Here is a 49,405-nt window from a genome sequence, read left to right as displayed (position 1 = left end):
TTTTTTATGCAACGCTAGTGAACCATTATAGTCGAGAAAAATCAAATATGTCCAGAAAAGAGTGAAAATTATAAATAAACAGGCGGATTAGGGCAGTTTTGAATATTGGCACAGTCCTTGCTAAAAAGGTCGATGACAGCCATTCATTTTTAGGAGGGGGAAATTTCATGAAAAAAAACAGACATCTACGTATCGGCTTAAGCTGTGTTCTGGCAGCAGGATTATTGGCGGCGTGCTCTCAAACGGCTGAAAAACCACAGGAGCAGCCCGCAGGCAATACCGCTGCACCACAACAGAGCAGCCCGGCACCGGCGACTACACAGACAGAGAAAAAAGAAGAGCCCAAGGTTGTCACACTTGCGATGGAGGCAGAGCCGATTTCGATGGACCCGCAGAATGTCACCGATGGCAACTCCATTTCTGTCCAGAGCACGATGTTTGAAGGATTGATGACCTTCAACGACAAAATGGAGCCGGTTCCTCAATTGGCGACTGAGTACGCCTTCAACGAGGATGCGACAGAAATCACCTTTACCTTGCGCGAGGGCGTCACCTTCCACGATGGATCTCCGTTCAACGCCGAAGTCGTGAAAGCCAACCTCGACTTTGTTCTGGATGAAAAGAACGGCATGGCGCGTAGAAACTTCTTCTCGTTTATCAAGGAAGTGGTAGTCAAAGACCCGACACATGTGACCATCGTGGCGACTTCACCGAATTCCACCATGCTCTCCTATCTGGCACACCCTGCCTCTTCGATGAAGTCGATGGAGGCAATAAAAAAGAAACAGGCTGACGCCAGCTTCAATCTGGACCGCAATCCGGTGGGAACAGGCCCGTACCAGTTCGGCGAGTGGAAAGACAACCAGCATGTGAAGCTCGTTCCTTATGAGAACTATTGGAACAAAGATGCCAAAGCAAAGGTGGAAGCTATCGTCTATAAGCCTGTGACCGAAGCGAGTACGCGGATCAACATGCTGAAGGCAGGCGAAACCGACATTATCTCCAAGCTGCCGACTCTGAATGCCAAGGAAATCGCATCGGACAGCAATTATAACGTATTTACGGCTCCATCCCTGAACGTGTACTACGTCGGGATCAATATGAGAGACAAGAAGTATCAGGATAAGCGGGTTAGACAAGCCATGAACCATGCGATTAACAAGGATGATCTGATCGCAGGGGTACTCGACGGCTACGGACAAGTGGCGGACTCTCCAATCGCCCCGAATACGTATGGCTACGCGCAGCAAAAGGTGTATGAATACAATCCTGATCAGGCGAAAAAGCTGCTTGCTGAAGCAGGAGTGAAGGACGGATTCGAAGCGACGCTGTGGACGCGCAATTCCAGTGAGTTTATCGCCATTGCCGAAAATGTGGCGATGCAGCTCGACAAAGTAGGAATCAAAGCGAAGGTGCAGGCTTTTGAGAGCGGTACACTGTTTGACATGCTGGACAACAACAAGGGTACGGATCTGTGGATCGGCCGTTGGTCGCCTGGTACGGGGGAAGTGGATTACGGCATTCGCCCCAACTTCCATACGAAAAGCTTTGGCCCGGCCAACAACAACTCAGGCTTTTACAGCAATCCGCAGGTAGACCAGCTTCTGGATGAAGCGATCACGATTGCCAATAAAGATGAAGCGATGAAGAAATACGCAGAAGTGCAAAGGATCATCGTGGAGGATGCGCCTTGGGTGTTCCTGCATGTGCCGGACAATGTCGTGGCGAAGGCAAGCAGCGTCACGAGCGTCACAGTCCTGCCTAGCGATACAGTCGTCGTAGACAACGTAGAAAAGAAATAGAGCAAAACGTGCTGTGGACGCAGTCCTCAATGAAAGTTGAGGACTGCATGCTCCACGCTTCCATGAAGAGGTGAGCATCATGTTTTCCTTTATCGTAAGACGAACAGTCGGAATAGTTCCGATGCTGGTGATTGTCTCGATCCTATCGTTTCTGTTTGTTCATCTGACCCCCGGCGATCCGATCCGCATTCTTTATGGCAATGAAATCGATGCGTCAACCTATGAAATGCTCAAGGAAAAAGAGGGCTTCAACGATCCGCTCTATGAACAGTATGTACGCTACGTCAGCAACATCGTGCTGGATGGTGATTTCGGCACCTCCTACCGGACGAAAGCGAATGTTTCCGATGAGATTTTGCGCCGTTTCAATTACACGCTGATCCTGACTTTTGCCAGCATGCTGTGGGCGGTTGTCATCGGGCTATTTGTCGGGATTATTTCGGCAGTCAAAAGAAACTCCTGGCTGGATCGACTCGGGATGGTTTCCGCCATTACCGCGCTGTCCATTCCAGAATTCTGGTTTGGTCTCATGCTCATGCAGATTTTTGCGGTACAACTGGGATGGTTTCCCACGAGCGGGAGCGGAAGCATCGGTCATCTGATCCTGCCCTCCCTTACCCTTGGACTCGGTGTTGCCGCGATCATTGCCCGGTTTACCAGATCGAGTATTTTGGAAGTGCTGCGTGAAGATTATGTCCGGACCGCACGTGCAAAGGGACAAAAGGAGTGGACCATCGTATTGACGCATGTTCTGCGCAGCGCATTGATTCCGGTGGTGACCATGACTGGCTTGCAATTTGGCTTTTTGCTTGGAGGGGCAGTCGTGGTAGAACAGGTTTTTTCATGGCCTGGCCTGGGCTCCTATCTGGTCGATTCCATTTTGACGCGCGATTATCCCGTCATCCAGGCGCTTATTCTGCTCTTCTCGGTTCAGTTCCTGGTGGTCAATCTGATTGTGGATATTAGCTACGGTTTGTTGAATCCTCAAATACGTTACGAATAGCAAGGAGAGTCCTTATGCAGACCAATGAACGCAAATCGCCATCTCCTTTTCGAACGTTTCTCGGCAAGTTTCGCAAGCAACGAGTCGCTTTGATCTCTCTTGGTGCCGTTATGGCCATCATTGTCGTCGGCCTGTTGGCTCCTTGGCTGGCTCCTTTTGACCCGCACCGTCCTGTCACGGATCAATATCAGGCAAAGGGAATCGAAGTCAATCAAATCACCAGTGTGAGCGTGCCGCTTGTGCTGTGGATGAGTGATGGCAGCAAAAAGTCGGGGGGTGAAGGGACCAATCTCACCTTGCACAGCGAGGATCGTCAAATTGCGGCTGCACGAAAAACGGGAGATGGAGTGTTAGTCAATGCAAGTGGAGATGGCTCCACATCGATCCTGATCGCAACAGGCGAGTTAGCCTCGCGTTTCAAAGTGATCGTGTCCAGCCAGGATGATGGGCAGGTGTATGTGTCACGGTTGTTCGCCAAAACCCCGCAATATTCCCTGAAGTTGGGGGAGAGCGCCCAAGTGGAGGTCGCCGCGGTTTTGACGGATGGCAATGAAGTGACGGGCCTTGCGGACATCCTGGCATTTACGGAGAAAAACAAGGCTGTCGAAGTATCCAAACCGGTTGCAAACGATGGCTTTTCCAATAGCAGCTCTTCGACACAGGGAGGAGCAGGGCAGATGAGCGGGCTGGTATTCCAGTCCTCCGATTCCAGCATTGTGGAAGTGACCCCGGAGGGAATGATCCAGGCAGTCGGGGAGGGGATCGGGACGGTCAGAATGTCCGTGGCCGGCGTTTCTACCGTGATTCCGATTGCGGTGAATCAGCCACTTGCCGCTCCGATACCTGTCAGCGTGGAGCCGGGCGAGCTGCAAATCGAGCTGATCAATGCTTACAAGCACCAGCCTCCATCCAGCTTGCACTGGTTCGGTACCGATCACCAGAATCGCGATATTTTTTCGCGTGTTCTCCTGGGTACGCGAGAGACGATGCTGATCGGCTTTGTTTCGGTAGCGATTGGTGCCGTGATCGGTACGATACTGGGACTGGTCGCCGGCTATTACGGCAGATGGATCGACGGCTGGATCACCCGGTTCACGGACGTCCTGCTGGCTTTCCCGGGTATCCTGCTGGCGATCGCTGTCATTGCATTGCTCGGACCAGGCGTGACCAACATCATTTTTGCGGTTGCGGTCTTTACGATCCCGATTTTTATCCGCCTCGTACGGGGAAGCGCTATGGCATTAAAGGAGATGACCTATGTCGAGGCGGCAAAATCGATCGGTGTGCGCGACTCTGTTATCATCATGCGTCATATTTTCCCTGGCACGATGTCAGTCGTCATGGTGTATCTGACCATGCGTATCGGTACGGCCATCTTGATCGGAGCCTCACTGAGCTTCCTTGGTTTAGGCGGCGACATCACAGCTCCCGAGTGGGGGGCGATGCTGAGTGCGGCGAAGGACAACAGTCGAAACCTGTTTCACCCCACCTTTTTTCCGGGACTTGCGATCGTCATCACGGTGCTTAGCTTCAACCTGCTGGGCGACGGCCTGAGGGACGCGCTAGACCCGAAAATGAAGGAGTGAGCGAGCATGCAGGACATGATGCTGGAAGTAAAAGGGCTAACCGTTCAGTTTCGCAATGAGGATAAAGAATATAGCGTCGTGAAAGGCATTTCCTTTCATGTGAAAAAAGGGGAGACGCTAGGGCTGGTCGGGGAATCAGGCTGCGGCAAAAGCGTGACCTCGCTGTCGATCATGAGACTCATCCCGACTCCTCCCGGAAAAATCGTATCGGGTGAAATTCGCTACAAAGGCGTGGATTTGCTCTCTCTCAAGGAAAAGGAAATGAACAAGATTCGCGGCAATGAAATCTCTATGATTTTTCAGGAACCGATGACGTCGCTCACACCAGTCTTTACGATTGGCCGCCAACTGGATGAAGTGATTCTGCTTCATACGGACTTGACCAAGAAACAAGCCAAGGAGCGCTCTATCGAAATGCTCAAGCTGGTGGGGATCTCGCGTGCCGAGCAGATTTATGCCAGTTATCCACACGAACTCTCGGGTGGTATGCGTCAGCGGGTGATGATCGCCATCGGCCTTGCGTGTCATCCGCAGATGCTCATCGCGGATGAACCGACGACAGCGCTGGATGTGACGATCCAGGCGCAGATCCTGGACCTCATGCGGGAGCTGAAAGAAAAAACGCAGACCGCGATCTTGCTGGTCACCCATGATCTGGGAGTCGTAGCGGAGATGTGCGACAGAGTCATCGTCATGTATGCGGGGGAGATTGTCGAGGAAGCAGATGTGGATACGCTTTTTCACAATCCCAAGCATCCGTATACGCGCGGTCTGCTCGAATCCATCCCCAATTTGGAGGAGAAAAAAAGACGCCTTTTTTCCATTGCAGGACAGGTCCCTACACCGGATACCGTCATCCCGGGCTGCCGATTCCGCGACAGATGTCCGGACGCCATCGCACGCTGCGAGCAAGAACATCCCGAGCTGCTAGAGCTGGAGCAAAGCCATACATGCCGCTGCTGGCTGTATGCCGAGTAATGGAGGACGAACATGACGGAATCGCTATTGGAAGTACATAACCTCAAGGTGCACTTCCCCGTGAAAAAGGGAATTTTTCAACGGACCCAGGGCTTTGTCAGAGCCGTAGATGACGTTTCCTTTGAGATCACCAGAGGAGAAACGTTTGGGCTTGTAGGCGAGTCCGGCTGCGGAAAATCGACGACCGGCAGGGCTGTGCTGAATCTGATCAAGCCTACTTCCGGACAGGTGTGGTTTGGCCGAGAGGATTTGGCAACCATCTCTCCGCCGCAGATGAGGGAGAAGCGCAAGGATATGCAGATGGTCTTTCAGGACCCGTATGCTTCCTTGAATCCTCGTTTCACGATCGAGCAAATCTTGGAAGAGCCATTGAAAGCCCATCAGATTGGAGATTCTGGACAAAGGCAGCGAATGATTGCGGACATGATGGACGTGTGCGGGTTGAACCGTTCCTATTTGAAAAGGTATGCGCATGAATTTTCAGGTGGCCAGAGGCAGCGCATTTGCATTGCCCGAGCATTGATCCTCAAGCCGCAGCTCATCGTTGCTGACGAACCCGTTTCAGCGCTGGATGTGTCGATCCAGTCCCAAATTTTGAATTTGCTGCAAGATATTCAGGAAGAGTTCGGGCTTACCTATTTGTTTATTTCTCACGACCTGGCTGTAGTGAAGCATTTGTGCAATCGCTTGGGAGTCATGTATCTGGGTCGCATGGCAGAGCTGGGAACAGCGGAAAAAATTTACGCCAAGCCTTTGCATCCGTATACACAGTCGCTTTTGTCTGCTATCCCTGCTGCCGATCCTCGCAGAAAAAAGGAGCGGATTCTGTTGCGCGGTGAAGTGCCTTCGCCGTCCAATCCACCTGCGGGCTGTGCGTTTGTGACCAGGTGTCCCAAAGCAGAAGCGATCTGCAAAGAAGTGAGGCCGACCATGATTCAGCTTGAAGAGGATCACGGGGTAGCGTGTCATCTCTACACCTAAGGAGAGGAACTCAATATGGAAGAAACATTGGTCGTCGTAAAACGCGGAAATCATATCGAAAGTGAACATACAGGCAGCATCGCAGTTGTCGATTGGCAGGGAAATCTTCTGTACCGTGTCGGAGACGTCTCACGAATGACGTTTACCCGCTCTGCGCTAAAACCGATTCAGACGATTCCACTCGTTCAATCGGGGGCAGCGGACCGCTTTCTCATGAATGACAAGGAGATTGCCATCTGCTGTGGCTCGCACAACGGTGAAGAACAGCACACGCAGGTCGTAAACTCTATGCTGTTTCGCATCGGGCTGCAGGAGGAGCATCTCCAGTGCGGCGCTCATCCGCCGTACAGTCAGGAGCGTTATCTGGAACTCGTACAAAAACAGATCAAGCCGAGCCCGATTCACAACAATTGCTCAGGCAAGCATACCGGGATGCTGGCGCTCGCGATGCATTTGGAGAGCGATATCGACAGCTATCATCGCATGGAGCATCCTGTACAGCAAAAGGTGCTGGAGAGCTTGCTGGAGCTGGCAGAGCTGCCAGAGGAGCAGGTGATCACGGGAATCGATGGATGTGGCGTACCGAACTTCGGCATTCCTTTATCCAAGCTGGCGTATGTGTTTGCGAGGCTGGCCCACCCTGAGGAGATCCAGCCGCCTTCGTTGAAACAGGCTATCAAGCGTATCACCCAGGCTATGGTGCAATATCCGGAAATGGTCAGTGGAGCCAACGAGTTCTGCACAGAAGCGATGCAGATCACGAAGGGGCGAGTACTGGCAAAAGGCGGTGCAGAGGGGGTCTATTGCCTGGGACTCATGGAGAAGGGAATCGGTATTGCCATTAAAGTAACAGACGGAAATTGGCGATCTGCCTACCCCGCAGCTGTCGAAGTGCTCAAACAGATGGGTGAGCTTGCACCCCTTGAAGAAGTGGCGCTGCAAGCCTTTCATACACCTGTGATTCAAAACAGGAAGGGGGAGCATGTAGGGAAAGTAGAGCCTGTGTTTCAATTAAAAACTGAAGGAAACAGGGGGAATTGATGATGGGTATGGTTTCAAACAAAGGGTTCAAATGGCTGACTGTCATGCTGGCTGCACTGCTGCTTTTTGCTTTCACTGTGCCGGGAGCTTTTGCAGAAGAGGGGGCAGCAACGGCTAAAGGAAGCTTGGTCATCATCGGGGGTGCGAATGAATCGGACAATGCCGAGTTGTACAACCGAATGATCGAATTGGCAGGCGGCAAGGACGATGCGGTTATAGGGATTTTCCCGACGGCGAGCGGTTCGATGAGCTCATCCCATGAAATGAAAAAGGACTTTGGAGATTACGGCGTTCCAGCCGATCAAGTACGCATCATCGAAATTACGGAAAAGAATTACGCAGACAAAGTAAACAATGATGAGGTTGTCGCGCAGATATCCGAATGCACAGCGTTCTTTTTCGTTGGCGGTGATCAGGCGCGCATCACCAAAGCGTTTTACAATCCAGATGGATCAAATACCAAGGCACTGGATGCCGTGTGGGAGGTATACAAGGATGGTGGTCTGGTAGCAGGTACTTCAGCTGGGGCGGCCATCATGTCCAATACGATGATCCAAAATGCGACTTCTCTGGAAGCCCTACAGCTGGGCGTCACCTATGACGAATCCAAACCGGGCTTGTGGGTCACAAAAGGTCTCGGATTCTTCGATGGGGGTATTGTCGATCAGCATTTCAGCAAGCGTGGACGCATCGGTCGTCTGGTCGTGGCTCTTGTCCATGAGAAAATCGATTACGGCTTTGGAATCGACGAAAACTCTGCCATGGTTGTCACAGGAAATGATATTCAGGTAATTGGTGAAAGCGGCATGATTCTGGTCGACGCCTCCAAGGCAAAGCTGGACAAGAAGGGTGTCTATACGGGTCTGGTGGTCTCCTACATTGAAAAAGGAGACAAGTACAACTATGTCACGAAGGAGTTTGCACTCGACGAATCCAAAACCTTGATCCCAAAAGGGAAAGAATATTATGAAGGAAACGAACTGAACACGAATATCTTTGGACTGGACGCTGCAAAGAATGCGTTGCTGGATGATCTGGCAGACAATACAGCCGACAAGGCGCAAGGAATGGCCTTTGTCCTAGGCGACAAGAAGGATAAGGGAACGGGCGTAAGCGTGGTGTTCGCCAAAAACAAGGACACAAAAGGGTATTACGATGCTACGGAGTACGCTTCCTCGATCCTGAATGTGAGTATGGAAATCATTCCGATTGAAGTACAGATCAAAGAGAAAAAATAAGTGCACGAATGCAAGCCCCAACTAGCTGGGAATGCGGAACTCATTATCCGCATCCTGGCTTTTTTGCTGTTTGTTTCCTTTAAGTGAACGGGAATCTGCAGGCAACGCTGGAACCATTTATCAAACGCAGGATAATCGTAACAATATTATGATCAACTCGTGAATTCGAAGTGAACACTTTGTAACAGAAAAACTACGAAATATTGAACGTCGTGAAAAAGCAGTACCAAAACAAGTTTGATTTGATAACATGAGAGTGCGCAAACGAGATGTGTTCACATTGATTAAAAAAGACTTCCAATTAAGTTATGGCTGTTTTTGTCAACGAGGAGGGATTGGGAGAATGAGTGGAGGAAAATGGCTGAGACGACTTCAGTTCGGAGTCTTGGCAACGCTGGCGAGTGTCCTGCTGGCCGGTTGCGGTAGTGATTATGTAGTACTGAACCCCAAAGGTCCAGTAGCGGGGACACAATATGATCTCATCATGATCTCTATTATATTGTGTGCGGTCATTGTCGTACCGGTCATCGCGCTTACTGCTTTTATCGTTTATCGATACCGGGATACGCCTGATAACAAGGCAACCTACAAGCCAAACTGGGATCACAGCACGACACTGGAGATCATCTGGTGGGGGATTCCAATCGTGATTATCGCCATTTTGGGTTACTTTACTGTGCGCGATACTTATGCGTTAAAAGAGTCACCGAATAAAGAAGTGAAGCCCATTACGGTTCAAGTTACTTCATTAGACTGGAAATGGATGTTCACTTATCCTGAACAAAACATCGCGACAGTCAACTACTTGCAGATTCCTGCGGGCGTACCTGTACAGTTCCATCTGTCAGCTGAAGCCCCTATGAACTCCTTCTGGGTGCCTGAGCTTGGCGGTCAGATTTATGCCATGTCCGGGATGACGACAGAGCTGTATCTGCAGGCGGACGAACCGGGTGAATTCCAGGGTCGTGGAGCGAACTTCACCGGTGAAGGCTTTGCTCACATGAATTTCAATGTAAAAGCAACCACGCAAGAAGAATTTGACCAATGGGTAAAAGAGGTTAAGGGTACCACGCCGGCCATGACCAAGGAAGATTATGAACAGTTGAAAAAGCCTGGTTTGACGGAAGTTGCGACCTACTCATCCTTCCCAGAAGGTTTGTTTGAAGAAATCGTTGCGAAATACGGTCACGGACATCCGGTGGATGCAAGTGAGATCAGAACGTATGGCGATAAAAAGGATGAAACATCGGCTCCTCAGATGCCAAATATGAATATGACACCTGGGATGAATCACTAGGAGAAAGGGAGGAGGAATACCTGATGTGGGAGAGCTTTTTGGAGTTTTGTTCCTGGTTCTTTGTTACGGGCGATCCGCTGATCTACGGTGCGATGGTCTCCATTGCCCTGACCATGGTCGCAATCGTCTTCGTCTTAACCAAATATAAAAAATGGGGCTGGCTGTGGCGCGAATGGCTGACTACAGTCGACCACAAAAAGATCGGGATTATGTACCTGATCGCATCCCTCCTGATGTTGTTCCGCGGTGGGGTGGACGCGATCTTGATGCGTGTCCAGCTGGCGTTCCCGAATCTGGAGTTCTTGCACTCCGATCACTATAACGCGATCTTTACGACACACGGTACGATCATGATCTTGTTCATGGCGATGCCGATGATGTTCGGTTTGTTCAATATGGTCGTTCCCCTTCAGCTCGGGGCGCGAGATGTCGCTTTCCCTTTCCTGAACGCCGTCAGCTTCTGGCTGTTCATGTTTGGTGCGATGCTGTTCAACCTTTCATTCGTCATCGGGGGTTCCCCGGACGCAGGTTGGCTGTCGTATCCACCGCTTTCACAAAATGAATTCAGCCCTGGTCCAGGTCAGAACTTCTGGATTTGGGGGATACAGATCTCCGGTATCGGTAGCTTGGCTACGGGGATCAACTTTATCGTCACCATTTTGAAAATGCGTGCACCTGGCATGAAATTGATGAAAATGCCAATGTTCAGCTGGTCCGTATTTTCCAGCTGTATCATGATCATTCTCGCTTTCCCAATCTTGACTGTTACGATCGCATTGCTTTATCTTGACCGTTTTGCCGGCGCTCACTTCTTCACGATGGATGGCGGCGGTAACCCGATGATGTACCTCAACCTGATCTGGATGTGGGGTCACCCTGAGGTTTACATCGTAGTTGTACCAGCGTTTGGTATCTTCTCCGAGGTTGTAGCGACCTTTGCGAAGAAAAAGCTGTTTGGCTACAAGTCCATGGTCGCAGCCGTTATGGGGATCGCTATCTTGTCCTTCTTTACCTGGGCTCACCACTTCTTCACAATGGGTACGAGTGCGAGCGTCATTGCGTTCTTTGCAATCACGACGATGCTGATCGCGATACCGACCGGTGTAAAGGTCTTCAACTGGCTGTTTACGATGTATCGAGGCAAGATTTCCTTCAAGCAGCCGATGATGTGGACGATTGCCTTTATCCCGTGCTTCGTCGTAGGGGGGGCTACAGGTGTTATGTTGTCAGTAGCACCTGCTGACTACCAGTACCATAACAGTTACTTCCTGATTGCCCACTTCCACCAAGTTTTGATCGGTGGGGTCGTGTTTGGTTACCTTGCAGGGATATACTATTGGTGGCCAAAACTGTTCGGCTTCAAGCTGGATGAAAAATTGGGCGCATGGGGCTTCTGGCTCTGGAACATCGGTTTCTATGTCTGCTTTATGCCGCAATACGCGCTTGGCTTCATGGGTATGACCCGTCGTTACTACACATATGGCTGGGATTATGGCTGGGAATCGCTCAACCTGGTCTCTACCGTAGGTGCGTTCCTGATGGGGGCAGGTTTCGTCTTCCAAGTATGGCAAATCCTGTACAGCATCAAGCATGGCGAACGAGACACCACAGGCGACCCGTGGAATGGTCGTACGCTGGAATGGTCGATTCCGTCGCCTGCACCGTTCTATAACTTCGCTGTCGTTCCTCAAGTAAAAGAGACCGACGACTTCTGGAGAGTGAAGGAAGAAAAAGCGAACGGAACCTATAAAGAAGAGCCGGTTCACTTGGAGCCGATTCATATGCCGAAAAACTCCGGGCTTCCGTTTATCATGTCTGTCTTCTGGTTTATTGCCGGATTTGGCTTTGTCTGGGAGTGGGTCTGGATGGCTGCGATCGGTATGATCGGCGTGTTTCTCACCATGTGGGCGCGTTCCTTCCAATACGATACCGACTACTACGTACCGGTGGATGAAGTGCGACGCACCGAGGCTTCACTGGGGAGGGTATACTAATGCAACAAGTGGCGAAAAACCATGAGCATGGTCATGCACATGATCACGAGCATGGTCATGAAGAACACGAGCAGTTAAAGGTACTCGGTTTTTGGATCTTCCTGGTGACTGACTGTATTTTATTCGGTACGCTGTTTGCGACCTATGCGGTCATGAACCACAGCTTTGCTGGTGGACCTACGGGTGCGGAACTGTTTGCATTGCCAGGTGTCATCGCCTCCACGTTCATTTTGTTGACCAGCAGCTTTACCAGTGGACTTGCGATTCTGGCGATGAACAAAGGAAAAGTAAAAGAACTGATCGGCTGGCTGATCGTGACGGCTTTGCTCGGTCTCTCCTTCATCTACTTGGAGGTTACCGAGTTCATCCATCTGGTTCATGAAGGTGCGACAATCGCAACGAGTGGATTCTGGTCGGCTTTCTACACGCTCGTAGGTACGCACGGATTGCACGTATCGATTGGTCTGTTCTGGATGCTGGCGATCATCATACAGCTTCGTCGTCGCGGTCTGACTCCTGTGACACGTCGCAAAGTGACCACACTCAGCCTGTATTGGCACTTCCTGGACGTCGTATGGATCTTCCTGTTTACGGTCGTCTACCTGATGGGGGTGATGTAGGATGGCGAACCACGGAAACCACAGCAGTCATGCAGAAAGTCATGGCTCACTCAAGTCGTATGTGATCGGTTTTATCCTGTCGATCGTGCTGACGGTCATTCCGCTCGTACTGGTAATGAACCCGTTGTTCAGCAAGACAGCGACCTATATCACGATCATGATCATGGCAATCCTGCAGTTTGTCGTTCAGCTGTTCTTCTTCATGCATATCCGTGAGGGAGAAAAACCGCGCTGGAACGTGCAGACGCTGATCCTCGGTCTGTTCATCGTACTGACGATCATCGGTGGATCGATCTGGATTATGGCGTTTAACGTGTAAGCGAATCAAAATAGATAGCGAAAAAGAGGCATGACCCAAGCAGATGGTTTGGTGTCATGCCTCTTTTTTTTGAAGAACGCTGTGTCCCCCGGCTTTACTTACGGGGGGAAATACCCTCAGCTGTTCATGCATACATTTCTTCCAAGGAAAAGTGGAACCCTAATGCGAAATAAAGTGCAGCAAGGACTTTTTCTTTTTTTATACAAAGTATATAATAATGTTGTAAAAACGAAGGGAGCGATTTCCATGTACGATATCGTGATTATCGGGGGAGGCCCTGCTGGCGGCAGTGCGGCTTTGTTCGCTGCAAAAGCAGGCAAGAAAACACTGTTGATCGACAACGACAAGAGCATGACCAAACGTGCTTGGATGGAAAATCACTATGGCATTATGGAAATCTCTGGACCAGACTTGGTAGAAACGGGTAAAAAACAAGCTGCAAAGTTCGGTGCTGAAATCGTAACGGCGCAGGTGACCAATGTCTCCAAAGCGGATCAAGGTCTGGTGGTAGAAGTGGAAGGACAAGGATCGTATGAAACCAAGCATGTGATCCTCGCTACTGGTGCAGTTGTGGAGCTGGCTAGCCAGATCGGTGTAACTATCAAGGAAGGTACAGAGCCGCGCATCAAGAACGTAGTAGATGTAGATGCTCAAGGAAAAACCAACATCGAAGGTATCTGGGCCGCTGGTACGTGTGCAGGCGTGAGCGTACATACGATCATCACCTCTGGCGACGGGGCAAAGGTAGCGATCAATGTGATCAGTGAGCTGAACGGAGAGCGCTACGTTGATCACGATGTACTGAAAACCAACTAATTCTGTTTCGAAACGAGATTGACGGAGAAACACTTCCCTGAATCAAGGTTGGGCGATTTGGTGGAAGTGTTTCTTTGTCCTTTGCCTTGCTGCTTCCTGTCAGGCAGCGATGGATAGGGAGGGTATGACGTGAGTGCCAAAGAAAGTAGGGTAAATTTTGTTGTAGCAGGACTCCTGCTCGGCTTGCTGATCGCATCGATGGACAATACCATCGTGGCGACAGCAATGGGGACGATTGTGGGAGAAATGGGCGGCATGGATAAGTTCGTCTGGGTGACCTCTGCATACATGGTAGCGACGATGGCTGGTATGCCGATCTTCGGAAAGCTGTCTGATATGTATGGACGCAAGCGTTTTTACATATTCGGATTGATCGTCTTCTTGTTCGGTTCTATCCTTTGCGGTACTGCCAGCAGTATTGTCGAGTTGAGTATTTACCGTGCCATTCAGGGGATCGGCGGCGGCGCTTTGATGCCCATTGCCTTTACGATCATTTTTGATTTGTTTCCACCGGAAAAGCGCGGGAAAATGACGGGGCTTTTCGGAGCGGTGTTTGGCACGTCCAGTGTTTTCGGACCGCTCTTGGGTGCGTATATCACGGAATACATCAGCTGGCACTGGATCTTTTACATCAATGTGCCGATCGGGATTTTGTCTTTTTGGCTGATCGCTTTCAACTACAGGGAATCGCTGGAGCACCGGAAGCAAAGCATTGACTGGTGGGGGGCGATTACCCTCGTAGGAGCGGTAGTCAGCCTGATGTTTGCCCTGGAGCTGGGAGGCAATCAGTACGCTTGGGATTCCGTGCAGATTCTGGGACTTTTTGCTGTTTTCATCGTCTTGTTCATCGTGTTTATAATGGTGGAGAAAAAAGCTGCGGAACCCATCATTTCATTCGCTATGTTTAAGCGGCGTTTGTTTGCCGCTTCCAATTCGGTATCCCTGATGTACGGTGCGGCCTTTATCATCGCGACGGTCTACCTGCCGATTTTTATTCAGGGTGTGTTTGGCGGTACGGCTTCCAATAGCGGGTTGATCCTGATGCCGATGATGCTCGGCTCCGTAGTCGGGAGCCAGATCGGCGGGATGCTGACGACGCGAACCAGCTTCCGCAATATCATGCTGATCTCGGCGGTCTTTTTTATCCCGGGCATCTATCTGCTGGGGACGATCTCGCCGGATATTCCACGCTGGTTATTGACGACCTACATGATCCTAACCGGTTTTGGTGTCGGATTTTCCTTTTCTGTACTGGGGATGGCTGTGATTCACGGCTTTGACATGCGGCAACGTGGATCGGCGAGTTCGACTGGCTCATTCTTTCGTTCGCTGGGGATGACCTTGGGGATTACGATTTTCGGGATCTTGCAGCGCAACATGTTTGAAAGCGAGATGTCGACTGCATTTGCCGGTCAGGAATCGATGGCAGGGTTGATCCATGATCCGCGTGCCATTCTGGCCCCGGAGGCCCGTGCAGCGATTCCCGAACCTGTTCTGGATACGATCACGGGAATTTTGGCTACCTCGATTGCTAGTACCTTCATGTGGGCGCTGGTACCTGCCGGACTCGCGCTGCTCTTTATCCTGATGATGGGCAAAGACCGTGTACAGGTGAGCCGGCCTGCTGCAAACCCCAAGCCGGATGGGGGCATGGCGTAGTTTTGAACGTATTATGAACAATGGTGAATTTTCCTCCTTTTGATAGTTTTTCATTTTATAATGATAGAAATTGGACTATCAAGGAGGATATCCTCTCATGCTAAAAACTGCTCTCGGACGATTTCGTGCCGTCAGTCTGATTGAGGGAATCTCGTATTTGCTTCTGCTCGGGATTGCCATGCCACTCAAGTATTTTTTTGATGTTCCGGAAGCAGTGATGATTGCTGGTTCTCTGCACGGCTTACTGTTCGTTCTGTACTGTCTGGCATTGGCACATGTACATTTCAAAAACAAATGGTCCGTTCTCTTTTCGATCGGAGCCTTTATCGCATCCTTGATTCCATTCGGAAATTTCGTGCTGGATACACGACTGCGCAACCAGTCGTAAAGACGGGTTAGAAAAAAGGGATCGGCTGATCGGACAATGCTTGCAACAAAGACGGGGAGATAACCCGTCTTTTTCTCTGAGAAGGAAAACGAAACTCGGAAAAGAAGGAGAATCGCGGGAATGGAGTTCGTTCTGATCATCATTGGAATCAATATCTTGTATGTCTCGTTTTTTACGTTGCGGATGTTGATGGTGATAAAAGGCTACCGGGTCATGGCTTCCCTTTTGGCTATGGTTGAGGTGTTTGTTTATCTGAAAGGCTTGGGTCTTGTTCTCGATAATCTGGATAATCCGATCAATCTGGCAGCTTACTGTATTGGTTGGGGCATGGGTGTCTTTATCGGCAGCAAGATCGAAGAGAAGCTGGCACTGGGTTATGTGACGGTGCAGGTGGTCGTCGACTCTCTGGAGATGGATCTGCCAGGAAAGCTGCGTGAGAGTGGCTATGGAGTGACCTCGTGGGTAGCAGAGGGCAGAGACGGTCCTCGCCTGATGATGCAGGTACTGGCGAAAAGAAGCAACGAGAAGAAGCTGTGGAAGCTGATCACGAGTCTCTCGCCCAAGGCATTCATTGTCGCATTTGAGCCGAAGCATCTAAAGGGCGGGTTCTGGGTCAATCGATTGCGCGGTTAAAACAGGATCACTCTGCTCAAAAAGGCAGTCTATTCCTTTCTCATCCGGGAGAAAGCGAACGGACTGCCTTGTTTTCATTGGTTGTCCTTTCGTCCTTTGATCGTGACAATCGGCTTGCCGGGTTTGCTGGTGCCAGGGGACGGGGGTTCTGGCACAGGGCGTGTAAACAAATCCGAGAAAGCTCCGTGCAAGCCCAAAGCACCGTAGCGTGTCTTGTAATCATCAATAGTGCCGGATTGGACGATCTGGCCGTTCATCAGAAAAATGGCACGATCCGAAGCAGCATCAGCAACCTGAAGCTGGTGGGTTGAAAAGATGACCGATTGCCCGGCGTCCTTCAAGCCCTTGACCAGATCGACAAATGCGTCCATCCAGTATGGGTCGAGACCGTTGGTGGGCTCGTCCAGTACGACCAGCGCCGGATTGGCGATGATGGCCTGGGCGAACAGGAGCCGCTGCTGCATGCCTTTGGAGAACTGAGTCACCCGCTTGTTTTTGGCATCCTGAAGCCCCACGGCCCGCAGTGCCTCGTCCACCTTCACTTGAGGTACACCTCGCAAGGAAGCGTAGAAAGAGAGCGTTTCATTCGCAGTCAATCCGGCAGCAAACTGAAAATGGTCAGGCATATAGCCGATCTGCTCCAGGTATTCGACACGCTGTTCCTTCCAGTTCAATCCATTCAGCTCGATGGTTCCGGAGGTCGGGCGCAAGATCCCGACAATCATCCGCAGAATCGTGCTTTTCCCTGCTCCGTTTCCACCGCAGAGGGCAATCACTTCGCCGGGCTCAATCCGCAGATCGAATGGATGGACAATTTGTTTTTTGTCGATCTTTTTTTCTACCTGCTTCATTACCAATCCGAATTCAGTCATGACTCCTCTTCCTTTCCCAGACAAAGATGGCTGCAAGCATCGTCAGGCTGATCCAGATGAAGCAAAGAGTGACAAAGCCGACAGCTCCGAATGGAGAGTCAAACCAGTTCACCCATTTATAATATTCGGGTCCAAAGATCGATCCTCCGCCGAGCCAGACGACGGAAAAGAGTCGTACAAATTCAGCCGGGTTAAACAGGGTAACGACCTGCAGCACGGGCTTGATCCACGTATACGGCACAAAGCTGAGTACTGAGATCAAAAGCGTCGGCCAGGCCAGGATCAGAAAAAACCAGATGCTGACACCCAGCGTGAGCGCCTGCCAGCGGTTTTTGCTCATGGCACCGATCAGCATGGCAATCCCTAAAAACATCAGGATGATGCAGATCGAAAAGGAAAGAAGGAACAGGAGCGTTGAAAAGGTAAAGCCTGCGCCTATGATTATCCCGACCAATCCAGACAGTCCGTAGCCAAAGCAGATGATGACGATCAACACCAGTGCCTGGCCGAAATATTTGCCAAGCAAAAAGGAAGTCGTGGTGAGCGAGTAGGTGGAGAGCAACTGCCAGCTGCCTTCCTCCTTTTCCGCTGTGAGGGAAAAGGAGGAGAGCAGTATCGTCATCAATGGCAAGAGATAGAGTACCAGTGTCAGCATGGTTCCGGTGGTATACGTGTAGCCCTCTAGATAGGAGCGGGATTGAATCACCATCAAGGCAAGAGTAAAGAGGGTAAACAGGGCCATGAAGGAGTAGGACCAGGGATTACGAAAGCCCATCTTCAGTTCCCGTCTGGCGATGTGATACATGTGCACGTTCCCCACTTCCTCCGTTAGTTGTGTGTTTTTTGGCTGTCGGTATTACCGTGCATGGAGTTGCTGTCCTGAGTTCCATGCTGCTGACCTTCTCCAGCATGATTGGCATCACCGTGACCATGATTTTGCGTCATGTTTCTTGCCCAGCCGTGGTTAGACAGATCAGCATAGGTCATGAGCGTGCCTTTGCCTTGCTCCTGCACGAATTTCTCAGCTGTCGCCTTGTCCTTAAAGGAGTGAATGCCATAGCCCATCGGAGTCGAGAAGCTGGCATCGTAGACAAAAGAGGCATCCTCGGCTTTCAGCCACTCATCGGTGTTGTAGTCGCGAACAAATTGGGTGTGAACATGCTCTACGCCATTCTGATGTGCCCATTCGTTCATGCATCCGATATCGTCAAATTTCAAGGCACGTCCGTCGTTCAACAGAATCTGTGTCGCATTGTGATCGTTGGCTACCATCATGTGGCAGACATCGCACTTGTCTACGCCTTCCTGAATCGCTACAGGCTGCGCTTCTTCTTTTCCGCAGCCCATGAGCAAAAGTCCCATTCCGAATAAAGAGATGATGGCCATTTTCCACTTTTTCATTTTCTTCTCACTCCTAAATAGATAAATAAAAAGCTGAACATCAGAAGTCCGGCACCCAAAAGCCCTGTCTGGCCAACGGTTGCTTCCTGCTGTCCTTCCAGATCATCCTGGATGACGGGACTCATCAGCGGAGCTGTGTCCCGAATCTGATCGCCTCCGACAGAAAACAGACTCTCCAAAAAGACAAAACCAGGAGATTGGAAGAACAGCTGGTAGGGTGGGACAGCATCCGTCAAAGCGAGAAAAAACGGATTCATTTCGTAGGAAAGATCGCTTCGCTCGTCACCATTGACGTCTAGTGCCTGCAGGTTGTCCCAGTAGTTGCCGTCGAACGAATCCGCTTTGCTGTCCTGAGCCTGAGCCTGAATGACATTGGAGACAAACTGGTTGGACATAAGCTGATTGTCTGCCGTATCCTTTACCTGCATTCCGATAAAGTTGAGGGTCAGCGCGTTGTTTTTGACGGAATTGCCGGTAGATTGCTCAAGGTACAACCCCACGCGATTTCCTTCAATGTGATTTCCCTCCAGAACAGAGTCTGTGACAGAAAAAAGCAGGATACCTTGCGAATTGGGATTGTCCTTCTGTTTCAGAAAACGGTTATTGGTCACAGTGGCGGTGCTGGTATCCATGAGCATGGCGCCAGTGACATTGCCATTTCCGATGTTGTTCGCAATGCGTGTGGAGGATGTCCCCATCAGGTGAATACCGTAGCGGGATTTTGCCACCTGGTTTTGTTCAATGATGTTTTCTTGGCTGCTTTCCAGATAAATCCCGTCAAAGAGGTTGAGGATCTGGTTGCCGATGATTTGATTCTGGTGGGACCTGCGCAAATCAATGCCGTTTCCCTTTTTGGCTTCCGCTCCAGGCTGTTGAACGGGCTTGGTGAGTTGTTGATGGGCGCTGTGGTCGTGACCGATATCCGCAGCTACCTCGCTTGGGTCCAGGACATGTCCTGTCACGCGAATGTTTCGCAGCTGGTTAAAGCTTGATTCCAGCAGCTGGATGCCCGTGCCCATCGTGTCGATTTGGATCTGCTCGATCACGTTTTGATTACCGTGAACAACCAGCGTGGCAAGTGGGTTGTTGATGCGGCTGTCCTGCAATTGGAGACCGCTTACCGTCACGTTGTTACTCTCGATAGTCAACACAGGATCATCTGTGGCAGAACGGATGATGACTTCACCTGATGCTTGCAGCGTGATCGGTTTGGTCACCCGCAACGGTCCGGCATACTCTCCAGCAGGAATGGTGACGGTTTCTCCCGGAGCTGCTTTGTCGATCAGTGCCTGAAGGTCTGCCGGTGCTCCAGCTGCATGGCTGGATAGTGGTAAGACCCATAGACAAAGCCAGATAACACTGGTGAGGATCATGCTATGAGAGGTGACTAGACTTCTCCATCGTCTGTTCAGGGTTCTCCCCCCTTTGATTACTCGATGAGGATAGTTTTATCATAACAGTGAATGAGGATTTTTTTATGACTCAACCGGGCTATCAAAAGTGGCAAAAAACGAAACGTTGATCATCCGACCCTTATTTTTGCAGGGCTTGTCAGCTTCTATGTACAATACAATGAAATGGATAGGCGGTAGAATACAGAAGAGGAGCGTGGAGAGTGCCATGAAAAAAGCATTTCAGCTCATGCTGGACAATTGGGAGAAGATGAAGCGAAGCGTCGAAGAGGATGCTGAAGAAGATGCCGATCAGTTCGAAGCGTCGTTTTACGCATTGTTTGCAGAGGTGCGTGCTTGGTATGAGGGTTTGGAGGAACAGCCGAAAACACTGGACGATGCTATGAAGCAAGAAGAGATCAAGCAGATGGTCGAGCAGCTGCCAGCAGAAATCCTGCTGAATTTCGAGACAGAGCTGGAATGGATCATCGAAGGCGAAATGCGTGTCGAAGACGAGAGGTATGATTAAAGCATTTTTGAAAAAAATGCTAAAGCATTTTTGAAAAAATGCTGTTGACCTGCATCTAATCAAAAAACGCCCATGCGACTTGCAAATCGCACGGGCGTTTCGGTTTCGTTAGGAGATCGTCGACTCTCCGCGTTTCCAGTCCATCGGGCACAGACCGCCAGACTGCAAAGCTTCAATGACACGGATCGTTTCATCTACGCTGCGTCCTACCTTGGAATTGGAGACGACGGCATATTGGACAATGCCTTCCGGGTCGATGATAAAGGTAGCCCGCAGAGGAGCTTTGGAGGCCTCGTCCATGACACCGTAGCTGTTGGTGGTCTCCTTGCTGTAGTCGGAAGCGAGCGGGAAGGATAAGTCAGGTGCAGGCAATCCGATGCGTGCTGTCATCGATGTATCTCCTCGTTTCTCTGAATAGAAATGTCTTGGTAATAAAGTAACATCCTATTTCTTATTCAAAAGAGCCGAACAATTCTCGAAGGTAATCCCGTCGTCCATGCAAAATCCGATGAATAACGACAGTATCCTCCATGATCCGGTAAAAGATCAAATAGGGATGTACCACTATAAAACGGTATCCTCGCTGTATGAGCGAATATTCATCTTCTGATAGTACAGAGCCCATATTTGGGAAATCTACCAAACTTGAAATGCGATGATCCAGTTTTTGCAACAAATGATCTGCGGCAGAAACATTTTCTTGGGTTAAAAACGAAAAAATTTCATCCATATCATCGATTGCAGCAGGAGAATAGACGACTTTATTCCTTTGCGTCATCCAGCTTCCTCCGCATTCTCGCTATGACTTGGTCATGGTCAGACAGAGGCTCTCCCTCAGCTACTTGCTTCTCAGCTACTAACAACTTCGACTGTAGTTTGATGCGGGCTTCCATACGTTGAAAGGCTTCATGACTCATCACAACCAGATCAGCTTCTCCGTTCCGTGTAAGAATGACCGGCTCATCTATTTCATGGCAGTATTTTGAGAAACCGTTATAGTCTTGGCGAATTGTAGTCGATGGTTTTATTTTCAATGACATCAACCCCTATTTAAATATCATTATTCTGACGATATTATATCATTAAATTGACAGCAGTGTCATTTCCATGTGATCTCGATTCACACTAGTACGGGATACGCAGCGAGATGACCGTCCCCCATCCAGCCTTGCTCTTGATCCGCAGGCCATACTCGTCTCCAAAAGCGAGCTTTAGCCGCCGATGCGTATTGAACAATCCGATATGCTTGGACTGATCGAGAGAGCCATCCAGCTTTTCCCGAATCAGGAGCAGCTTGTCTTTGGGAATCCCGACCCCGTGGTCGATGACCTGGATCGCGAGCGAGTCTTGCAGGGCTCTGATCTTGATCTTGATGATGCCATAGCTCTGCTTTTCCTTGATTCCGTGATACAGACTGTTCTCGATCAAAGGCTGCAAGATCAGCTTCAACACGCGTATCTCACTGATCGATTCATCCATCTTCCAAACGACGTCAAAGGTATCCTTGTAGCGCACCTTTTGGATTTCGATATAGCTCAGTGTATAGGTCACCTCATCCTGCAGCTTCACCCATTTGCTTTCACCTTCCAGCGAGTAGCGCAAAATATCAGCCAGATTTTCGACCATTTGATTGAGGACATTGGGTCTTCCGGTCAGACTGGCCGCTTTCCAGTAGATGGTTTCCAGCGTATTGAACAAAAAATGCGGGTTTAATTGGGATTGCAGAGCGGATAGCTCCATCGCCTGAGCCTTGTATTCCTGCTCGGATAATTGAATTTTCAAATAGTTTTGCTCGATAAAATTTTTCAGTGTGACCTGAACGATAAAGCTGTACACATCGTTTCCTCTCTCGGGCAAAGGCGGCAAGGGAAGTCCTTTTTCCGCAGCGTGAAAGAGGTTGAGAATGCTCTTGATATTTTGGCGATTATTTTTGCTCAGCTGATAGGCGAGAGCCGTCCCACCCAAAAGCGAGAGGATCAGCATCGAGAGGGCCAATATGCTTAATTGTCTAGGCAGCCCGTACAGGGAGTACTCCGGGACGATGGAATAAAAACGCCAGCCGTATTTCTCGGAGCTGTGCATGGAAACGATGTAGGACTCTTCCCCGATCTTGAGCGGAAAAAAGGAGGAGTGGTTGGCCATCAGCTCGCTTACATTCAGATTCAGATAGTCACGAACGTTTTTTCGGAAGATGACCTCCTGATTCTTGTCGACGATGAGCAAGCTCTGATCCTTGAGGAGCGAGAACTCGGATAAATAATACTCGATATAATCGTGCTTGATGTTAAAGACGATGACGCCATCGTCGTTATCGGAGACGGCAAGCTTTTTATACACGCTGATGAATTTGGAGCTGGTGACGCGGTTCTCCACCTCATACCGCGTGACAGCGCGGGGCTCTGACCAGACCAGTGCCTTGCCTTTGTTATTTTCCAAAAAGGTGTCGAACCAGGTGCGGTCGTGGAAATCCTGCAATTCGACGAGATGTTCGTCGGCAGAGGTGAAGATACGCTGCTTGTCATTTTTTAAATAAATGTAGATGGAGTCGATATACGATCGTGAGATGGCAGGGGAGTGTAACAGCTTGTGCAGCTTGGAAAGGCGCTCCTGGTCTTCTGCGGTGATGTGTTCCTTCTGAAACAGATTTTTCAGGGGAACATCCATTTCCCGCGCGACCAAATGCATGTTCATCAAGACCTGCTCGTCAAAAAACAGCCTGACCTTTTCCTCGGAATGCTTGAGCAGATTGATATTGTTGGTGTCGATTTCTTCCTTGACGTATTGCTGGATGATGATCGTGGTGAGCGTTCCCAGGATGAATACAGGAATCATCATCGGGATCAGGAAGGTAGCGAGGTTTTTGATGAAAAAGGCATGGTACATTTTTCGTTTGTCCATACGCCATTCCTTTACTCCCAATTTCGAAACTCCCTCGGGCTTTTGCCCACATATTTGCGGAACGTACGGGTAAAATTTTTCACGTTGCTGTATCCGACCATTTCGCTGATGGTGTAGGTCCGGTTGTTGACATCCATCAAAAACTCCTTGGCTTTCTCCATTTTGACGCGGATCAGATAGTCAGAGAAATTTTCACCTGTTTTTTTCTTGAAGTATTTGCTCAGATAGTAGGGGTTCATATGGACAAGACGGGCGGCATCGTCGAGTGTGGCTTCCCGGTAGTTTTGCTCCAGATAGCTTTTTACCTTGGCGATGACAGTCTCCGGGGCAGCGGACTCCTTTTCTTCCGGCAGGTTTGTGGATGGGGATTGTGATCCCTTGCTTTGATCCAGCTCGATTTTCAGCTTACGAAATACGTTCTCCAGCTCATTGTACTTGGTCGGCTTGACGATGTAGCTTTTCACGCCGTAGGAAAGGGCCTGCTGGGCATACTCGAACTCTCGGTAACCGCTGAGAAAGACGACCTTGACGGGTGAGTTCTGCTGGTGCAGCTCACGTGCGACATCGATCCCGCTCATGACGGGCATCTGAATATCACAAAGGATGACATCAATCGGCTGTTTGGCGACGACATCCAGCACTTCCCTGCCATTTTCAACGAGACTTGCGATCTCGAAGCCGAGCTCGTCCCACGGGAAGTACTGGCTGAGTCCGTTTCTGATTTCGAATTCATCGTCCGCGATTAATAGTTGATACATCCAGAAACCTCCTTTGCATCGTATCGTGAAACAGCGTTGGCAGCTTGTTTTCTGTAGTATATCATGCGGAAAAATCTCAAAAAGCAGGGGATTTACGTGAAGTGGTCAAAAGATGATACCAAATGCAAAATAGGATACCTGTTTTTTATGGGGTAATTCATTTAAATATTAAATATATACAGAAATTTCAGTTTTATAAACGAAGGGGGTATAAGTGGTATGAAACGATGGGGAATGGCCTTGCTCGCAACGCTCATGCTTTTGGCTGCGGCTTGTTCCAAGCAGGAGACTCCGAGTGCGGCTCCGGGAGACGCTCAAACGGCTCAGCAGGCAGAAAGCGCGTCGAAGGAACAGAAGCTGGTCGTCGCGATTCCAGCAGAACCGGGACCGCTCGATCCGGCTGTCTCGATGGACAACTCGGCATGGAAGCTGACGTACAATTCGTATGAACGGCTGATTGAGTACGATGGCGAAAAGACAGATCTGGTGCCGGGATTGGCCAAAGAGTGGAAGGTAAGCCCGGACAACAAAGTGTTTACGTTCTCCCTGGAGTCGGGACACAAGTTTGCCGATGGCACAGAGGTGAATGCCGAAGCCGTTAAGTTCACATTTGATCGCCTCTTGAAGGTAGGTAAAGGTCCATCCGATTCGTTTGCGATGATCGATCAAGTGAAGGTCATCGATCCGCTTACCGTCGAGTTCCAGCTGAAAGAACCGTACCCGCTTTTCCTGCCGCGCTTCACGAACAACTATGCTTCGATCATCAATCCGAAAGTGATGGAGCATGAGCGCGACGGCGATCTGGCGCAAGGCTGGTTGGCCGAAAATACAGCGGGAAGCGGTCCGTATCAGTTGACAGAGTATAAAAAGTCGCAATATTACAAATACACTCCCAACCCGCATTCCAGCATCAAGCCTGCGATCACGACGGTTTACTTTCAAGTCAGCTCGGATGTTTCCGCGACTCGCCTAAAGCTGATCAAAGGCGAGATCGATATCGCAGAGGGAATCCCGGTAGATCAGCAGCTGGCCCTGGAAAAGGAAGAAAATGTCCAGCTGATCAAGTCGCCATCCCTTACGGTGGACTATGTGTACATGAACATCGGCAAAGGACACGAAGCGTTGAAGGATGTCAAGTTCCGTCAAGCGTTGAACTATGCGGTGAACTATCAGGCGATCATCAAAAATGTCCAGCAGGACACCGCGATCCAGTTGCGTGGACCTGTTCCGGAAGGCTTGTGGGGACATGACGAGAACGCCAAAATGTACACCTATGATCTCGATCGTGCGAAGCAGCTGTTGTCCGAATCTGGCAAGTCCGGTGTGGAATTGACCCTGCTTTACTCCGACCAACGGGCAATATGGGAGCCGATCGCACTGGCATTGCAAAACGATTTTTCACAAATCGGGGTTCAAGTCAAGCTGAACAAGGTAGCCTACGCGACCATGCGTGAAATGCTCGACAAGGGCGAATTTGACCTGAGCTTGGGGATGTGGAGTCCCGATACTGCAGACCCGTGGGAATTCATGTCGCCGTGGTTTGATTCCGAACGTTGGGGGCTGTCTGGCAACCGTTCTTTCTACAAAAACGAGGAAGTCGACAAGATGCTGCGTGAAGCTGCCTCGATCCAGGATCAGGAAAAACGTTTGCAGCTGTACCTGGACGTGACCAAAATCGTCAACGAGGATGCGGTCTACATTTATCTGGATCAGCGCCAATTCCTGCTGCCGATGTCGAAGAAGGTACAGGGCTTCAAGTACAACCCGATGCTGGAAGGCATCTACAATTTGGATGAAATGTCTGTCAGTCCATAAACGAAAGGTGTGAAGGATGGATGTGGGCAGTCATACGCAATCGTCTGCTCATGCTGATCGTCGTCATCTTTGGCGTCTCCTGCATCACCTTCCTGATGTCCAACGTCATTCCGGGCGATCCTGCCCGGATGATCGTTGGGGTCAAGGCGACGGAGGAAACCTACCAGCGAGTGCGCGAGCAGATGGGCCTGAACGATCCGCTTTACGAGCAGTATCTGAACTATATGCAAGGCCTTTTGACGGGGGATTTGGGCACTTCGCTGCGAACTCAGCAGCCTGTTATCGAAGATTTGATTACATACTTTCCCGCCACGCTAGAGCTGGTTCTGTACGCATTTCTGATCGCAATCATTCTCGGCGTATTTATTGGGGTCCTGACAGCCGTCAAAAACAACAGCATGTGGGATCATATCGGAAGGATTTTTTCGATAAGTGGCGTCTCGCTTCCCGTTTTTTGGAGTGGCTTGATGGCCATAATTCTGTTTTACGGTGTGCTTGGGTGGCTGCCTGCTTCTGAGCGGCTTGACCTGTTCATCGATGCACCGCCTACCATTACGGGCTTGTACACCATCGACAGCTTGCTCGCCGGGGACATGGAGGCCTTTTCCAACAGTGTGCTTCATCTCATCATGCCAGTCTCGATTTTGGCGTTCGTCCATCTATCGGCGATCACCCGCCAGATTCGCGCATCAATGCTGGATGTTTTGCAGCAGGATTACATCAAAACGGCGCGTGCCAATGGTATTTCCTCCAGCTTTTTGATCATTCGCTATGCGCTTCGCAATGCCTTGATGCCAGCAGTTACGGTCGTGGGATTGTCCATCGGCTCGTTATTAGGAGGAGCAGTCGTGACAGAGACGATCTTCAACTGGCCGGGCATGGGCAAATATGTCGTGGATTCCATTGGCAGCCTCGACTTTCCTGCGATCATGGGCTTTACGATCCTGATTGCCATCGGCTATGTCCTGATCAATCTGCTGGTGGATCTGCTGTATATGGTGCTGGATCCACAAATTCGTGAATAAGGAGGAACAGCATGCAAACGCCACAAACATCACCAGCCAGCCATCCTGCAGTTGTTCCTGAGCGAGTGCCCGGGACGGTCCAAATCTTTTGGAGTCGATTTCGAAAGAATCCGCTGACGATGGTCGGGGGCGTGATTTTTATACTGTTTGTTCTGATCGCTCTGCTCGCACCCGTCCTGACGGGCAATGATCCGAACCAGGTACGTATGGATTTGGCCTTGCAGAAGCCTTCAGCCGAGCACTGGTTTGGTACGGATGAAGTCGGCAGAGACCTGTTTGCCCGTGTCATCTACGGCACCCGGCTGTCTCTCGGAATGGGGATATCGATCATTATTGTGGCTGGGCTGGTCGGGACGATTCTCGGCGCAGTTGCCGGCTACCTGGGCGGAAAAATCGGACAGATCATCATGCGCATCATGGATGTGATACTCGCATTCCCCACGCTGATTTTGGCGATGGCGCTCTCGGCTGCGATGGGGCCGAGCCTGATGAATGCGATTTTGGCCATCGTGATTGTCAAGATTCCGGCTTTTGTCCGTCTTGCCCGCAGCGAGACGCTTGTCGTGAAAGAAAAGCTGTTTGTGAAAGCGGCTCAGACCTTTGGGCTGTCGGATACGTGGATCATTGTCCGTCACATCATTCCCAATGTGATTACACCTGTGATTATTCAGATGACACTGGATTTGGGAGATGCGATCCTGATGGTGGCGACCTTGGGCTTTTTGGGACTCGGGGTGCAGCCGCCGACCCCAGAGTGGGGTGCGATCATCAGCACAGGCTGGCGTTATTTTCTCGATCAGTGGTGGTACCCGACCTTTCCGGGGATTGCCATCTTTCTCGTCACAATCAGCTTCAACATTATCGGGGATGGGCTTCGCGACATGCTGGATCCCAGATCAGCGAGGTAGGTGATACACGATGCTGCTTGAAATAACAGACCTGTCCTTGTCCTTTCACACCCTATACGGCACCATGCCTGTTCTCGATCGCGTCTCGCTGTCCATCGAGCCCGGAGAGATCGTCGGGATCGTCGGGGAATCGGGCTCGGGAAAATCAGTGACAGCCCAGTCGGTCCTTCGCTTGCTTGATCGCAATGCGACCTATACAGGGGGAAGCATTCGTTTCAAGGGGCAGGACGTACTGGGGATGAAGGAAAAAGAGATACAGGGATTGCGCGGGAAAAAAATCGGCATGGTGTTCCAGGAACCGATGACGGCACTCAATCCGACCATGCGCATTGGCAAACAGCTGGCAAACGTCATTCGGAAGCATCAGGGAGTGACTCAGGCAGAAGCGGATCGCTTGGCAGTGGAGGCCTTGGCAGCAGTGCAGATGAAGGACCCACAGAAGGTGTTTCGCCAGTATCCCCATGAATTGAGCGGGGGCATGCGTCAGCGTGTGGTGGTGGCCTTGGCGATGTCGTCACCGCCAGAGCTGTTGATTGCCGATGAGCCGACTACTGCGCTGGATGTGACCGTGCAGGCCGAGGTGTTGAAGCTGATGAAAGAGCTGAGCACACAAACAGGGACGAGTGTCATGCTGATTACGCACGATATTGGCGTGGTGGCGAATATGTGTGATCGGGTGTATGTCATGTACGGGGGAACGGTGGTCGAGTCTGGAAAAACCGAGGAAGTCCTGTTTCATTCCAACCATCCCTACACACGCGCCCTGATCGAGGCTTTGCCGGAAGGAAAGCCGAAAAGCCAGCCTTTGAAGGTCATCGAGGGGGAATCCTTCAACGCTAGGAAACGGCCAGTCGGCTGCGTCTTTTGGGATCGTTGCCCCAAGCGGACGGCACGATGCCAGGAGAAACCGCCAGTCGTTGAGGGCCTGAATGGCCATCGGATCGCCTGTTGGGAGGGAAAACGATAGGATGCTGACCGTACAAGAGCTAGAAAAATCGTTTGGCACTACCAAGGCGGTGGACCAGGTAAGCTTTCATATTCAAAAAGGCGAAACCTACGGATTGGTCGGGGAGTCCGGCTCCGGCAAGAGTACGATCGGCAATATGATTTGCGGGTTGCTGGCACCCACTCAAGGAGTTGTCTCTTTCTTTGGAGAGGAGCTGTGGAAAAACAATCGCTTCCATCGCCCAAAACCGGGCAGCCTGCAGGTTGTTTTTCAGGACCCGCAGTCTTCCCTGGATGTGCGCATGAACATCAGGCAAATTATCACCGAGCCTTTGCGCGCATTGCCGCGTGAGGAGCGACTGAAAAAATCGTCAGACGACTATTTGAGGGAATTGGTAAGACGAGTAGGGATGCATGAGGATCATCTCACACGCTATCCGCACGAATTTTCCGGCGGACAGCGTCAGCGGATTGCGATCGCCCGAGCCATCATTACCGAGCCTGCATTCCTCATTCTTGACGAGCCTACTTCCGCGCTGGATATCTCCATTCAGGCGCAAATCCTCAATCTGCTCAAGTCCTTGCAGCAGGAGCTGGGGCTTACCTACTTGTTTATCTCGCACGATATGTCGGTCATCCGGTATATGTGTGATCGTGTCGGCGTGCTGTATCATGGTAGACTGATAGAGGAAAATGAGACAGAAGCTTTGTTTACGGAGCCGCAGGAAGCGTATTCGCAACGTCTGCTGGCCAGTCTGCCACAGATGACAAAACGGTCATGACCGTTTTTTACATGAAAAGCCTGACGGGATGAGGAGATCGCACGGGCAAGAGAGGGGGCCAACATTGAGATTTGCTATTGGACAGCTGGTCCATGAAACCAATACGTTTGCTTCTGGCATCACGGATGTAGCCACATTCCGGCAGCAGGAATGGCTGTATGGAGAGGATATCATCCGTGCTCACACGGGCGTGCGCAGCTACATAGGCGGGATGCTCGACAAAGGTAAGGAGCTGGGCGCAGAGCTGGTTCCGACCTTTTCAGCGGTTGCTTATCCATCAGGGATCATCGAAGAGGACACTTGGGAGCAGCTGAAGCAGAATTTGGTAGCCAGTTTGAAAGCAGCGGGGGAGTTTGACGCTATCTGCTTGAGTCTGCACGGAGCAGGTGTAGCACAGCATCGTGCACAGATCGAAGAGGATCTCATGCGCTGTTTGCGTCAGGAGTTCGGAGAAGAGCTGCCGATCGGGGCAGCGCTGGATTTGCACGGAAATCTGAATGAAGCTTTTGTGCAAGCAGCCGATCTGCTGCTAGGCGTCAATCTGTATCCGCACACGGATGAATACGACAGGGGAGCAGAAGTGATCCAGCGGATGTTCGAGCTGGTTTCAGGCAGGATCAAACCAGTGATGCACCTGACCAGACTGCCGTTATTGGTGCCTACCTCCACTACGAACCAAGGTCCTGCAGCAGAGGTGAATCGGCTCTGCGAGGAATGGGAAGCGCGACCAGGCATTTTGGATTGCACGTTTTTTCACGGTTTTCCGTATACGGACACACCCTATGTAGGGGCATCTGTACTCGTGACAGCTGATGGGGACGATAAGCTGGCGAAAGAAGCGGCAGATGAGGTAGCGAACCAGATTTGGGCGCGCAGAGAAGCATTCATGCAAAAGCATCCGTCACCTGACACGGGAATCCGCACTGCACTTGCTGCTGAGGGGCAACCGGTGGTGATCAATGAAACGTCCGATAATCCGGGGGCTGGTACACCGGGGGATGGGACGTACCTGCTCGCGGCGCTGCTTGCGGCCAACCAGCCCCATACTTGCTTTGGCATGCTGTACGACCCGGAAGCTGCTCGCATGGCGCATGAGGCAGGACCGGGGGCAACGATCCAGCTTCGACTTGGCGGGAAAACGGACCAGCTGCATGGTCAGCCCGTGGAAGCAGAAGCTTACGTCAAAGCAGTAACGGATGGCTCATTTATCCGAACCTCTCCGATGGGAGCGGGGTCACTTATACGGATGGGGCGCTCTGCACGTCTGGTGATCGGGAACGTAGACGTCATCGTCTGCTCCAAAAGGGCGCAGGTGATGGACGACGAGATTTTCCGTTTGCACGGAATCGACATCACCCGCTACAAGCTTGTGTGCCTCAAGTCAAGCCAGCATTTTCGCGCCTTTTTTGAACAGCATGCCGTACGAATTTTGACCGTCGATTCACCTGGACTCTCCACTCTGGATGTCACCACTTTTCGCTATCAACAATTGCCCGAGCCTGTCTACCCGCTTCATGCTGGCATGAAATGGTCGGCTGGAGACGAAATATAAGAAGGCCTTTCAGGACTGACCCTACCGCGCCGGTAAGGTCAGTTTTTATTTTACTATCGGAAAGTTTAAGTGCGCTAAAGCGCTAAAAAGATTAGCGGAAGATAGTATAAGTGCAACTAAGGCTCCGCCAAAAGCTTGGCGTAGCCAAGTTTTCTAACAAAATGATCAGCTGGTCATGAGGTCATTTTGCTGATGCTGCATGTTTCCCCTTGGATCGCTTCGCTCTTCATCGCATTTGGGGCAGGTGGCTTGTTCCCGCTGGCTCTGATCATTCCGATCGAAGAAGCCTCTAGTGTGGAAGAGGCGACATCATGGTCAGCGATCATGCAGTTTGGCGGTTTTATGCTTGGATCGCTCGGTCCTGCATTTTTCGGTCTGACGGTCGACCTGTTCGGCAATTTCCAACCCGCTCTGATCGTCATGCTAGTCACCATCGGAATCATGATCGTGAGCATTTACAAGATCGGGAACAAAGCTCCCCGAGCAGAACAAGCAAAATCATAGGCAGGAACGAAAAATAGCGGCTGTCCCGAGTAATGTGTAGAAGGGGGACAGCCGCGTTGCTATCGTTATGACTTCGTTATTTCGTGAATGGTCTGGATGCCTCCATACCGCGGCTCTTGCTGCGTGCGTACCGCCCAGCTTCTGGTGCCGTATTCATAGTGCCACCATTCTTTTGGATAGTTGACAAATCCGGCTTCGATCATGAGATGGTAGAGCAGACGACGATTGTCCCGGATGGCTCTTTGCTGCTCGGTAGGCTCTGAGATTTCCTCAAAATATCGGGTCTCAGCCATATCGCTGAAGTCGTCGAAATCCGTACCCATATCCAGCCAGCCGTCCGGTCCCGCGATGGTCAGATCGATCGCACCCCCAGAGAGATGGGGAGAAGGCTTTTGCCTATCTGTAGTCGGCAGAGCAACGAACTTGCCGAGCTCAGCTTTGAGTGCATCTCCTTCCTGCCAGCCCTGACGCAAGAGAGATTGACGAAATTGCTCATAGAGAGAAGCCTGTACCTGTGTGGATCGCCAGCCGTCCAGTGCGACCAGATGAAAGCTGGCAGGCAGCTTTTCAGCGGCGGCGATCAATCGCTTGGCGGCATTTTCCCGCAGATAGATTTCAGGCAGTGCGCCATCGTACCCCAGATGATAGTAAGCGGAGTAAACAGCTATTTTAGGTGAAAGCGTAGAAAGCGCAAGCAAGGGTTCGCCACATTCTTGCAAGACGGACATGTTGGCAGTTGACACTTCCGGGATCGGCGGGATAGAGGGATACAGCACAACTTTCACCTCGTCAATTCGTTTTGGGAATATGGTATCATATTTAAATTCAAGTAAAATACAAATATTTTGATTTTTGACGCCCGTGCCTAGAGATGTGTAAGGAATGGCAACCCTTTGGCAAGGGCCCTTCACATCTTCCTTGTGGTAGAATGGGGATGAAGCAACTACCTATGGTTTTGAAGGGACTCTGCGAATGCGTAATAGAGAAGGTATGGAATTACAAATACGTCGTTTAGGACACGGGGATGTAGAAGATATAAGAAAGCTGATGGAGGATGTCATCTCTCGTCTGCCTGCGCAGGATCTGTTTGCGATGGACGAAGAAGGCTACTTGCAAGAGCTCATTCAAGAGAAGGGTGAAATCTATGGCGCCTACCTGGATGGGAAGCTCGCAGCCTATACGGTTTTGGCTTTTCCGGGAATGAGCGAACAAAATCTAGGACGAGAATTCGGGGTGTCGGAGCAGGAATTGCCGCTTGTTGGCGTACTGGACTCAACGGTGGTTCACGAGTCCGTTCGAGGTCTGGGATTGCAGAGACATTTCCATGAGCTGCGCGAAAAACGTGCGCGGGAGAAAGGGTGTCTGTACCTGTATTCCACCGTTCATCCTGAAAATCATGCGAGTATGAAAAATTTGCAGGCGGCAGGCTTTACCCTTCAATTTACTCGCCCGATGTACGGAGGGAAAAACCGGCATTGCTTTGCAAAGCGATTATTGTAAAGAAGCAAGCAGAACGAACGGATTGCATGGTATGATCCTAAATAGAACGAACCAAAAACAAATTGCTTCAAGGTTGAAAGACGGCCTATTTCCGTGATCTTAGAAGCGAGAGAGACCATACAGGGGAAAAGGAGATTTTACGACAAATGGCTATTAAAGCGATTCTATTTGATTTGGATGATACGTTGCTGTGGGACGAGCGAAGCGTAAAGGAAGCGTTTCAAGCGACCTGTGAAGAAGCAGCCAAGCATTACGAGGTAGACACAGAGCGTCTGGAAGCTGCGGTTCGCAGCGAAGCTAGGGCCATCTATGAAGCCTTCGAGGCATTTCCATTTACCAAAATGATTGGGATCAATCCGTTTGAGGGATTGTGGGCTAAGTTTGCGGAAGGGAAGCAGGAAGAGTTTCGCAAGCTCCAGTCCTTTGTCCCGCTTTACCGAAAGGAAGCGTGGACACGCGGTCTGCGGGCCATGGGCATTGAAGACGAAGAGCTTGGCTACAAGCTAGGAGAAATGTTCGCTGCGGAAAGAAGAAGCCGCCCAATCGTCTATGAGGAAACCTTCGAGGTGCTGGACCAGCTGAAAGAGAAGTACAAGCTCCTTCTCCTCACGAACGGATCACCAGATCTGCAACAGGAAAAACTGGCCGGCGTACCCGAGCTCGCGCCTTATTTCGATCACATCATCATTTCCGGTGATTTCGGTCAAGGCAAGCCTGCACCATCCATTTTCGAGCACGCCATGAGCTTACTGGAGATCACAGCAGAAGAAGGCGTGATGGTAGGAGACAAGCTGACTACAGACATCCAGGGTTCCCATGCAGTCGGGATGCGCAATATGTGGATCAATCGACACGGCATGCCGCTCACGGGCGATATCGTCCCTTCCCATGAGATTGTAAGTCTGCGGGACATTCAGAAGGTTATTGATTCGTTAGAGGAAGCTTAAAGAGTGATTTGGACTTTGCCCGCCAAGTGGTTTGGTGGGTTATTTCTTTTGGAAAAAGAACCTTAGTGAAGCAAGGTTGTGATACAATAATTTCCAGGTTATTCCTTATTGAATATAGGTGAAAAGGGAAGTGTACATGATTATATTTATCGCTTTGACGGCAATCATCGTGGTACTGCTTATGTACCGTTATAAAAACAGAGAAGAGATCGAGTCAAACCTTGGATTTAAAATCGTTGGATACTATCTTTTGGGTGCGTTTACCTTTCGGATAAATGAGCTTGCTTTACCTCTGGGTTTCATGATCTTTCTCTTATTTTTCCGGCCAACAAGGAATGTTCCATTAAAACAATTTTCCGCAATGCTTGGGTTGATCATGTATTTCGCACAACTGATTATTCCGGCAGTGGATGAGTATTGGTTTGAACGACCACATGAAGTAGCAGGGATGAGCAACCATGCTTCGCAATTGCGGTTTTCAGATGATTGGGGAAATATAAGAAGTGAAATGAACATAGAACCTCATGCCCGACTTGAAAAAGGTTGACTTATGATTTAATCAGTAGCACGGAAAACGGGTTCATCCAATATGACGTTGCTTTTTCATCTGAAACGAAGGAGTATACGATCCGGCGTCAAAATGTTGGCGAACGATGGCTGCAATATGATCGTCTTGTATTTGCTTCGAGGTTTTTTGAAGTGTTAGATGAAATTAAGGTTCGCAATGTATCGATTGCTCCTCCGTTTGAAAGGAATATTTTAATCAGTGATGGAGAATTAGCCTCTTATGTAATAGAAGATAGGCGAACATATGTGATTCGAGGAAATGAATGGCAAGAGGTTACAAACCATGATCTTCCGATAGAAGGCTACGTCATCACTTCTTGTGCAAAAGGGGAAACGGATGCAATGTCGTCTGGCTGTGAAAATCTCGTAGAGTATTTATTTGATGCACGGAAAAATTGACGGGTGGGTATGAGAGACAATAGAGACTTTTATAGAAGAGAGGGGGGGTTTTCATGGACTTTTTATTTGTATTTATCTGTCTTGTATTTATCCTTATAGGAATTTTTAAGAGTCATAACAAAACGCGATCAGCAGCATTTGTAATCATGATGCTGTCTTTGTTTAATGCAATAGCTTTAAGCTACGCCAAGAGGGGGGAAGGTGCGAGTAGTTTTGGTTATTTGGGGATTATGGTAATAAAAATGTCAGATGTTGGCCAAATGGTTAGGATTTCTTTGGGGATAAAATCGAGATTAATGGCAATCATTCACAAAGTGATACTGAGGAGAATGGAATATGCGCATCATCACATTATGTGGTTCTACAAAGTTCAAGAAACAATTTGAACAGACGAATGCCTATCTGACCCTTCAAGGGAATATCGTGATCAGCGTTGCTTTTTTTGAGCATAGCGAGGGGATCCAGATCACGAAGGAACAAGCCGAATTATTGGGCAACCTTCATTTCAGAAAGATTGATCTTTCCGATGAGATTTTTGTCATTGATGTTGATGGCTACATAGGCGAGAGTACACGAAAAGAGATTGAGTATGCTGCAAAAATGGGGAAGCCAATTCGCTATTACTCAGGCGGTGAGGTACCTTCCAATGTTTTCAATGGATGAAAAACGCGAACCACCCATGTGCAGAAGGACACAATTCGAAAAATATCGGAGTACAAAAACTTTGAGGATGCAAGGAATTGCTCTTGAAGTATTTATCCGAACCTAGATGTGATTAAAACTAGCATTGAGATTCCATACAAAGCACTTCCCCTCAGCTTTTACTTGAATCCCGACCAGCATTTGCTATGATTAGAACAAGTACTTGTCAGACAAAAAGTGAATAAGATAGACAAACAGGTCCTTGTTCATTCGTGTCCATGCGAATGAGCAGGGTTAAAAGGGAAGTTTGGTGAAAAGCCAACGCGGTCCCGCCACTGTATGAGAGGAGCTTTTCTTCGCGGCACATGCCATCCACTGCCTATTCAGGTGGGAAGGAGAAGAAAGGTGATGATTCTTGAGCCAGGAGACCTGCCTGTTTTCGTGTTGCACTGATTTCCTTCGGGTCAAAGGAAAAGGTGAGGATTGTGGCTTTCAGCTATCCGCGCTTTGTTTTCCTTTTGGTATCTAGGGAGAACGAAGCGTTTTTTTATTTCAGGAGGGATTCATGTGAACCAGCAGCCTAACAAACGGGGATTGCTTTTGGTCTATACAGGAGATGGAAAAGGGAAAACGACGGCAGCACTTGGCCTTGCTGTACGTGCTACAGGCAGGGGCAAAAAGGTGCTGATGATTCAGTTCATCAAGTCTCCAGATAGAACCTACGGGGAAAAGATCATGTTTGACCGTATGGGAATCGAGATTTTGCAAAAGGGGATCGGATTTACGTGGACTAAGACGCCTGAGGAGCATCGCGCAGCATTGGCTGTAGCGTGGCGCTTTGCCAAGGAAAAACTGCTCGACGATACCTACGATTTGATCATTCTCGACGAAATCAACAACGCGCTTGCCATCGACAAGTTTCCGATCGATGATGTGTTGCCTTTAGCAGATGTTTTGGAGACGTTGAAAAATCGTCCGGCACACATGCACGTAGCCATTACAGGAAGAAGCGCAAAGCAGGAGATCATCGAACTGGCTGATCTGGTGACGGAGATGAAGCCGATCAAGCACTACTATGACGAGGGCATCCCTGCCGTTCTGGGGGTAGAGTTCTGATGGAGGTTCTGGAAAAATACGGCCATGGCGGTGACTGGGTGTCGGCCGCCAAACGATACGGACTTCCGGCAAACGGCTTTCTCGATTACAGCGCCAATATCAACCCGTTAGGACCGCCGCAGTCTGTCATTTCAGCGCTGCAAACCCAGCTGCAGGAAGTGACGCGGTACCCTGATCCAGCGCACCGTTCCTTCCGGCATGCTTTGGGCAAACGATTGAATCTGCATGAAGACTGGCTGTTGCCTGCAAACGGAGCTGCCGAAGCGATGGCCTTGGCGCTCTTGGCTTTGCGCCCGCAGAAAGTGGGTGTTGTCTACCCATGCTTTTCCGAATACGCGCAACTTTCGGAGCAGTTCGGCGCTCGGGTGATCAGCTGCTACGGCCGGGAGGAGCATGGCTACAAAGCAGAAGAGACACAGCTGTACAGGCTTTTCCAGCAAGCAGATCTCGTGTTTATCGGCTCGCCCAACAATCCTACTGGCATCTTGTACACAGCCGAAGAGCTGCAGCGAATGGCGGAATGGACCGCAAAGACGGATACCTGGCTGATCGTAGATGAAGCGTTTCTCGATTTTGTAGAGGAAGAAAAGCCATTTACGCTGGTCGACCAGCTGGAGAAATATCCACGCGTGATCGTGATGCGCTCGATGACCAAAATGTACGCGATTCCGGGATTGAGGCTGGGCTACGCTATCGCACACCCCGAGGTAATCGCTCGGATGAAAGGAAAGCAGGTCAGCTGGAGTGTCAATGCTTTGGCGCTTGTGGCAGGAGAGCTTTGCCTGGAGGAATGGGAATACGAGCGACAGACGCGAGAGCTGATTGCGCAGGAACGCGCTTACCTCAGCACGGCTCTTCAGCAGGAATGGGACTGGAAGGTTTGGCCGGGCAAAGCGAATTTTCTGCTCGTCCGCACCTCTGAGGAGTGGACGGCGCAAGAGCTGCAGGAAGTACTCGGCAAAAAAGGCGTCCTGATTCGAAGCTGTGCCATGTACCCAGGGTTGACTGCGCGAGATTTCCGCATTGCCGTGCGCAAACGGGAAGAAAACGAACGCTTGCTGGGTGCGATACGCGAAGCTTGTCTGGAAAGGGGAACGTACCGATGAGCCTGATCCTGGTCACCGGAGGTGTGCGTTCTGGCAAAAGCGGTTTTGCCGAAGAACTGGCCGCGGACACAGGCAAGCGCGTTTTGTATGCAGCGACAGGTGAAGCGAAGGATGAGGAAATGCGCAGCCGAATTGAGCAGCATCAGGCTCGCCGTCCGGCAGAGTGGGGCTGTGTGGAAATCCCGCAGTACCTGTCTTACTCGAACCAGGCAGCGAAGGAATATGAGGTCGTGCTCCTCGACTGCCTGTCGACCTGGGTCAGCAACTGGCTGATGGCTGTTCCCGAAGAGGATTGGAGAAGTGAGGCCATTACACAGGAGATCTACCAGGAGGCAAAAGCATGGCTGGACGGGCTTTCTGCCTCGCCACAGACCGTGATCGCCGTGACGAGCGAGGTAGGCTTGGGCGGGGTGGCGATGAATAAGCTGGGTCGCTGGTTTGCAGACGTGCTCGGGGATGTCAATCAGATGACGGCACGCCGCGCGGATACCGTGTATGCAGTCTTTTCGGGAATTCCCTGGAGGATCAAAGGATGAATCTACATGCATTTTGGCATGCCATCGCCTTTTTCACCCGGATTCCTGTTCCCTGGCTGCGGCCTTCTGAGGAAGCGTGGAAAAAAAGTGTTGCGTGGTATCCAGCTGTGGGTCTGGTGATGGGTCTGATCCTGTGGGGTGTGCATCAAGCAGGGCTTTGGCTGTTTAGCCCGTTGCTTGCAGCTGTATGGACCCTGATCGTCTGGGTGTACATCACAGGGGGACTTCATCTCGACGGCTGGATGGACTTGGCGGATGGTCTTGGAAGCAGTCGCACAAAAGAAAAAATGCTGGAGATTATGAAAGACAGTCGCGTCGGAGCGATGGGGGTTTTGGCGGCACTGTTGCTGCTGTTGTTGAAAACCGCCGCACTGTCCGAATGGACCGAGCCAGCATGGGGCATGATGCTTGTCTTCGTCCCGGCGATCGCCCGTACGCACGTCCTGCTGGCGATTCGCTACTGGCCGTATCTCTCGGCAGATCAGGGGATTGGAAAAGGGATCAGCGAGGGGCTTTCGGGCGTTCACATCGTGATTGCGTACGCCGTTTTGGCTGGTGCCTGCTGGTGGCTTGGCGGTTTGCAGGCAGCGGGAGCGGTTTTATTGTCCCTGTTGTTTGCAATCTGGTTTGCCCGAAGTGTGGCACGAAAGCTGGGGGGATTGAACGGCGATTGCTACGGAGCCGTCATCGAGAGTAGCGAGGCTGCGATGCTGATTGCCTTGCTGATAAGTATCGGATAAAGCGTCAGGAGTGGGCAAGGATGAGATGGCTATGGGTACGTCATGGGGAGACGGATATAAACAGGCAGGGCAGATATCTGGGCCATACCGATGTCTCGCTGCATGAGCATGGAATCAGACAGGTAAAAGGATTGGCAGAGCAGCTCAAGTCCGTGATCCGGCAACCCGTGAACCTCTATACCAGTGATTTGCAGCGTTGTCTGCAAACGGCGGAGCTGCTGGCAGAGCAGGTGCCCTGTACGGTGCAGGCTGTTCCAGCACTGCGAGAGCTTTCATTTGGCGAATGGGAGCTGTGTACATACGAAGAGTTGATGACAAATGACAAGGAACGTGCGACTCGATGGTACGACGATCCTCTCCAATACAGTCCTCCTCAGGGGGAAAGCTTGCGACAGCTCGGAGAACGCGTCGACGCATGGCTTATGAGTCGGGAGCAGGCGTACAGAGATGAGCCGCGAGCGCATACACAGATCATTGTCACACACGGCGGGGTGATCCGCTGGTTTCAAGCGGCATGGCTGGAGCAGGACCCAAGCCGATTTTGGCAGGTAGAAGGACTCAGGCACGCAGAGGCCATGTTGACGGTTTGGGACGGAAACCGCTGGACTGTGCAACCTCATTTTCTGAGCAGGAGAGAAGCAAATGAATGAACTGGCGTGGGTGATCATCACGGCCTATTTGATTGATCGTATTGTAGGTGATCCGCGCAAACTGCCGCACCCTGTGGTTATCATCGGATGGTGGATTTCGCGTCTGGAGTGGTTGATTCGCAGGTGCGTCAAGCAGGAGAAATATGTAAAGGCGGCAGGAGTGCTGCTCCCGCTGTTGATCGTGACGGGTAGCTACGCTGTGGTCTGGCTGATCATTTGGGCAGCCGCGCACGTATCACCTTGGCTGGCTTTTGCACTATCGGCCTGGATGATCTCCACGACCATCGCCACCAAGGGATTGGCAGACGCCGGAATGGAGATCATGCGCCATCTGCTGTCAGGAAATATGGTTGAAGCAAGGCGTTCCTTGTCCAAGGTAGTGGGGCGAGATACCGAGCATCTGGACGAGCCGGAGATCTGCCGCGGTGCGGTGGAAACAGTGGCGGAAAATATCGTCGATGCCATCGTCTCTCCGCTCATCTACGCAGCGATCGGGGGAGCCCCGCTAGCGATGGCGTACCGCGCGACGAATACGCTGGATTCGATGGTGGGCTACAAAAACGAAAAGTATCGGAATCTGGGCTGGGCATCTGCCCGATTCGACGACGTGGCGAACTATATCCCGGCTCGCTTGACCGCATTGCTGCTAGTAGCGGCAAGCTGGCTGCTCCGACTGGATTATCGGCAAAGCTGGCGAATCATCAAGCGGGACGCGCACCTGCATCCGAGTCCGAACAGCGGGCTGCCGGAAGCAGCAGTGGCAGGAGCCTTGGGTGTGCAGCTGGGAGGTCTCAACACGTATCAAGGCGTTGCTTCCCACCGGGCGAAGATGGGCGATGCGCATCGCCCGTTGCGTGCAGAGGACGTGCAGACGACAGTGCGCCTGATGTATCTCGCATCGCTTTTGAGTGTGCTTGTCTGTGTGGGTATGGTGAAATTGCTGCGGGGTTAGTTGCAAGGGAAAGCATGTGGGGAAAAGAGGAGGTTCATCGGTATGAAAGGCAAGTTGTATGTGATCGGATTTGGTCCGGGCAGTTTTGAACATATCACCAAACGGGCGCGGGAAGCCATCGAAGAAAGTGATGTCATTATCGGCTACTCCACCTATGTGGATCTGATTCGTGAATTGCTTACCCATCAGGAGATCGTCAGCACCGGAATGACGGAGGAAGTGACCCGAGCGCGGGAAGCGGTTCGTCAGGCAGAAGAGGAAGGCAAAAAAGTCGCGGTCATTTCCAGTGGAGATGCTGGCGTATACGGCATGGCGGGTCTGGTCTACGAGGTGTTGGTGGAAAAAGGCTGGACACAGGCAACAGGTGTCGAGCTGGAAATTGTCCCGGGCATTTCGGCGATTAATTCCTGTGGCGCTATTCTCGGCGCTCCGATTATGCATGATGCCTGCACGATCAGTCTGAGTGACCATTTGACCCCCTGGGAGCTGATTGCGAGGAGAATCGATGCAGCAGGGATGGCGGATTTCGTCATCGCGCTTTACAACCCGCGCAGCGGAAGGCGCACACGACAGATCGTCGAGGCACAACGCATTCTCCTTCAATACCGTTCACCTAATACTCCTGTAGGTATTGTGAAAAGCGCGTTTCGCGAACGAGAGCATGTCGTTGTCACTACGCTGGCACACATGCTGGAGCATGATATCGGCATGCTGACGACAGTGATCATCGGGAATTCCTCTACGTTTGTCTACGATGGCAAGATGATTACGCCGCGCGGCTACCAGCGCAAGTACACCTTGTCTGCCGACGAACAACCGTTGAAGCCGCACCAGCGACTTCGCGTGGAAAATGAGCCGTGGTCACTGGAGGCGACTGATGGGGAGGGCAAGGAAGTCGACATTCCACAGGCAGCACAAGCACAGGAGCAGCCATTCATTCGTTCGGCACCCCCTGCTACCGTGACAGAGCAGCAAGCTGCGGTTTCAGTTGCAGAACGGGAGTCCGTGGTTTCAGCAGAGGAGCCGACACCGCTCGATTGGGCGACGCAGGCCTTACAGCTGGTGAATGAAGCGAATGGTGTGGTTACTGAAGCCGCGGCAGCCACTCAGACAGCAGCACGTCCTGTAGACAGCTTTACACCGGAAATGATCTTCGAGTGTGCAGTCAGTCCGGGTGTTGCGAACAAAAAAATCTCGACGCAGCAGATGATGCTCCTGGCAGAGGTGGCGGGCGAGCGGGGTGAAATCGAATATACGCCGCACCACCAAATGATCCTGCGCGTTCCGACGGCGGACCCGGAGAGCGTGACCAGCCGCTTGCGTGAGGCGGGATTGATGCTAAGTCCTACAGGGGACGTCCTGCAGGTAAAGGCATGTGATTTTTGCGACGGAGAGAAAAAGGACGGGATTCCGTACGCAGAGGAACTGCAACGGCTTCTGGGAGGCAAGCCAATGCCCAAAGAGACGCGCATCGGCTTCAACGGGTGTGGAATGGCCTGCTATCAAGCGGTGACGGAAGACATCGGGATCGTCTTCCGCAAAGGCAAATTCGATCTTTTCCTGGGAGCCAAAACAGTGGGAAGAAACGCTCACTCAGGTATTCCAGTCGCAGAAGGCATTCCAAAAGAAGAGATCGTACCATTGGTGGAACGCATCGTGACGCGGTTCGTAAAAGAGGCCTTCCCGAATGAGCGCTTCCACAAGTTCTTTCAGAGGGTAGGAGAATTGGAAGGCTACGCTTGGCGAGAACCAGCCAAGTTTGAGATCGAGAACGCCGCTTGTGGCGATTAAAAGGAAAGCAAGGTGAATGAAAATGGATGCAGTCCTATTCGTCGGTCACGGAAGTAAGGACCCAGAGGGAAATGAAGAGATTCGTCAGTTTGTGAATGGATTGGCACCGGAAATGGATGTGCCGATCATCGAGACGTGCTTTTTGGAGTTCGAGCGCCCGGATATGCTGATGGGTCTCAGTGCTTGTGTAAAAAGAGGCGCCACCCGCGTAGCCGTTATTCCGATCATTCTGTTTTCAGCCGGACATGCCAAAATCCACATCCCGGCAGCGATCGATGAAGCCAAAGAGCTGTATCCGCATGTGCAATTCATCTACGGACGTCCGATCGGCATCCACGAGGAGGTGCTGAACATTCTGGCGACGCGCATGGAGGAAGCGGGCTTCGCATCGGCGCAAGAGCATGAAGATTTGGCCGTGCTGGTGATTGGACGCGGCAGCAGCGATGCCGATGCCAACAGCGATATTTACAAAATGTCCCGACTCTTCTGGGAGCGCTGGAAGGCCAAATGGGTGGAAACGGCTTTTATGGGCGTTACCTTCCCCCTGTATCAGGAAGGCATTGAACGCTGCCTCAAGCTGGGAGCCAAGCATGTGGTGGTTCTGCCCTATTTCCTGTTTACAGGGGTATTGATCAAGCGCATGGCAGATCAGCTGGAGCAGTTCCGTGCGCAATATCCGGATGCGCAATTTACGCTGGCGGAGTACTTTGGCTTTCATCCGCTCCTAAAGGAAGTATTGAAGGATCGCGTAGAGGAAGCCCTGCACGGTGAGGTCAAGCTGAACTGCGACACCTGTCCGTACAGACTGGCAGCGATGGAGCATATCGACCACCACCATCACCACGATGACGAGCACGGGCATGGACATCACCACCATCACCACCACCAACATGATCACGACCACGAACATGATCATGACCACGACCATGAGCACCATGACCACGAACACGACCATAAACATCACGACCACAAGCATGTGACCAAGTAGGAGGGACGCAAGATGATTCTCGTAATGGCCGGGACGAGCGATGCCCGGGAGCTGGCGGTTCGCATCAAGGACGAGGGTTATGAGCTGTTGAGTACTGTCGTGACGGATAGCGCAGCGAAAAGCATGGAGGACGTGAATCTCCCCGTACAGGTAGGGAGACTGACGGCAGCTGATCTCATCAGTCTGATTGTGGAAAAAGGCGTGAAAGCCGTCGTGGACGCGACCCATCCCTTCGCCGAGGAAGCGTCGAAAAACGCAATGGCAGCGGCAAAGGATGCCGGTGTTCCCTACATTCGCTACGAGCGGGAAAGTGTGTCAGCTCCAGGCTCCGATAAGCTGATTGTCGTGGAGGATTACGTGCAGGCAGCCGAGCTGGCGGCGGATAAAAAAGGCGTAATCATGCTGACGACCGGAAGCAAGACGCTGAAGATCTTTACCGACCGCCTATTGGGTCTGCCGGATACGACACTGGTAGCCCGTATGCTGCCGCGGCTGGACAACATGCAAAAGTGCGAGGAGCTGGGGCTTGAGCAGAAGAACATCGTTGCGATGCAGGGCCCTTTTTCCAAGGATCTGAACAAAGCGCTCTACGACCACTACGGCGTGACTCTGATGATTACCAAAGAGAGCGGCAAGGTTGGAGCCTTTGACGAAAAGGTGGAGGCAGCGTTGGAAATGGGCATCGAGACGATTGTCATCGGCCGCCCGCAGATTGATTACGGCACGAAGTTTTCCGATTTTGATCCGATCATGACTCAATTGAAACAGGTGACGGGAGGAGAAGCATAATGGATTTTCGCACGGAATTTAAACCCATGACGGTACAACCGCAGGAAATTGAGGAACTGAGCTTTCAAATCATCACGGACGAGCTGGGGGAGCATCCTTTTTCCGAGGAGCAGTTCAAGGTCGTACAGCGCGTCATTCACGCCTCGGCTGACTTTGATCTGGGCCGGAGTCTCGTCTTCCACCCGGATGCCGTAAAAGCAGGAATCGAAGCGATTCGCAGCGGCAAAAAGGTCGTGGCAGACGTGCAGATGGTGCAGGTCGGCATCAGCAAGAACCGGATCGAGAAATACGGTGGTGAAGTAAAGGTATACATCTCGGACCGCGACGTCATGGAAGAGGCGAAGCGCCTCAACACCACCCGTGCGATCATTTCCATGCGCAAGGCGATCAAGGAAGCGGAGGGCGGCATCTTCTGCATCGGCAACGCACCTACTGCTTTGCTGGAGCTGATTCGTCTGGTCAAGGAAGGTGAAGCCAAGCCGGGCCTGATCATCGGTATGCCAGTTGGCTTCGTGTCGGCTGCAGAATCCAAGGAAGAGCTGGCCAAGCTGGATGTTCCGTTCATCACCAATATCGGGCGTAAAGGCGGAAGCCCAGTGACCGTGGCTTCCCTCAACGCGATCTCGCTGATGGCGGAACGGTTGGGATAAGCATGGCGGCTATGGCGGCGAAGGAAAAAAAGGAAGACAAACCGCTCCGTCACGGATATACGACAGGCGCTTGTGCTACGGCAGCGACGAAGGCTGCCCTGATCGCTTTGATTACCCAGGAACGACAAAGCCATGCGACGATCCGATTGCCGATTGGCCAGGACGTGACTTTTGAGATGGACAGCTGCGAATATGACGAGCAGAGCGCTATGGCCGGGACCATCAAGGATGGCGGAGACGATCCGGATGCCACCCATGGAGCCTTGATCCTGAGTCGTGTGGAATGGCTGGATGAACCCGGCATTGTACTGGACGGCGGCGTGGGTGTGGGACGTGTGACGAAGCCCGGTCTGCCTGTTCCCATCGGCGAAGCGGCGATCAATCCGGTTCCGCGCAAGATGATTCGCGAGACTGCGCAAGCCATCCTCGATCAGTATGAGGTAGAACGCGGCATCAAGATCGTCATCTCGGTTCCGGCAGGCGAGGAGATCGCCAAGAAAACATTGAACGGAAGACTCGGCATCCTCGGCGGCATCTCGATTCTTGGCACGCGCGGCATCGTGGTGCCGTTTTCCACCTCCGCCTACAAGGCGAGCGTGGCACAGGCGATCAACGTGGCAAAAGAAGCGGGATGTGACCATATTGTCTTGTCCACCGGAGGGAAGTCGGAGTCCTTCGGGATGGAGATGTATCCCGAGCTGTCGGAGGAGGCTTTCGTCGAGATGGGTGATTTCGTCGGCTTTGCCCTGCAGCAGTGCAAACGCAAGCAGATGAAAAAGGTGACGCTGGTCGGGATGATGGGCAAGTTCTCCAAAGTGGCACAGGGCGTCATGATGGTTCACTCCAAGAGCGCTCCAGTCGATTTTGGCTTTCTCGCGCAGATGGCAGAAGCAGCTGGAGCAGATGCCGAGATGGTCCGGCAGATCAAAGAGGCAAACACCGCCTCGCAGGTGGGGGATTTGATGGCAGATACACCCGCCTTTTTTGAAAAGATGGGCGAGAACTGCTGCCTGGCCGGACTAAAGGAAGTCAGGGGCAGAATGGAGATCGAGACGATGATCATTACGATGAAAGGGTCCTTGTTGGGAAGGGTGACACGGAATGACACAGACGATGAAAGTGATCGGCATCGGGGATGACGGACAGCAAAGCCTGCTGCCGTTGTACCGGACTTGGATAGACGAGTGTGAGCTGTTGATCGGAGGGGAGAGGCATCTGTCCTTTTTCCCCGAGCATACGGGTGAGAAAAGGGTGCTGAAGGGCGGTCTCAAAGCCTTAGTGGAGGAGCTGGCCGCTGTGACGCGCAAGACCGTCATTCTCGCCTCGGGAGATCCGCTTTTCTACGGGATTGGCAGCCTTCTGGCAAAGAAACTGAATGTGGAGATCTACCCCAATCTCAGCTCGATTCAGCTTGCCTTTGCCAAAATGGGCGAGGCTTGGCAGGACGCGACATTTGCCAGCGTGCATGGGCGCAGCATCAAGGGCTTGGCACAGCGCATCGACGGCAAGGAAAAGGTGGCCCTTTTAACCGATCAGGAAAACACGCCTGCCACGATCGCCAAGTATCTGCTCGCTTTTGGCATGACTGAATACGATGCCTTCGTGGGCGAGAATCTGGGCAGTCCGGATGAACGGACAGGCTGGTATTCGCTTGAGGAAATGACGGACATGGCCGCATCCGAGCTCAATGTCGTCATTCTGAAAAAAAAGCGTACAAGCCCAATCTGGCCGCTCGGCATCGCGGATGAAGAATTTTCCCAGCGTAAGCCGGACAAGGGTCTGATCACCAAACGGGAAGTGCGTATCCTGAGCATCGCCCAGCTGCAATTGCATCCGAGGAGCATCGTATGGGACATCGGCACCTGCACAGGCTCTGTCGCCATCGAAGCGGCGCGGATTGCCCGTGACGGTGAAGTGTACGGCGTGGAAAAAAATGCAGATGATCTGGAGAATTGCCGCCAAAACATGGCAAAATTTCGCACAGATCTGACTGTGGTTCACGCGCGGGCTCCTCAAGGCTTGGAGGCATTTCCCGACCCGGATGCCGTCTTTATCGGAGGAAGCGGCGGTGAATTACGAGAGCTGCTCCATCTCTGCTGCACCCGGCTACGCGAGGGGGGACGGATAGTCGTCAACGCCGCTACGATTGAGACGTTGTACGAAGCGACACAGGCTTTTGCCGACGAAGGGTTTGAAACCTCTGTCACACTGGCGCAGCTGTCGCGCAGCAAGCCGATTCTGTCGCTGACTCGATTCGAAGCACTCAATCCGATCTACATCATTACCGCATGGGCCAAACAGGCAACGACAGAAGGAGGCAAGACAGATGAGTAAGATCGGAACCCTTTACGGACTGGGAGTAGGTCCTGGCGATCCGGAGCTGATTACGGTCAAGGCATTTCGCCTGCTCCAGCAATCACCAGTCATCGCCTACCCGAAAAAACGGATGGGCAGCAAAAGCTACGCCCACCAGATCGCAGAGCTGTACGTCAAGCCTGCATCGGACAAGGAAATGCTTGGCTTAGTCTTTCCGATGACGCGAGATCAGGAGATTTTGGAGCGTGAGTGGACCAATACGGTGGAAATCGTTTGGGACAGACTTTCCCAAGGCAAGGATGTCGCTTTCGTCACAGAGGGCGATCCGCTCTTTTACAGCACGTTTATCCATATGATGCGCGGCATGCAGACTGCCCATCCTGAGGTGCCGATTGTGACGATTCCAGGCGTGTCCTCCTTCCTCGGCGCTGCGGCCCGCTTTAATCTGCCCTTGGCTGACGGTGACGAGCAGATTGGCATCATCCCGGCTACGGAGGATCGGGAAGCGATGCGTCAGGCGATCACAGGACATGACACTGTCGTCTTCCTCAAAGTCGCCAAGGTCCTGCCGATGATCATCGACTTGTTGAAGGAGATGGGACTGGCAGACAAAGCTGCTGTGGCGACCAAGGTCACATCTTCGGAAGAAATGGTATGGACGGACATGCGTGAGCTGGAACGCGCGGAGCTAGGTTATCTTACGTTGATGGTGGTGAAAAAGGGATGAAGCTGTACATCGTAGGAGCGGGTCCTGGAGACCCCGATCTGATCACGGTCAAAGGCTTGAAGCTGCTGCAAAAGGCAGATGTGATTCTGTATACAGATTCGCTGGTTAACGAAGACCTGGTAGCGATGGGCAATCCGGAAGCAGAGGTGCTGCAAAGCTCTGGCATGGCCCTGGAAGAGATGGTCGAACTGATGCTGACTCATCTTCGTGCAGGAAAAACCGTCGTTCGTCTGCACACGGGTGATCCTTCCGTATATGGGGCGATCATGGAGCAGATCGCTTTACTTAAAGCAGAAGGCGTCGAGGTGGAGATCGTGCCCGGAGTCAGCTCTGTCTTTGCTGCTGCTGCTGCTGTGGGTGCCGAGCTGACAATCCCGGAGCTGACCCAGACGCTGATCCTGACACGTGCAGAGGGGCGCACACCCGTACCGGAACGAGAAAAGCTGCGTGCGCTGGCTGAGCATCACTGCACGCTGGCGTTGTATCTGAGTGCGACTTTGACGAAAAAAGTGGTTCGGGAGCTGATCGAGGCTGGCTGGCGCGAGGACACACCGGTTGCGGTCGTACAGAGGGCGAGCTGGCCGGATCAGCTCATCATCCGCACGACGCTGGAGCATCTGGATGAGGATATGGGCAAGAACGGTATTCGCAAGCACGCGATGATTCTGGCTGGCTGGGCGTTGGACCCCGACATCCATGAAAAAAGCGAGCAATACCGCTCCAAGCTGTACGACAAAACCTTCACGCACGGGTACAGAAAAGGTGTGAAAGAAGGATGATCATCGAACTCAAGGAGGGAGAAATCCCGAAAATCGAGCAGCGTGGTGAATACGCCCTGATCGCAATCACCAAGCACGGTGTAGAGATGGCGCGTGATCTGGCTCTGAAATTCCCCGGTACGGATCTGTACTACATGAGCAAATTTGAGCGTGGCGACGAAGAGGCGCGAGGCATCCAGCTTTTCTCGGGAAGCGTGCGGCTGCTGTTTCCTGCCGTCTGGCCTGTGTACAAGGGATTGATCATCATTATTTCCTTGGGTGCTGTCGTACGGATGATTGCGCCATTGCTGGAGGATAAAAAGAAAGATCCAGGGATCGTCGTCATCGATGATCGCGGAGAAAATGTGATCAGCGTTCTGTCCGGACATCTCGGCGGAGCGAACGAACTGACCCATGAGGTAGCGGCTGTGATGGGGGCACGTCCGATCATCACGACAGCTTCCGATGTGCAGAAGACGATTCCGGTGGACTTGTT

Annotated in this window: 53 protein-coding genes and 1 riboswitch (1 of these 54 only partly in view); of the genes, 43 read left to right on the top strand and 10 right to left on the bottom strand. The window is 51.5% G+C overall.

Annotated elements, in window-relative coordinates; translation table 11 throughout:
• Positions 1-167: 167 nt before the first annotated feature.
• The 15 genes from EDM52_RS20665 to EDM52_RS20595 all read left to right on the top strand — a co-directional run bounded on the left by EDM52_RS20665 (position 168) and on the right by EDM52_RS20595 (position 16,355).
• Positions 168-1,802 (top strand): glutathione ABC transporter substrate-binding protein, encoded by a 1,635-nt coding sequence (locus EDM52_RS20665; RefSeq protein ID WP_122910832.1) that lies wholly within the window; start codon positions 168-170, stop codon positions 1,800-1,802.
• A 79-nt stretch (positions 1,803-1,881) separates the two neighbouring features.
• Entirely contained in the window at positions 1,882-2,805 is a 924-nt protein-coding gene (gene nikB, locus EDM52_RS20660) for a nickel ABC transporter permease (protein WP_122910831.1), read from the top strand.
• 14 nt (positions 2,806-2,819) lie between these two features.
• A complete protein-coding gene (locus tag EDM52_RS20655) occupies positions 2,820-4,391 on the top strand; it encodes an ABC transporter permease (protein WP_122910830.1) in 1,572 nt (523 codons plus the stop codon).
• A gap of 6 nt (positions 4,392-4,397) precedes the next feature.
• Positions 4,398-5,369: an ABC transporter ATP-binding protein gene (locus EDM52_RS20650; RefSeq protein WP_122910829.1), complete on the top strand. Its 972-nt coding sequence runs from the start codon at positions 4,398-4,400 to the stop codon at positions 5,367-5,369.
• A 12-nt stretch (positions 5,370-5,381) separates the two neighbouring features.
• Positions 5,382-6,350, top strand: coding sequence for an ABC transporter ATP-binding protein (locus EDM52_RS20645; protein WP_122910828.1), 969 nt, complete (start codon positions 5,382-5,384; stop codon positions 6,348-6,350).
• Between the two features lie 15 nt (positions 6,351-6,365).
• The gene (locus tag EDM52_RS20640; protein WP_122910827.1) at positions 6,366-7,391 is read left to right on the top strand and encodes an asparaginase; all 1,026 of its coding nucleotides are present in this window, start codon (positions 6,366-6,368) and stop codon (positions 7,389-7,391) included.
• A 2-nt stretch (positions 7,392-7,393) separates the two neighbouring features.
• A complete protein-coding gene (locus EDM52_RS20635) occupies positions 7,394-8,629 on the top strand; it encodes a cyanophycinase (RefSeq protein ID WP_183185239.1) in 1,236 nt (411 codons plus the stop codon).
• A 343-nt stretch (positions 8,630-8,972) separates the two neighbouring features.
• On the top strand, positions 8,973-9,926 hold the full coding sequence (gene cyoA / locus EDM52_RS20630) for a ubiquinol oxidase subunit II (protein ID WP_122910825.1): 954 nt from the start codon (positions 8,973-8,975) through the stop codon (positions 9,924-9,926).
• Between the two features lie 23 nt (positions 9,927-9,949).
• Positions 9,950-11,920 (top strand): cbb3-type cytochrome c oxidase subunit I, encoded by a 1,971-nt coding sequence (locus tag EDM52_RS20625; protein ID WP_122910824.1) that lies wholly within the window; start codon positions 9,950-9,952, stop codon positions 11,918-11,920.
• Positions 11,920-12,540 (top strand): cytochrome o ubiquinol oxidase subunit III, encoded by a 621-nt coding sequence (gene cyoC, locus EDM52_RS20620; RefSeq protein WP_122910823.1) that lies wholly within the window; start codon positions 11,920-11,922, stop codon positions 12,538-12,540. Before EDM52_RS20625 ends, cyoC begins: the two co-directional genes overlap by 1 nt.
• 1 nt (position 12,541) lies before the next feature.
• The gene (gene cyoD, locus EDM52_RS20615) at positions 12,542-12,859 is read left to right on the top strand and encodes a cytochrome o ubiquinol oxidase subunit IV (RefSeq protein ID WP_122910822.1); all 318 of its coding nucleotides are present in this window, start codon (positions 12,542-12,544) and stop codon (positions 12,857-12,859) included.
• Positions 12,860-13,105: 246 nt separating this feature from the next.
• Positions 13,106-13,675: an FAD-dependent oxidoreductase gene (locus tag EDM52_RS20610; protein WP_122910846.1), complete on the top strand. Its 570-nt coding sequence runs from the start codon at positions 13,106-13,108 to the stop codon at positions 13,673-13,675.
• Between the two features lie 129 nt (positions 13,676-13,804).
• Positions 13,805-15,334 carry an MDR family MFS transporter gene (locus EDM52_RS20605; RefSeq protein WP_122910821.1) on the top strand — a complete coding sequence of 510 codons (1,530 nt, stop codon included), beginning with the start codon at positions 13,805-13,807 and terminating at the stop codon, positions 15,332-15,334.
• A gap of 97 nt (positions 15,335-15,431) precedes the next feature.
• A complete protein-coding gene (locus tag EDM52_RS20600) occupies positions 15,432-15,722 on the top strand; it encodes a DUF3817 domain-containing protein (RefSeq protein WP_122910820.1) in 291 nt (96 codons plus the stop codon).
• A 120-nt stretch (positions 15,723-15,842) separates the two neighbouring features.
• Positions 15,843-16,355 (top strand): DUF2179 domain-containing protein, encoded by a 513-nt coding sequence (locus EDM52_RS20595; protein WP_122910819.1) that lies wholly within the window; start codon positions 15,843-15,845, stop codon positions 16,353-16,355.
• A 74-nt stretch (positions 16,356-16,429) separates the two neighbouring features.
• Here EDM52_RS20595 and EDM52_RS20590 read toward each other — a convergent pair whose 3' ends face one another.
• Genes EDM52_RS20590 through EDM52_RS20575 form a run of 4 tightly spaced genes read right to left on the bottom strand, consistent with a single transcriptional unit; the run spans position 16,430 to position 20,001 of the window.
• Positions 16,430-17,227: an ABC transporter ATP-binding protein gene (locus EDM52_RS20590; protein WP_122910818.1), complete on the bottom strand. Its 798-nt coding sequence runs from the start codon at positions 17,225-17,227 to the stop codon at positions 16,430-16,432.
• Positions 17,220-18,038 carry an ABC transporter permease gene (locus EDM52_RS20585; RefSeq protein WP_122910817.1) on the bottom strand — a complete coding sequence of 273 codons (819 nt, stop codon included), beginning with the start codon at positions 18,036-18,038 and terminating at the stop codon, positions 17,220-17,222. Before EDM52_RS20585 ends, EDM52_RS20590 begins: the two co-directional genes overlap by 8 nt.
• A gap of 17 nt (positions 18,039-18,055) precedes the next feature.
• Complete coding sequence (locus tag EDM52_RS20580) at positions 18,056-18,628, bottom strand: nitrous oxide reductase accessory protein NosL (RefSeq protein WP_122910816.1); 573 nt, start codon at positions 18,626-18,628, stop codon at positions 18,056-18,058.
• Positions 18,625-20,001 carry a right-handed parallel beta-helix repeat-containing protein gene (locus EDM52_RS20575; protein WP_122910815.1) on the bottom strand — a complete coding sequence of 459 codons (1,377 nt, stop codon included), beginning with the start codon at positions 19,999-20,001 and terminating at the stop codon, positions 18,625-18,627. The genes EDM52_RS20580 and EDM52_RS20575 overlap by 4 nt, the downstream gene beginning before the upstream one ends.
• A 247-nt stretch (positions 20,002-20,248) precedes the next feature.
• Between EDM52_RS20575 and EDM52_RS20570 the strand changes: the two genes are divergently transcribed.
• The gene (locus EDM52_RS20570) at positions 20,249-20,548 is read left to right on the top strand and encodes a hypothetical protein (protein ID WP_245997196.1); all 300 of its coding nucleotides are present in this window, start codon (positions 20,249-20,251) and stop codon (positions 20,546-20,548) included.
• 108 nt (positions 20,549-20,656) lie between these two features.
• On the opposite strand, the gene EDM52_RS20565 is transcribed toward EDM52_RS20570, so the two are convergent.
• The 5 genes from EDM52_RS20565 to EDM52_RS20545 all read right to left on the bottom strand — a co-directional run bounded on the left by EDM52_RS20565 (position 20,657) and on the right by EDM52_RS20545 (position 24,204).
• Positions 20,657-20,938 carry a redoxin domain-containing protein gene (locus EDM52_RS20565; protein ID WP_221175564.1) on the bottom strand — a complete coding sequence of 94 codons (282 nt, stop codon included), beginning with the start codon at positions 20,936-20,938 and terminating at the stop codon, positions 20,657-20,659.
• A gap of 61 nt (positions 20,939-20,999) precedes the next feature.
• Positions 21,000-21,326 (bottom strand): type II toxin-antitoxin system RelE/ParE family toxin, encoded by a 327-nt coding sequence (locus EDM52_RS20560; protein ID WP_122910814.1) that lies wholly within the window; start codon positions 21,324-21,326, stop codon positions 21,000-21,002.
• Complete coding sequence (locus EDM52_RS20555; protein WP_245997193.1) at positions 21,310-21,588, bottom strand: type II toxin-antitoxin system Phd/YefM family antitoxin; 279 nt, start codon at positions 21,586-21,588, stop codon at positions 21,310-21,312. The genes EDM52_RS20560 and EDM52_RS20555 overlap by 17 nt, the downstream gene beginning before the upstream one ends.
• Before the next feature lie 85 nt (positions 21,589-21,673).
• The gene (locus EDM52_RS20550) at positions 21,674-23,446 is read right to left on the bottom strand and encodes a cache domain-containing sensor histidine kinase (RefSeq protein ID WP_148038789.1); all 1,773 of its coding nucleotides are present in this window, start codon (positions 23,444-23,446) and stop codon (positions 21,674-21,676) included.
• Positions 23,447-23,457: 11 nt separating this feature from the next.
• Positions 23,458-24,204, bottom strand: a complete 747-nt coding sequence (locus EDM52_RS20545) for a response regulator transcription factor (RefSeq protein ID WP_122910811.1) — start codon at positions 24,202-24,204, stop codon at positions 23,458-23,460.
• A gap of 219 nt (positions 24,205-24,423) precedes the next feature.
• On the opposite strand from EDM52_RS20545, the gene EDM52_RS20540 reads away from it, so the two are divergent.
• The 7 genes from EDM52_RS20540 to EDM52_RS20510 all read left to right on the top strand — a co-directional run bounded on the left by EDM52_RS20540 (position 24,424) and on the right by EDM52_RS20510 (position 31,735).
• The gene (locus EDM52_RS20540) at positions 24,424-26,019 is read left to right on the top strand and encodes an ABC transporter substrate-binding protein (protein ID WP_122910810.1); all 1,596 of its coding nucleotides are present in this window, start codon (positions 24,424-24,426) and stop codon (positions 26,017-26,019) included.
• A gap of 20 nt (positions 26,020-26,039) precedes the next feature.
• Entirely contained in the window at positions 26,040-27,044 is a 1,005-nt protein-coding gene (locus tag EDM52_RS20535) for an ABC transporter permease (RefSeq protein WP_122910809.1), read from the top strand.
• 11 nt (positions 27,045-27,055) lie between these two features.
• Entirely contained in the window at positions 27,056-27,952 is an 897-nt protein-coding gene (locus EDM52_RS20530) for an ABC transporter permease (RefSeq protein WP_122910808.1), read from the top strand.
• A gap of 10 nt (positions 27,953-27,962) precedes the next feature.
• Entirely contained in the window at positions 27,963-28,919 is a 957-nt protein-coding gene (locus tag EDM52_RS20525; RefSeq protein WP_183185237.1) for an ABC transporter ATP-binding protein, read from the top strand.
• Between the two features lies 1 nt (position 28,920).
• Positions 28,921-29,679 (top strand): ABC transporter ATP-binding protein, encoded by a 759-nt coding sequence (locus tag EDM52_RS20520; RefSeq protein WP_122910807.1) that lies wholly within the window; start codon positions 28,921-28,923, stop codon positions 29,677-29,679.
• 64 nt (positions 29,680-29,743) lie between these two features.
• Entirely contained in the window at positions 29,744-31,231 is a 1,488-nt protein-coding gene (locus EDM52_RS20515) for a M81 family metallopeptidase (protein ID WP_122910806.1), read from the top strand.
• A gap of 192 nt (positions 31,232-31,423) precedes the next feature.
• The gene (locus EDM52_RS20510) at positions 31,424-31,735 is read left to right on the top strand and encodes an MFS transporter (protein ID WP_122910805.1); all 312 of its coding nucleotides are present in this window, start codon (positions 31,424-31,426) and stop codon (positions 31,733-31,735) included.
• Between the two features lie 65 nt (positions 31,736-31,800).
• On the opposite strand, the gene EDM52_RS20505 is transcribed toward EDM52_RS20510, so the two are convergent.
• Entirely contained in the window at positions 31,801-32,511 is a 711-nt protein-coding gene (locus EDM52_RS20505; RefSeq protein WP_122910804.1) for a M15 family metallopeptidase, read from the bottom strand.
• A gap of 214 nt (positions 32,512-32,725) precedes the next feature.
• Here EDM52_RS20505 and EDM52_RS20500 point away from each other — a divergent pair, with 214 nt between their 5' ends.
• The 20 genes from EDM52_RS20500 to EDM52_RS20400 form a co-directional block, all read left to right on the top strand.
• The gene (locus EDM52_RS20500) at positions 32,726-33,235 is read left to right on the top strand and encodes a GNAT family N-acetyltransferase (protein ID WP_245997190.1); all 510 of its coding nucleotides are present in this window, start codon (positions 32,726-32,728) and stop codon (positions 33,233-33,235) included.
• A 146-nt stretch (positions 33,236-33,381) separates the two neighbouring features.
• Positions 33,382-34,182, top strand: a complete 801-nt coding sequence (locus tag EDM52_RS20495; protein WP_122910802.1) for an HAD family hydrolase — start codon at positions 33,382-33,384, stop codon at positions 34,180-34,182.
• Positions 34,183-34,312: 130 nt separating this feature from the next.
• Positions 34,313-34,729: a hypothetical protein gene (locus EDM52_RS20490; RefSeq protein WP_122910801.1), complete on the top strand. Its 417-nt coding sequence runs from the start codon at positions 34,313-34,315 to the stop codon at positions 34,727-34,729.
• The gene (locus EDM52_RS20485; RefSeq protein WP_122910800.1) at positions 34,726-35,148 is read left to right on the top strand and encodes a hypothetical protein; all 423 of its coding nucleotides are present in this window, start codon (positions 34,726-34,728) and stop codon (positions 35,146-35,148) included. The genes EDM52_RS20490 and EDM52_RS20485 overlap by 4 nt, the downstream gene beginning before the upstream one ends.
• A 336-nt stretch (positions 35,149-35,484) precedes the next feature.
• Complete coding sequence (locus EDM52_RS20475; RefSeq protein ID WP_122910798.1) at positions 35,485-35,811, top strand: hypothetical protein; 327 nt, start codon at positions 35,485-35,487, stop codon at positions 35,809-35,811.
• A 218-nt stretch (positions 35,812-36,029) separates the two neighbouring features.
• Positions 36,030-36,241: riboswitch (cobalamin riboswitch) on the top strand.
• Positions 36,242-36,357: 116 nt separating this feature from the next.
• Complete coding sequence (gene cobO, locus EDM52_RS20470; RefSeq protein ID WP_122910797.1) at positions 36,358-36,906, top strand: cob(I)yrinic acid a,c-diamide adenosyltransferase; 549 nt, start codon at positions 36,358-36,360, stop codon at positions 36,904-36,906.
• Positions 36,906-38,012 (top strand): threonine-phosphate decarboxylase CobD, encoded by a 1,107-nt coding sequence (cobD, locus tag EDM52_RS20465; RefSeq protein WP_122910796.1) that lies wholly within the window; start codon positions 36,906-36,908, stop codon positions 38,010-38,012. The genes cobO and cobD overlap by 1 nt, the downstream gene beginning before the upstream one ends.
• Positions 38,009-38,548, top strand: coding sequence for a bifunctional adenosylcobinamide kinase/adenosylcobinamide-phosphate guanylyltransferase (cobU, locus tag EDM52_RS20460; protein WP_122910795.1), 540 nt, complete (start codon positions 38,009-38,011; stop codon positions 38,546-38,548). The genes cobD and cobU overlap by 4 nt, the downstream gene beginning before the upstream one ends.
• Positions 38,545-39,288 carry an adenosylcobinamide-GDP ribazoletransferase gene (gene cobS, locus EDM52_RS20455; RefSeq protein ID WP_122910794.1) on the top strand — a complete coding sequence of 248 codons (744 nt, stop codon included), beginning with the start codon at positions 38,545-38,547 and terminating at the stop codon, positions 39,286-39,288. Before cobU ends, cobS begins: the two co-directional genes overlap by 4 nt.
• A 20-nt stretch (positions 39,289-39,308) precedes the next feature.
• On the top strand, positions 39,309-39,938 hold the full coding sequence (locus EDM52_RS20450) for a histidine phosphatase family protein (RefSeq protein WP_122910793.1): 630 nt from the start codon (positions 39,309-39,311) through the stop codon (positions 39,936-39,938).
• Entirely contained in the window at positions 39,931-40,890 is a 960-nt protein-coding gene (gene cbiB, locus EDM52_RS20445) for an adenosylcobinamide-phosphate synthase CbiB (protein WP_122910792.1), read from the top strand. The genes EDM52_RS20450 and cbiB overlap by 8 nt, the downstream gene beginning before the upstream one ends.
• A gap of 42 nt (positions 40,891-40,932) precedes the next feature.
• Entirely contained in the window at positions 40,933-42,681 is a 1,749-nt protein-coding gene (cobJ, locus tag EDM52_RS20440; protein WP_122910791.1) for a precorrin-3B C(17)-methyltransferase, read from the top strand.
• A 22-nt stretch (positions 42,682-42,703) separates the two neighbouring features.
• Positions 42,704-43,669 (top strand): sirohydrochlorin chelatase, encoded by a 966-nt coding sequence (locus EDM52_RS20435; RefSeq protein WP_122910843.1) that lies wholly within the window; start codon positions 42,704-42,706, stop codon positions 43,667-43,669.
• Between the two features lie 12 nt (positions 43,670-43,681).
• A complete protein-coding gene (gene cobK / locus EDM52_RS20430) occupies positions 43,682-44,458 on the top strand; it encodes a precorrin-6A reductase (protein WP_122910790.1) in 777 nt (258 codons plus the stop codon).
• Positions 44,458-45,108: a precorrin-8X methylmutase gene (locus tag EDM52_RS20425; RefSeq protein WP_122910789.1), complete on the top strand. Its 651-nt coding sequence runs from the start codon at positions 44,458-44,460 to the stop codon at positions 45,106-45,108. The genes cobK and EDM52_RS20425 overlap by 1 nt, the downstream gene beginning before the upstream one ends.
• 2 nt (positions 45,109-45,110) lie before the next feature.
• The gene (locus EDM52_RS20420; RefSeq protein ID WP_122910788.1) at positions 45,111-46,247 is read left to right on the top strand and encodes a cobalt-precorrin-5B (C(1))-methyltransferase; all 1,137 of its coding nucleotides are present in this window, start codon (positions 45,111-45,113) and stop codon (positions 46,245-46,247) included.
• Positions 46,210-47,442 carry a precorrin-6y C5,15-methyltransferase (decarboxylating) subunit CbiE gene (cbiE, locus tag EDM52_RS20415; RefSeq protein WP_122910787.1) on the top strand — a complete coding sequence of 411 codons (1,233 nt, stop codon included), beginning with the start codon at positions 46,210-46,212 and terminating at the stop codon, positions 47,440-47,442. Before EDM52_RS20420 ends, cbiE begins: the two co-directional genes overlap by 38 nt.
• On the top strand, positions 47,435-48,151 hold the full coding sequence (cobI, locus tag EDM52_RS20410; RefSeq protein WP_122910786.1) for a precorrin-2 C(20)-methyltransferase: 717 nt from the start codon (positions 47,435-47,437) through the stop codon (positions 48,149-48,151). Before cbiE ends, cobI begins: the two co-directional genes overlap by 8 nt.
• Positions 48,148-48,930 carry a precorrin-4 C(11)-methyltransferase gene (gene cobM / locus EDM52_RS20405; protein ID WP_122910785.1) on the top strand — a complete coding sequence of 261 codons (783 nt, stop codon included), beginning with the start codon at positions 48,148-48,150 and terminating at the stop codon, positions 48,928-48,930. The genes cobI and cobM overlap by 4 nt, the downstream gene beginning before the upstream one ends.
• On the top strand, positions 48,927-49,405 hold the start of the coding sequence (locus tag EDM52_RS20400) for a cobalt-precorrin 5A hydrolase (RefSeq protein ID WP_122910784.1). It continues 664 nt past the right edge of the window; only the first 479 of its 1,143 coding nucleotides appear in the window; it begins with the start codon at positions 48,927-48,929; the stop codon falls past the right edge of the window. The genes cobM and EDM52_RS20400 overlap by 4 nt, the downstream gene beginning before the upstream one ends.

The sequence above is a fragment of the Brevibacillus invocatus genome, from assembly GCF_003710915.1.
Lineage (GTDB): Bacteria > Bacillota > Bacilli > Brevibacillales > Brevibacillaceae > Brevibacillus > Brevibacillus invocatus.
This window is presented reverse-complemented; position numbering and strand designations above follow the sequence as displayed.

Excerpts from the sequence above, each read along its gene's own strand:
- EDM52_RS20665 (WP_122910832.1), top strand. The coding sequence starts at position 168 with ATGAAAAAAAACAGACATCTACGTATCGGCTTAAGCTGTGTTCTGGCA.
- nikB (WP_122910831.1), top strand. The coding sequence starts at position 1,882 with ATGTTTTCCTTTATCGTAAGACGAACAGTCGGAATAGTTCCGATGCTG.
- EDM52_RS20655 (WP_122910830.1), top strand. The coding sequence starts at position 2,820 with ATGCAGACCAATGAACGCAAATCGCCATCTCCTTTTCGAACGTTTCTC.
- EDM52_RS20650 (WP_122910829.1), top strand. The coding sequence starts at position 4,398 with ATGCAGGACATGATGCTGGAAGTAAAAGGGCTAACCGTTCAGTTTCGC.
- EDM52_RS20645 (WP_122910828.1), top strand. The coding sequence starts at position 5,382 with ATGACGGAATCGCTATTGGAAGTACATAACCTCAAGGTGCACTTCCCC.
- EDM52_RS20640 (WP_122910827.1), top strand. The coding sequence starts at position 6,366 with ATGGAAGAAACATTGGTCGTCGTAAAACGCGGAAATCATATCGAAAGT.
- EDM52_RS20635 (WP_183185239.1), top strand. The coding sequence starts at position 7,394 with ATGGGTATGGTTTCAAACAAAGGGTTCAAATGGCTGACTGTCATGCTG.
- cyoA (WP_122910825.1), top strand. The coding sequence starts at position 8,973 with ATGAGTGGAGGAAAATGGCTGAGACGACTTCAGTTCGGAGTCTTGGCA.
- EDM52_RS20625 (WP_122910824.1), top strand. The coding sequence starts at position 9,950 with ATGTGGGAGAGCTTTTTGGAGTTTTGTTCCTGGTTCTTTGTTACGGGC.
- cyoC (WP_122910823.1), top strand. The coding sequence starts at position 11,920 with ATGCAACAAGTGGCGAAAAACCATGAGCATGGTCATGCACATGATCAC.
- cyoD (WP_122910822.1), top strand. The coding sequence starts at position 12,542 with ATGGCGAACCACGGAAACCACAGCAGTCATGCAGAAAGTCATGGCTCA.
- EDM52_RS20610 (WP_122910846.1), top strand. The coding sequence starts at position 13,106 with ATGTACGATATCGTGATTATCGGGGGAGGCCCTGCTGGCGGCAGTGCG.
- EDM52_RS20600 (WP_122910820.1), top strand. The coding sequence starts at position 15,432 with ATGCTAAAAACTGCTCTCGGACGATTTCGTGCCGTCAGTCTGATTGAG.
- EDM52_RS20595 (WP_122910819.1), top strand. The coding sequence starts at position 15,843 with ATGGAGTTCGTTCTGATCATCATTGGAATCAATATCTTGTATGTCTCG.
- EDM52_RS20590 (WP_122910818.1), bottom strand. The coding sequence starts at position 17,227 with ATGACTGAATTCGGATTGGTAATGAAGCAGGTAGAAAAAAAGATCGAC.
- EDM52_RS20580 (WP_122910816.1), bottom strand. The coding sequence starts at position 18,628 with ATGAAAAAGTGGAAAATGGCCATCATCTCTTTATTCGGAATGGGACTT.
- EDM52_RS20575 (WP_122910815.1), bottom strand. The coding sequence starts at position 20,001 with ATGATCCTCACCAGTGTTATCTGGCTTTGTCTATGGGTCTTACCACTA.
- EDM52_RS20570 (WP_245997196.1), top strand. The coding sequence starts at position 20,249 with ATGAAAAAAGCATTTCAGCTCATGCTGGACAATTGGGAGAAGATGAAG.
- EDM52_RS20565 (WP_221175564.1), bottom strand. The coding sequence starts at position 20,938 with ATGACAGCACGCATCGGATTGCCTGCACCTGACTTATCCTTCCCGCTC.
- EDM52_RS20560 (WP_122910814.1), bottom strand. The coding sequence starts at position 21,326 with ATGACGCAAAGGAATAAAGTCGTCTATTCTCCTGCTGCAATCGATGAT.
- EDM52_RS20555 (WP_245997193.1), bottom strand. The coding sequence starts at position 21,588 with ATGTCATTGAAAATAAAACCATCGACTACAATTCGCCAAGACTATAAC.
- EDM52_RS20550 (WP_148038789.1), bottom strand. The coding sequence starts at position 23,446 with ATGGACAAACGAAAAATGTACCATGCCTTTTTCATCAAAAACCTCGCT.
- EDM52_RS20545 (WP_122910811.1), bottom strand. The coding sequence starts at position 24,204 with ATGTATCAACTATTAATCGCGGACGATGAATTCGAAATCAGAAACGGA.
- EDM52_RS20540 (WP_122910810.1), top strand. The coding sequence starts at position 24,424 with ATGAAACGATGGGGAATGGCCTTGCTCGCAACGCTCATGCTTTTGGCT.
- EDM52_RS20535 (WP_122910809.1), top strand. The coding sequence starts at position 26,040 with ATGTGGGCAGTCATACGCAATCGTCTGCTCATGCTGATCGTCGTCATC.
- EDM52_RS20530 (WP_122910808.1), top strand. The coding sequence starts at position 27,056 with ATGCAAACGCCACAAACATCACCAGCCAGCCATCCTGCAGTTGTTCCT.
- EDM52_RS20525 (WP_183185237.1), top strand. The coding sequence starts at position 27,963 with ATGCTGCTTGAAATAACAGACCTGTCCTTGTCCTTTCACACCCTATAC.
- EDM52_RS20520 (WP_122910807.1), top strand. The coding sequence starts at position 28,921 with ATGCTGACCGTACAAGAGCTAGAAAAATCGTTTGGCACTACCAAGGCG.
- EDM52_RS20510 (WP_122910805.1), top strand. The coding sequence starts at position 31,424 with ATGCTGCATGTTTCCCCTTGGATCGCTTCGCTCTTCATCGCATTTGGG.
- EDM52_RS20500 (WP_245997190.1), top strand. The coding sequence starts at position 32,726 with ATGGAATTACAAATACGTCGTTTAGGACACGGGGATGTAGAAGATATA.
- EDM52_RS20495 (WP_122910802.1), top strand. The coding sequence starts at position 33,382 with ATGGCTATTAAAGCGATTCTATTTGATTTGGATGATACGTTGCTGTGG.
- EDM52_RS20475 (WP_122910798.1), top strand. The coding sequence starts at position 35,485 with ATGCGCATCATCACATTATGTGGTTCTACAAAGTTCAAGAAACAATTT.
- cobD (WP_122910796.1), top strand. The coding sequence starts at position 36,906 with ATGGAGGTTCTGGAAAAATACGGCCATGGCGGTGACTGGGTGTCGGCC.
- cobU (WP_122910795.1), top strand. The coding sequence starts at position 38,009 with ATGAGCCTGATCCTGGTCACCGGAGGTGTGCGTTCTGGCAAAAGCGGT.
- cobS (WP_122910794.1), top strand. The coding sequence starts at position 38,545 with ATGAATCTACATGCATTTTGGCATGCCATCGCCTTTTTCACCCGGATT.
- EDM52_RS20450 (WP_122910793.1), top strand. The coding sequence starts at position 39,309 with ATGAGATGGCTATGGGTACGTCATGGGGAGACGGATATAAACAGGCAG.
- cbiB (WP_122910792.1), top strand. The coding sequence starts at position 39,931 with ATGAATGAACTGGCGTGGGTGATCATCACGGCCTATTTGATTGATCGT.
- cobJ (WP_122910791.1), top strand. The coding sequence starts at position 40,933 with ATGAAAGGCAAGTTGTATGTGATCGGATTTGGTCCGGGCAGTTTTGAA.
- EDM52_RS20435 (WP_122910843.1), top strand. The coding sequence starts at position 42,704 with ATGGATGCAGTCCTATTCGTCGGTCACGGAAGTAAGGACCCAGAGGGA.
- cobK (WP_122910790.1), top strand. The coding sequence starts at position 43,682 with ATGATTCTCGTAATGGCCGGGACGAGCGATGCCCGGGAGCTGGCGGTT.
- EDM52_RS20425 (WP_122910789.1), top strand. The coding sequence starts at position 44,458 with ATGGATTTTCGCACGGAATTTAAACCCATGACGGTACAACCGCAGGAA.
- EDM52_RS20420 (WP_122910788.1), top strand. The coding sequence starts at position 45,111 with ATGGCGGCTATGGCGGCGAAGGAAAAAAAGGAAGACAAACCGCTCCGT.
- cbiE (WP_122910787.1), top strand. The coding sequence starts at position 46,210 with ATGACACAGACGATGAAAGTGATCGGCATCGGGGATGACGGACAGCAA.
- cobI (WP_122910786.1), top strand. The coding sequence starts at position 47,435 with ATGAGTAAGATCGGAACCCTTTACGGACTGGGAGTAGGTCCTGGCGAT.
- cobM (WP_122910785.1), top strand. The coding sequence starts at position 48,148 with ATGAAGCTGTACATCGTAGGAGCGGGTCCTGGAGACCCCGATCTGATC.